At 38.5% G+C, this 57,671-nt stretch carries 52 protein-coding genes (2 of these 52 running past the window's edge); 22 read left to right on the forward strand and 30 right to left on the reverse strand.

Going from position 1 to position 57,671, the window contains the following annotated elements; genetic code table 11:
- Together PQ456_RS16120 and PQ456_RS16125 are read right to left on the reverse strand one after the other, a co-directional pair.
- A protein-coding gene (locus tag PQ456_RS16120; RefSeq protein ID WP_273613203.1) for an SDR family oxidoreductase crosses the window boundary here: on the reverse strand, positions 1-128 show its 5' portion. Its footprint begins 727 nt before the window's first position; 128 of the gene's 855 nt are visible here — the first part of the coding sequence; the start codon lies at positions 126-128; its stop codon lies beyond the left edge, outside the window.
- Positions 129-336: 208 nt separating this feature from the next.
- A complete protein-coding gene (locus PQ456_RS16125) occupies positions 337-1,377 on the reverse strand; it encodes a LacI family DNA-binding transcriptional regulator (protein WP_273613204.1) in 1,041 nt (346 codons plus the stop codon).
- A gap of 338 nt (positions 1,378-1,715) precedes the next feature.
- On the opposite strand from PQ456_RS16125, the gene PQ456_RS16130 reads away from it, so the two are divergent.
- The 6 genes from PQ456_RS16130 to PQ456_RS16155 all read left to right on the forward strand — a co-directional run bounded on the left by PQ456_RS16130 (position 1,716) and on the right by PQ456_RS16155 (position 10,026).
- Positions 1,716-2,771 (forward strand): 2,3-butanediol dehydrogenase, encoded by a 1,056-nt coding sequence (locus PQ456_RS16130; RefSeq protein ID WP_273613205.1) that lies wholly within the window; start codon positions 1,716-1,718, stop codon positions 2,769-2,771.
- A 379-nt stretch (positions 2,772-3,150) separates the two neighbouring features.
- The gene (locus PQ456_RS16135) at positions 3,151-4,449 is read left to right on the forward strand and encodes a hemolysin family protein (protein WP_273613206.1); all 1,299 of its coding nucleotides are present in this window, start codon (positions 3,151-3,153) and stop codon (positions 4,447-4,449) included.
- A gap of 76 nt (positions 4,450-4,525) precedes the next feature.
- Positions 4,526-5,599, forward strand: coding sequence for a hemolysin family protein (locus PQ456_RS16140; RefSeq protein WP_273613207.1), 1,074 nt, complete (start codon positions 4,526-4,528; stop codon positions 5,597-5,599).
- A 214-nt stretch (positions 5,600-5,813) separates the two neighbouring features.
- Complete coding sequence (locus PQ456_RS16145) at positions 5,814-7,466, forward strand: DUF6138 family protein (RefSeq protein ID WP_273613208.1); 1,653 nt, start codon at positions 5,814-5,816, stop codon at positions 7,464-7,466.
- Between the two features lie 270 nt (positions 7,467-7,736).
- On the forward strand, positions 7,737-9,284 hold the full coding sequence (locus tag PQ456_RS16150) for a methyl-accepting chemotaxis protein (protein WP_273613209.1): 1,548 nt from the start codon (positions 7,737-7,739) through the stop codon (positions 9,282-9,284).
- A gap of 196 nt (positions 9,285-9,480) precedes the next feature.
- Positions 9,481-10,026, forward strand: coding sequence for a DUF1697 domain-containing protein (locus PQ456_RS16155; protein WP_273613210.1), 546 nt, complete (start codon positions 9,481-9,483; stop codon positions 10,024-10,026).
- A 50-nt stretch (positions 10,027-10,076) separates the two neighbouring features.
- Here the strand turns inward: PQ456_RS16155 and PQ456_RS16160 are convergent, their stop codons facing one another.
- From PQ456_RS16160 to PQ456_RS16195, 8 genes are all read right to left on the reverse strand, one after another.
- Complete coding sequence (locus PQ456_RS16160) at positions 10,077-11,174, reverse strand: leucine-rich repeat domain-containing protein (protein WP_273613211.1); 1,098 nt, start codon at positions 11,172-11,174, stop codon at positions 10,077-10,079.
- A 16-nt stretch (positions 11,175-11,190) separates the two neighbouring features.
- Positions 11,191-11,628 carry a DUF6678 family protein gene (locus PQ456_RS16165; RefSeq protein WP_273613212.1) on the reverse strand — a complete coding sequence of 146 codons (438 nt, stop codon included), beginning with the start codon at positions 11,626-11,628 and terminating at the stop codon, positions 11,191-11,193.
- 57 nt (positions 11,629-11,685) lie between these two features.
- The gene (locus PQ456_RS16170) at positions 11,686-12,489 is read right to left on the reverse strand and encodes a hypothetical protein (protein WP_273613213.1); all 804 of its coding nucleotides are present in this window, start codon (positions 12,487-12,489) and stop codon (positions 11,686-11,688) included.
- A complete protein-coding gene (locus tag PQ456_RS16175; protein WP_273613214.1) occupies positions 12,482-13,198 on the reverse strand; it encodes a DUF4274 domain-containing protein in 717 nt (238 codons plus the stop codon). The genes PQ456_RS16170 and PQ456_RS16175 overlap by 8 nt, the downstream gene beginning before the upstream one ends.
- 59 nt (positions 13,199-13,257) lie before the next feature.
- Complete coding sequence (locus PQ456_RS16180; RefSeq protein WP_273613215.1) at positions 13,258-14,031, reverse strand: hypothetical protein; 774 nt, start codon at positions 14,029-14,031, stop codon at positions 13,258-13,260.
- 136 nt (positions 14,032-14,167) lie between these two features.
- Positions 14,168-15,793, reverse strand: coding sequence for a DUF1593 domain-containing protein (locus tag PQ456_RS16185; RefSeq protein ID WP_273613216.1), 1,626 nt, complete (start codon positions 15,791-15,793; stop codon positions 14,168-14,170).
- A gap of 229 nt (positions 15,794-16,022) precedes the next feature.
- Positions 16,023-16,766 carry a TerC family protein gene (locus PQ456_RS16190; RefSeq protein ID WP_204823128.1) on the reverse strand — a complete coding sequence of 248 codons (744 nt, stop codon included), beginning with the start codon at positions 16,764-16,766 and terminating at the stop codon, positions 16,023-16,025.
- A 470-nt stretch (positions 16,767-17,236) separates the two neighbouring features.
- Positions 17,237-17,647, reverse strand: a complete 411-nt coding sequence (locus tag PQ456_RS16195) for a DoxX family protein (RefSeq protein WP_274172150.1) — start codon at positions 17,645-17,647, stop codon at positions 17,237-17,239.
- Between the two features lie 216 nt (positions 17,648-17,863).
- On the opposite strand from PQ456_RS16195, the gene PQ456_RS16200 reads away from it, so the two are divergent.
- Both PQ456_RS16200 and PQ456_RS16205 read left to right on the forward strand, forming a co-directional pair.
- Complete coding sequence (locus PQ456_RS16200; protein ID WP_273613218.1) at positions 17,864-18,394, forward strand: helix-turn-helix domain-containing protein; 531 nt, start codon at positions 17,864-17,866, stop codon at positions 18,392-18,394.
- 160 nt (positions 18,395-18,554) lie between these two features.
- Positions 18,555-19,184: a YfbR-like 5'-deoxynucleotidase gene (locus PQ456_RS16205; RefSeq protein ID WP_273613219.1), complete on the forward strand. Its 630-nt coding sequence runs from the start codon at positions 18,555-18,557 to the stop codon at positions 19,182-19,184.
- Positions 19,185-19,251: 67 nt separating this feature from the next.
- On the opposite strand, the gene PQ456_RS16210 is transcribed toward PQ456_RS16205, so the two are convergent.
- From PQ456_RS16210 to PQ456_RS16225, 4 genes are all read right to left on the reverse strand, one after another.
- Positions 19,252-19,713 (reverse strand): hypothetical protein, encoded by a 462-nt coding sequence (locus PQ456_RS16210; protein ID WP_273613220.1) that lies wholly within the window; start codon positions 19,711-19,713, stop codon positions 19,252-19,254.
- A 40-nt stretch (positions 19,714-19,753) separates the two neighbouring features.
- Positions 19,754-21,067, reverse strand: a complete 1,314-nt coding sequence (locus tag PQ456_RS16215) for a YncE family protein (protein ID WP_273613221.1) — start codon at positions 21,065-21,067, stop codon at positions 19,754-19,756.
- Between the two features lie 147 nt (positions 21,068-21,214).
- Positions 21,215-21,517 (reverse strand): hypothetical protein, encoded by a 303-nt coding sequence (locus tag PQ456_RS16220; protein ID WP_273613222.1) that lies wholly within the window; start codon positions 21,515-21,517, stop codon positions 21,215-21,217.
- 220 nt (positions 21,518-21,737) lie between these two features.
- Positions 21,738-22,379, reverse strand: coding sequence for a cell wall hydrolase (locus PQ456_RS16225; RefSeq protein WP_273613223.1), 642 nt, complete (start codon positions 22,377-22,379; stop codon positions 21,738-21,740).
- Between the two features lie 330 nt (positions 22,380-22,709).
- Between PQ456_RS16225 and PQ456_RS16230 the strand changes: the two genes are divergently transcribed.
- Positions 22,710-23,588: a PhzF family phenazine biosynthesis protein gene (locus PQ456_RS16230; protein WP_273613224.1), complete on the forward strand. Its 879-nt coding sequence runs from the start codon at positions 22,710-22,712 to the stop codon at positions 23,586-23,588.
- On the opposite strand, the gene PQ456_RS16235 is transcribed toward PQ456_RS16230, so the two are convergent.
- Entirely contained in the window at positions 23,569-24,249 is a 681-nt protein-coding gene (locus PQ456_RS16235) for an alpha/beta hydrolase (RefSeq protein WP_273613225.1), read from the reverse strand. The two genes, PQ456_RS16230 and PQ456_RS16235, sit on opposite strands and share 20 nt — an antisense overlap.
- Before the next feature lie 128 nt (positions 24,250-24,377).
- Between PQ456_RS16235 and PQ456_RS16240 the strand changes: the two genes are divergently transcribed.
- From PQ456_RS16240 to PQ456_RS16250, 3 genes are all read left to right on the forward strand, one after another.
- Positions 24,378-25,166: an exodeoxyribonuclease III gene (locus PQ456_RS16240; protein ID WP_273613226.1), complete on the forward strand. Its 789-nt coding sequence runs from the start codon at positions 24,378-24,380 to the stop codon at positions 25,164-25,166.
- Positions 25,167-25,228: 62 nt separating this feature from the next.
- Positions 25,229-26,431, forward strand: a complete 1,203-nt coding sequence (locus tag PQ456_RS16245) for a PstS family phosphate ABC transporter substrate-binding protein (protein ID WP_273613227.1) — start codon at positions 25,229-25,231, stop codon at positions 26,429-26,431.
- 131 nt (positions 26,432-26,562) lie between these two features.
- Positions 26,563-27,543, forward strand: a complete 981-nt coding sequence (locus tag PQ456_RS16250; RefSeq protein ID WP_273613228.1) for an iron-hydroxamate ABC transporter substrate-binding protein — start codon at positions 26,563-26,565, stop codon at positions 27,541-27,543.
- A gap of 70 nt (positions 27,544-27,613) precedes the next feature.
- Here the strand turns inward: PQ456_RS16250 and PQ456_RS16255 are convergent, their stop codons facing one another.
- Positions 27,614-29,095, reverse strand: a complete 1,482-nt coding sequence (locus PQ456_RS16255) for a family 43 glycosylhydrolase (RefSeq protein WP_273613229.1) — start codon at positions 29,093-29,095, stop codon at positions 27,614-27,616.
- 181 nt (positions 29,096-29,276) lie between these two features.
- Here PQ456_RS16255 and PQ456_RS16260 point away from each other — a divergent pair, with 181 nt between their 5' ends.
- The 3 genes from PQ456_RS16260 to PQ456_RS16270 all read left to right on the forward strand — a co-directional run bounded on the left by PQ456_RS16260 (position 29,277) and on the right by PQ456_RS16270 (position 32,775).
- Positions 29,277-30,623 (forward strand): amino acid permease, encoded by a 1,347-nt coding sequence (locus PQ456_RS16260; protein WP_420540619.1) that lies wholly within the window; start codon positions 29,277-29,279, stop codon positions 30,621-30,623.
- 71 nt (positions 30,624-30,694) lie between these two features.
- A complete protein-coding gene (locus PQ456_RS16265; RefSeq protein WP_273613230.1) occupies positions 30,695-31,837 on the forward strand; it encodes a VanZ family protein in 1,143 nt (380 codons plus the stop codon).
- A 179-nt stretch (positions 31,838-32,016) separates the two neighbouring features.
- Positions 32,017-32,775 (forward strand): YdcF family protein, encoded by a 759-nt coding sequence (locus PQ456_RS16270; protein WP_273613231.1) that lies wholly within the window; start codon positions 32,017-32,019, stop codon positions 32,773-32,775.
- 141 nt (positions 32,776-32,916) lie between these two features.
- On the opposite strand, the gene PQ456_RS16275 is transcribed toward PQ456_RS16270, so the two are convergent.
- From PQ456_RS16275 to PQ456_RS16285, 3 genes are all read right to left on the reverse strand, one after another.
- Positions 32,917-33,564 carry a nitroreductase family protein gene (locus tag PQ456_RS16275; RefSeq protein WP_273613232.1) on the reverse strand — a complete coding sequence of 216 codons (648 nt, stop codon included), beginning with the start codon at positions 33,562-33,564 and terminating at the stop codon, positions 32,917-32,919.
- 42 nt (positions 33,565-33,606) lie between these two features.
- Complete coding sequence (locus tag PQ456_RS16280) at positions 33,607-34,029, reverse strand: MarR family winged helix-turn-helix transcriptional regulator (RefSeq protein WP_273613233.1); 423 nt, start codon at positions 34,027-34,029, stop codon at positions 33,607-33,609.
- Between the two features lie 265 nt (positions 34,030-34,294).
- Positions 34,295-35,593 carry a hypothetical protein gene (locus PQ456_RS16285; RefSeq protein ID WP_273613234.1) on the reverse strand — a complete coding sequence of 433 codons (1,299 nt, stop codon included), beginning with the start codon at positions 35,591-35,593 and terminating at the stop codon, positions 34,295-34,297.
- Between the two features lie 150 nt (positions 35,594-35,743).
- Between PQ456_RS16285 and PQ456_RS16290 the strand changes: the two genes are divergently transcribed.
- The gene (locus PQ456_RS16290) at positions 35,744-36,652 is read left to right on the forward strand and encodes an FUSC family protein (RefSeq protein ID WP_273613235.1); all 909 of its coding nucleotides are present in this window, start codon (positions 35,744-35,746) and stop codon (positions 36,650-36,652) included.
- 161 nt (positions 36,653-36,813) lie between these two features.
- Here the strand turns inward: PQ456_RS16290 and aspA are convergent, their stop codons facing one another.
- The 5 genes from aspA to thrC form a co-directional block, all read right to left on the reverse strand.
- Positions 36,814-38,223 (reverse strand): aspartate ammonia-lyase, encoded by a 1,410-nt coding sequence (aspA, locus tag PQ456_RS16295; RefSeq protein WP_273613236.1) that lies wholly within the window; start codon positions 38,221-38,223, stop codon positions 36,814-36,816.
- 199 nt (positions 38,224-38,422) lie between these two features.
- A complete protein-coding gene (locus PQ456_RS16300) occupies positions 38,423-39,718 on the reverse strand; it encodes an arsenic transporter (protein ID WP_273613237.1) in 1,296 nt (431 codons plus the stop codon).
- Positions 39,719-39,754: 36 nt separating this feature from the next.
- Positions 39,755-41,071, reverse strand: a complete 1,317-nt coding sequence (locus tag PQ456_RS16305; RefSeq protein WP_273613238.1) for an SMI1/KNR4 family protein — start codon at positions 41,069-41,071, stop codon at positions 39,755-39,757.
- 158 nt (positions 41,072-41,229) lie between these two features.
- On the reverse strand, positions 41,230-41,643 hold the full coding sequence (locus PQ456_RS16310) for an Rrf2 family transcriptional regulator (protein ID WP_273613239.1): 414 nt from the start codon (positions 41,641-41,643) through the stop codon (positions 41,230-41,232).
- A 242-nt stretch (positions 41,644-41,885) separates the two neighbouring features.
- Positions 41,886-43,286: a threonine synthase gene (thrC, locus tag PQ456_RS16315; RefSeq protein ID WP_273613240.1), complete on the reverse strand. Its 1,401-nt coding sequence runs from the start codon at positions 43,284-43,286 to the stop codon at positions 41,886-41,888.
- Positions 43,287-43,515: 229 nt separating this feature from the next.
- On the opposite strand from thrC, the gene PQ456_RS16320 reads away from it, so the two are divergent.
- Entirely contained in the window at positions 43,516-44,526 is a 1,011-nt protein-coding gene (locus PQ456_RS16320; RefSeq protein ID WP_273613241.1) for a BMP family lipoprotein, read from the forward strand.
- A gap of 52 nt (positions 44,527-44,578) precedes the next feature.
- On the forward strand, positions 44,579-46,339 hold the full coding sequence (locus tag PQ456_RS16325) for a methyl-accepting chemotaxis protein (protein ID WP_273613242.1): 1,761 nt from the start codon (positions 44,579-44,581) through the stop codon (positions 46,337-46,339).
- A gap of 109 nt (positions 46,340-46,448) precedes the next feature.
- On the opposite strand, the gene PQ456_RS16330 is transcribed toward PQ456_RS16325, so the two are convergent.
- The 4 genes from PQ456_RS16330 to PQ456_RS16345 all read right to left on the reverse strand — a co-directional run bounded on the left by PQ456_RS16330 (position 46,449) and on the right by PQ456_RS16345 (position 49,933).
- Positions 46,449-47,306, reverse strand: a complete 858-nt coding sequence (locus PQ456_RS16330; RefSeq protein WP_273613243.1) for a formate/nitrite transporter family protein — start codon at positions 47,304-47,306, stop codon at positions 46,449-46,451.
- Positions 47,307-47,662: 356 nt separating this feature from the next.
- Complete coding sequence (moaA, locus tag PQ456_RS16335; protein ID WP_273613244.1) at positions 47,663-48,682, reverse strand: GTP 3',8-cyclase MoaA; 1,020 nt, start codon at positions 48,680-48,682, stop codon at positions 47,663-47,665.
- Between the two features lie 67 nt (positions 48,683-48,749).
- The gene (gene fdhD / locus PQ456_RS16340) at positions 48,750-49,577 is read right to left on the reverse strand and encodes a formate dehydrogenase accessory sulfurtransferase FdhD (protein ID WP_273613245.1); all 828 of its coding nucleotides are present in this window, start codon (positions 49,575-49,577) and stop codon (positions 48,750-48,752) included.
- Positions 49,578-49,582: 5 nt separating this feature from the next.
- Entirely contained in the window at positions 49,583-49,933 is a 351-nt protein-coding gene (locus PQ456_RS16345; protein ID WP_273616339.1) for a Na-translocating system protein MpsC family protein, read from the reverse strand.
- A gap of 497 nt (positions 49,934-50,430) precedes the next feature.
- Here PQ456_RS16345 and fdhF point away from each other — a divergent pair, with 497 nt between their 5' ends.
- From fdhF to PQ456_RS16360, 3 genes are all read left to right on the forward strand, one after another.
- Complete coding sequence (fdhF, locus tag PQ456_RS16350; protein WP_273613246.1) at positions 50,431-53,370, forward strand: formate dehydrogenase subunit alpha; 2,940 nt, start codon at positions 50,431-50,433, stop codon at positions 53,368-53,370.
- 390 nt (positions 53,371-53,760) lie between these two features.
- Positions 53,761-54,255 carry a helical membrane plugin domain-containing protein gene (locus PQ456_RS16355; protein WP_273613247.1) on the forward strand — a complete coding sequence of 165 codons (495 nt, stop codon included), beginning with the start codon at positions 53,761-53,763 and terminating at the stop codon, positions 54,253-54,255.
- 187 nt (positions 54,256-54,442) lie between these two features.
- A complete protein-coding gene (locus tag PQ456_RS16360; RefSeq protein ID WP_273613248.1) occupies positions 54,443-55,162 on the forward strand; it encodes a stalk domain-containing protein in 720 nt (239 codons plus the stop codon).
- Between the two features lie 150 nt (positions 55,163-55,312).
- On the opposite strand, the gene lpdD is transcribed toward PQ456_RS16360, so the two are convergent.
- Both lpdD and PQ456_RS16370 read right to left on the reverse strand, forming a co-directional pair.
- Complete coding sequence (lpdD, locus tag PQ456_RS16365; RefSeq protein WP_273613249.1) at positions 55,313-55,675, reverse strand: prenylated flavin chaperone LpdD; 363 nt, start codon at positions 55,673-55,675, stop codon at positions 55,313-55,315.
- A gap of 230 nt (positions 55,676-55,905) precedes the next feature.
- Positions 55,906-56,340, reverse strand: coding sequence for a LysM peptidoglycan-binding domain-containing protein (locus PQ456_RS16370; RefSeq protein WP_204823093.1), 435 nt, complete (start codon positions 56,338-56,340; stop codon positions 55,906-55,908).
- A gap of 335 nt (positions 56,341-56,675) precedes the next feature.
- Here PQ456_RS16370 and fabV point away from each other — a divergent pair, with 335 nt between their 5' ends.
- Positions 56,676-57,671, forward strand: partial view of an enoyl-ACP reductase FabV gene (fabV, locus tag PQ456_RS16375; RefSeq protein WP_273613250.1) — the 5' portion only. Its footprint extends 201 nt past the window's final position; the window shows 996 of its 1,197 coding nt (coding positions 1-996); the start codon lies at positions 56,676-56,678; its stop codon lies beyond the right edge, outside the window.

Raw genomic sequence — 57,671 nt, forward strand, 5'->3', positions numbered from 1 at the left:
CTCAAATGCTCTGCTTTTTTCGGATCACGTACACTTGCCACGATATCACTAGCAGGAACCGATTGTAATAATTGCTCAACAACAAGTGAACCCAATTGACCTGTAGCTCCAGTAACTAGAATTTTCATAAGTGTAACCTCCATCAAATTTAGAATCGTAATCTGCTTTGTTATCAACTTGCCTATTCATCATAATCAATAATCCGTATAAATAACATGACATTCAGTGAAATAAAATAGTTTTGATCGAATAGTCTCTAAAACTCATTTTATTTACTTTATGTAAGTTAGTATATTTAAAATATAAAGTTTCGTCAAGTAACTAAATAAAAAGCAATTATTTGTCGTCTTGTATATCGATATGCGAATACTGATGAGTGGCTACACTGGATTCCCGTACGATTAATCTAGGCTCAAATTCTACCCGTTCATACGCCGATACATTCGGTGACTGAATGCGTTTGAGTAGTAATTCTGCTGCTAATCTGCCGACTTCATTCCCCATGATAGATACCGAACTAATTTGCGGCGTTGTGATGGTTGTCCACAAATTGTTATCGATTCCTACTACCGCGATATCTTGCGGCACACGAACCCCTAACTCTTTGAAACGATTCACAATTCCAATCGCGACCATATCGTTCACCGCATAGATTGCATCAGGCATATGCTTCAAATGGTAAAAGTAATTAGCCGCTTGTCGTCCGGTCTCAAATGTAAAATCTTCACCAAAATACACCAGTGAAGCGTCTACCTGTCTAACCGATTGTTCATATGCTAGATAACGCTCTTCAATTTTATCTTTCGGTGCTCCCACATAAGCAATACGGGTACGTCCAATCTGAATAAGATGTTCCATAACGAGCTTACCTTCTTGTCTGGCAAGACCGACAATATCAGCTTTGAGATCAGGGCTTAGCATTTTACTATAATTTATAACCGAGATAGGGATGCCCGCTTGATTGATCATACTTTCAAGTGACTTGGGATAAGCAAGTGGCATCATCACTAATCCATCTACATGAAGTTTTTTGATTTCACGTAACGTTTCCAACTCCAATCTTGCATTACCCAGTGTATTAATCTGTACAACTCGATATCCATGTTGCTTGGCGGCTTGCTCTACTGCCCAAGCAATATCAGGAATAATAGCGTTACGAATATCAGGAACAGCAAGAGCAATCTGACGGGTCTGACGGATTTTGAGACTTTGAGCAGATGTATTTGGTGTAAAGCCCATTTCATCAATAATTTGTAGTATTCGTGCTCTGGTGGCCTGGCTAATTCCTGTACTATTATTCAAAGCTCGAGAGACGGTAGCAATACCTACCCCTGCTTGCTTGGCTACATCTTCAATCGTTACTTTTTTTGAACGCATATATTAATAGTCCTTCCTAATCGGAATCGTTTCCATAATCTTATGAAATATTTCATGATTTACATCCATTATATCATGAGCAATGCTATACAAGCTTGATCAGGCTTTGGGAGACAATCTGGATTCATCATTTTTACTATTATTGTTTCTATATGTTTGATAGCGATGACATGTCAATGTAAAAAGATCATATTTTTTCAATGATGATGATCACTTTTTTTAGTAAAATCATTTGACTTTATGTCAATAATGTGACATCATATTTTTCGGAAACGTTTCCTAAATTATTTTATACTTAACTTTGAAATGATACATTTTAGACTAGGGAGATGACAGGAATGCAAGCATTAAGATGGCATGGTGTTAAAGATTTAAGAGTAGAAACAATCGAAGAACCACAAGTAACAGCAGGTAAAGTAAAAATTAAAATAGAATGGTGCGGTATCTGCGGTAGCGATCTACATGAATATGCGGCAGGACCTATCTTTATTTCGCAAGGCACAAATCATCCGTTAACAAATGAACAAGCACCTGTAGTGATGGGTCATGAATTTTCCGGACAGGTAGTTGAAGTTGGCGAAGGTGTTACCAAAGTTCAAGCTGGCGACCGCGTAGTGGTAGAGCCTATTTTTGCATGTGGAAAATGTACAGCTTGTAAGCAAGGTAAATATAACCTTTGTGAACATATGGGATTTTTAGGGCTTGCTGGTGGTGGCGGTGGCTTCTCTGAGTATGTAGCTGCTGATGAACATATGGTGCACAAAATTCCAGATAGCGTATCATATGAGCAAGGTGCACTTGTTGAACCTTCTGCGGTTGCTTTGTATGCTGTCCGTCAAAGTCAATTAAAAGTCGGTGATCGTGCTGTTGTATTCGGTGCAGGTCCAATCGGTCTACTTGTGATTGAAGCGCTCAAAGCATCAGGAGCAGCAGAAATCTATGCTGTTGAATTATCAGAAGAACGTCGAAGCACTGCCGAGTCATTAGGTGCTATCGGACTTAATCCCGCTGAAGTCGATGTAGTTCAAGAGATTCATCGTCTTACTAATGGCGGTGCAGATGTCGCTTATGAAGTAACAGGTGTGCCTGTAGTCTTAACTCAAGCGATTCAATCTACCAAGCTTAGCGGACAGATTATGATCGTTAGTATTTTTGAAAAAGAAGCACCTATTCATCCTAATCAGATCGTTATGCAAGAACGTAATATTACAGGCATTATTGGATATCGTGATGTATTCCCTGCGGTTATCAGTCTTATGAGTCAAGGATACTTCTCATCCGAGAAATTAGTCACCAAACGTATTGCTTTGAATGATATTGTAGAACAAGGATTTGAAGCATTGTTAAAAGAAAAAAATCAAGTCAAAATCATGGTTTCTCCTAACCAATCTTAATAGATACGTGTATATCTTTCTTTTTTGGATTGCTTAATATAGGTGTATATACCTTCTATATATAATGTAGTGAAAGCCCTCTTTTTACGAAAAGAGGGCTTTTTGTAATTATTTCTAGAAATGTGGACAAACTAAGAACCATCACCTACTACTGTATGCTTGGGGTAAGAACATGATATAATCATAGAAATACTATAAGAGAGGGGGTAGTCCAATTGGGAAGGCGATATTGCAAATGGATCAAGTTGCTCAATTAACAACATATCATACTGTAATCAAAGTTCTTTGTAGGCTACCTTTTCTATACGGATGTATCACACAAAAATGAACAAGGCTTTTTTACACTTCTGGAGGTGAATCCCTTTTTTAAGGGAAATAATTGGACATTATTACGATCATTAATTTACTCATACTTGCTGTTTTAATTGTGTTAACTGCGTTTTTTGTTGCTTCTGAATTTGCTGTTGTAAAGATTCGGATGTCCCGGATTGATCAATTGATTGCAGAAGGTAACAAAAAAGCTCATTTGGCTAAAAAAGTAGCAAGCGATCTAGACTATTACCTTTCTGCGTGCCAGTTAGGAATTACAGTAACAGCACTTGGACTTGGAGCTATCGGTAAACCTGCTGTAGAACGATTAATGTATCCTGTATTTGATCTATTGAATGTTTCAGCAGCTACAGCTTCGATAGCTTCGTATGCGATTGCTTTTGCTTTAGTCACCTTTTTGCACGTCGTTATCGGAGAAATGGCTCCCAAAACGTTGGCGATTCAATTTTCGGAAAAATTGACGTTAATGCTTGCTCCTTATTTATACTGGTTCGGTAAAATTATGAACCCGTTTATCTGGGCTTTGAATGGTACTTCACGCGTGTTGCTACGCTCTTTTGGTGTAAAGCCAGCAGGTCATGAAGACATTTATTCTGAAAGTGAATTGAAGATTATTATGACTCAAAGTTTTCAGGGTGGCGAGATCAATCAGACCAAGCTGGATTATATGGAAAATGTGTTTTCCTTTGACGAACGAGTAACACGCGATATTATGGTTCCACGTACGGCACTGGTGACTCTTGATCTGAATATGACCGAACAACAGATTATTGCTACGCTGGATGAAAATTATTATACTCGCTATCCGGTTACGCAAGCGGGTGATAAAGACTTGATTCTTGGTGTAGTCAATGTCAAAAAAATGTTGCCTCATATTGTTGCTGGTCGAGAACATCAATTACAACAATTTGTGCGTACTCTTCCTTCGGTACAAGAAGCAACCCCTATTCAAGATGCTATGATTCGCATGCAAAAAGAACGTGTGCATATGGCGCTTGTGATTGATGAATATGGCGGTACTTCAGGTGTGATTACAATGGAAGATGTGTTGGAAGAGCTAGTTGGCGAGATTCGAGATGAATTTGATGCTGATGAAGTGGCTGATATTCAACCTATCGACGATACTACGTATTTAATCAATGGACGTACTTTATTAGATGAGCTTGAGAAGCAGTTCGGTATGACTTTTGAAAATGATGAAGAGATTGATACGATTGGTGGTTGGATTCAACATTACAAAGGAACCGATGTGCAAGTCGGTGAAGTATTAGAACAAGATGATTATGTATGGACAGTAACGGAGAAAGATCATTTACAGATCAAACAAGTACGACTTTATCGAGCATAATCTTTACCTATTTTATATGTATGGTTCGCCAAATTATAATTATACGGAGGTGAATCCCTCTTTCTGAGGGAAATCATTGGACGGAACAATTGGTTTAAATTTATTTTTAGTAGCTGTATTTATCGGCTTAACTGCTTTTTTTGTAGGAGCAGAATTTGCTATTTTGAAAGTCAGGATGTCTCGAATCGATCAGTTGATTGAAGATGGTAATAAAAAAGCAGTACTCGCTAAAAAAGTAGCTCATGATCTTGATTATTATTTATCGGCGTGTCAGTTAGGTATAACGATTACAGCGCTAGTATTAGGTGCTCTCGGTGAACCGACAGTAGAGAAAATACTGCACCCGTTATTTGATCAATTACAGGTTCCGGCGGCGCTATCGACTGTTCTGTCATATGCGATTGCTTTAGCTATTATTACTTTCTTACATGTGGTTATCGGTGAATTAGCACCTAAAACGTTGGCGATTCAATTTGCTGAAAAAATGACGTTATTGTTAGCTCCTCCACTGTACTGGTTCGGTAAAGTGATGTATCCGTTTATTTATATTCTAAATACTTCGGCTACCCTTCTACTGCGTATCTTCGGAATCAAGCCGGCAGGTCATGACTCGGTCTATTCTGAAGAAGAATTACGCTGGATTGTAGATCAAAGTTACGAAAGTGGCGAGATTAACAAAACCGAATTAAGTTATTTACAAAATATATTCACTTTTGATGAGCGGACATTAGAAGAAATTATGATTCCCAAGTCTCAAATTGCTACACTTGCTAAAGAAATGCCTCTTGCCGGGATTATCGAGATATTGGACGAATATGAATATACTCGCTACCCTGTTATCGACTTGGATAACCCGGATCATTTTATCGGATTTATCAATACCAAAGAATTATTAACAGCAGTAGCCGCAGGTCGCGATTACAAAGTAGCTGATTTTATTCATACGATGCCTCATTTCCCATCCACTTCTTCTGTTAAAGATGTATTGATCAAAATGCAACAAAGTCGTGTGCATATGGCAATTGCTATTGACGCATCCGGTCAAACGGTTGGTCTGGTGACGATGGAAGACATTTTAGAAAAAATTGTCGGTGCTATTCGAGATGAAGCAGATACAAGTGATCTTGTATTTGAACCCAAATCGATCTAATCTTGATCTTGATCTGTAATACTGATACAAAAAAGGTCTCTAGCTCGTATAGAGACCTTTTTCTTTGTTTATTTATGATAGACATTAGATAGTTGAATTAAATGATAATCAAGATCATATACATACATAGACAGTCGGTTCGATATTTTTGACTGTGAGTACAAGATGATATAATAAGCAATAATCACTAGCGACCGATCAAGGAGGTTTTACTTTGCATCCACATATTGAACTTTTGTTATCAGAAACATGGTCACAGCTTGAACCATTATATCTAGCTGAAAAAAAGCGTATTGATGAATTTCCAAGATACAGCCCATTACAAGCAGGGCTGCGCGATTATTTCAAAGTCGGTTATCGCAAAGGAAAATCCAGTTATAAGCAAGGGTCATTTTTTATCGAAGTGGAAGAGCCTTTTTCATGGAGTGACTCCGCCTATACATGGGAAAGTGAAGTTTTTATTGATGATCTCTCTCCTACACTTTTACAAGAAGAATATGCACCTGCACTCCAACAACGTCTGCATACTTTATTTATGTCCGATGAATATGGTAGTCACTTTTTTGATTATCGTTTTACAGTCTCGTTTGCATTTGAAAATGAACAAGGCGAACCGCTGTATGTACATACTGAACAATGGATCAATCCAGACAAATTACAATCGCTTCAACAAGCCCTGAATGATTTTATAGATCGTAAAATTAAGTCTGATCTACCGATATTGCCTCAAAAAGAAGATTTATTCTTTTTCGCTAATCTAATGTTAAATCAAGATGTAGTGCCGCTTGATGTACAGAATGTTTCATCGCTATTTGAGCATACAGATACAAAATTAATTACTTTTCGAGAATTATATAGTGATTGGCAATCCACTTCTAGACTGGCATTACTTCACTGGGCGAATGAAATCTTTTTACCGCGTTATTTCGATATGGAAAGTGAATATAATACGACATTACATCTCAAATCAGCAGATATGCTTCCTGCTATCGATGCAAAAGAATTGGAGTTATTGATCTATACGGCACTACGTATAGGTAAAAGTAATGCAGATCAACGCCAAACGTATCTAGAATATGCAGTTCAGTTACATTCAGATCAAGCAGAGATTTATCTTCGTCAAGGTAGTGGAACGATCGAAAGCGAACGAAAAACCGATCTTTTCCATGGTAAAGCCAATGATATTTTACAGACGATCCAGATCAAGTTGACTGCAGAAGAGGAATCCAATTATCGCGAAGCATTAACTTATATTTGCGATCTGTTGCGTACAGGGTTCCCACATGAATATCAATTAAAATATAGCAGTAAATCCAAAAGTTTGTTGCCTGTAAAAGGATTAGCCAAATCTCCTTTACATCGTTTTTTTGCTAATGCGTTGCAGTATCCAGCACTACATCCATTAATTGCAGAGTATGGAGAACTGGCTATGCAGGAATTTGCATGGTATAGCGATGTAGAACCCGGTGAGAAGTCAGTGATGCCTGGAACATATGCTATATTAGGTCTGGGATTGTATAGTACTGACTACTTCCCTTTATTGATCCAATATATGCAAATGGTCGATACAGAACATCAATCTGCACAAGATCATTATGCGGAAGCGTTGGTAGAGGCACATGGAATGGATGTATCACTTGTATCTGTGCTTATGTCTATTTTAGTAGCAAGCGGTCAATCTGCTAAACCGATTAAAGGTTGGACAGCATATATAGAGCGTCCTGAGATCATTCTAGCATGGGATCATCAGCTTCAAACGATAGAAGATTACCAACGTGATCAAGTGTTATACCGTTTATGTGGTAGTGCTGCCAAGCAAAAATCATTTATACAAAAAGCAGAAAAACTTCGTTCATCTAAAAGCTAAGTTATTTTGAGTGAATACTAATAAAAGTCTTTTATTTCATGCTTATTCTTTGAAATAGAAGGCTTTTTCTGCGGTGTAAATCTTTTTTCTAACTTAGCTATTTAGGTTTTTTATTATCTATCCGATATATTGTAAGTAGTAGAACTTTTGAACTATAAAAATAATGAAAAAGCATACAATAATACTTATTTTTATACATAAAGTATAATGTCTTTCTTTTTTGTAGTTCTATAGTCGCTATATACTTAATCAAAAGGGTGGATATATAAAATGAGTCGCAATGATGAAATTATTTGGCAAAGAAACAAATTAGTCAGTTATATGTTATGGGCAATTACCGCTATTAGTGCAGCTTTAACATTACTTGTTCCGGATCTACTGTTTTCTACCTTATTATCTGTTTTGGTAACTGGCTTAATCACTGTTGCTAATATCAGTAAAAAAGGTATCCATACGATTCCATGGGTAGTAACGATCGCAGTCGTTGCAAGTGGTATCTATGTTAGCCGGGATGCTGTGAGTACAGTACAAGGTATTCTGGTCACTGCACCGTTGTTATTATATCCAAATAGCAAACACTACAATATTTCATTTGGCGTATTACTAGCCTATTATATCGTCAAATTGCTGATGGGTTCACAAGCAGATCCACTTGTATTTTTTAACGATGTTATCAATATTACAATGTTTATTGTGACAGGCATTATTTTAATTACTGTTTCTCGTAAAAACAAAAAATTATTCACAGACAGTGAACAACGCCGTCAGGAAGTAGAACAATCGCAGATCAAAGTTGAAACTATGTTGCAACATGTTAAAGAAGCTGTAAATAGTCTAACAGTATTTACCGATCAATTTAAGCAAAAAGTAATAAGCACGGGTTCGATCACCAATGAAGTTACGATGGGATTCAATGAAGTAGCCAAAGGCGTAGAATTTCAAGCAACCAATGTCGCTGAAATCTCTGAATCACTAGCGATTTCAGATCAACATATTCATGATGTCGCTTCATATTCTTTACAAATGAAAGAAGTATCTGCTCATATGGCAACCAGCACAGCTACAGGTAGTCATACCATGGAGAGCTTAAATACACAAATGGTTGATCTGTATGAAAAAGTAGATATTACAGCAGAAGATATGAAGAAATTCAGTGAAGAAAGTGCATCTATGACTATAATTTTAAATGGAATATCGGATATTGCTCGTCAGACTAATTTGTTAGCTCTTAATGCCGCTATCGAATCCGCACGAGCAGGTGAACATGGTAAAGGATTTGCTGTTGTCTCTGATGAAGTACGTAAATTAGCAGAACATTCTGGACAATCTGCTACTGATATTGCTTCGATCTTATCTAGCTTACAAGAACGCACCAAAATATTAACCGAACGATTTGATCATATTCGTAGTTCACTGCAAGAAGGTCGTAACGCTGTACAGACTGCAGCCGAAGTATTCCGTCATATGAATACGAATTCGCAACAAGTACTCACACAAGCAACTGATATTGAAAATAGCTCGGCAACCATGAAGCAATCCTCTAACAAAGTTGTTGGAGAAGTAAGCGAAATCTCCAGTCTTACTGAACAATCCAGTGCGGCTACCGAGCAAATTCTAGCTAGTATGGAAGAGCAACACAATCTTACTCAAAATATGGTGTCTAGCTTTGGCGAATTGGAACAACTGATTGTAAGTCTGAATACTTTAATCTCAGATAGCAATAATGATCAAAATGCAGATGTCGCACCTACATCAATTGCAGATCTATCCCATGTGTCTCAACCTGCTTCTGTCTCATTAGACAAATTACCAGCATAATTCATCACTATAAATAAAAGCCTGCCCTTTCCTGTATATAAGGAAACGGTAGGCTCTTTTTTTGCTTATTTATCGCTATATATTGAGAACTATAATTGACGGTATAATTATTGTGAGTGTTCTCTTGTAACCTTGCAATAACGAGGTACACTATATCTATATCTGATAACTATTTGAATAAAAAGGAGCAGACTTGATGATCTATATTGCTTTGCTACGGGGCATTAATGTCGGTGGGAATAACAAAATCAATATGAAAGCACTCAAAGTCACATTTGAACAAGCAGGAATGAATCATGTGACTACTTATATCAACTCTGGCAATATTATCTTCTCCCACGCTACGCTGACTCATCATGAATTGTCAGAGCTTCTGCAACAAGCGATAGCGACAGATTTTGGTCTACAGATTAAAGTCATGATTCGAAATATCCTACAAATACAAACTGTCATAGAGCACCTACCCGAATCGTGGAGTAATGATGATCAGATGAAAAGTGATGTCTTTTTTCTCTGGGACGAGATCGATGATGAGTCTATTGTAGAGAAGCTTCCTCTCCAAGCTGGTGTAGGCACATTGATATACATACCGGGCGCTATTTTATTCGCAGTCAGTCGTGAAGATGCTGCCCGAAGTCAGATGAACAAATTGGTAAGCTCCAAATTATATCCGTTAATGACGATTCGCAATGTGAATACTACCCGCAAAATATTAGAATTCATGCAAGCGGTACAAGAATAAGATTAGGATACACTTGGCTTATTTACTCGGTACACCTTATTATTTCCTTACTATTTATCATGTGATCCAGACTGTTCAGAGTCATATGGGAAATCAGCCCACCAACTTTCGTTTTGGTTGGTATATTCTTGGAATGTATTTTTTTTACCGTATTGATGTAACAATTGATCAAATGCAGCCATTTTTTTAGGATTTTTCAAATGGGCATATGCTCTTTGCAACGATGAATTACGCATAAGTGGTTTATAGGATGATACTTCCATTTCCCATGCTTCGCGATGAACCCATTCAACCAGTGCCGGAGCATATTCAAGTGTCTCCAGATTTTTCAACTTTTTCATGCTGACTAATTCGATTTTTCTTAATTTGTTCAACTCTGTGAATGTAGGGAGTTCAGTAATATGAGGTAACCCTTCTAGATATAAATATTGTAATCCATACATAGCAGAGATCGGTTGAATATCATCTAACCCTTTAATTTGGGACAAACGCAAATATTGTATACCGTTCATCTTCTGCAATGCTTTCAGATTTCTTGTACCGCCCCATATGATGCTAAGAGACAATAACCGATGGAGATTAGTTACAAAATCTAATTGTGGCACTGAAATAGAATGTAATCCTAACCGTTCTAATGTGGTTAATTGCCCGATCACTTCAATATTTTTGTGATGACCATTGATAACTAATTCGGTTAGATGAGTAAAGCGTTCTAACACTTGTAGATCGGGCTTACGAGAAGATGTTTTGCCTAGTGTTAACTGTTCTAGATCTTCAGGGACTTCTTTTAAAAAATGAAATTGATCTAGCTGGTATATATTTATATGGAGTTGCTTCAATTGTTGAAGTGTTGTTATCGATTCGATATGAGCCATTTCCCCTGTACAATCAATCGATAAATTACGTAAAGCTGGCATTTGTTCGAGAAATTCAAGATCGCATACCTCATCATAAAATCCATATACTCGCAAGGTAATATCAGAGCGATCGGCAAATATTAGATCATTTAACCCGGTATACGTATCTGACACTAACGAATGATTATATTGAATGATTCGCAGTTCAGGCATACGTTGAAGTTGTTTTAAATCTGCGGCGGTTAATTCTTTTTCTACTTCAATAACACCTTCTCGAATTGTGCTATACACCGATCATCACCTCAGCTTAGTATTCAAGTTGTTCATACTCTGTTGCTGTTGCATAGCCATATATCCAGTAATCTTGCTCTTTTTTCACATATGGAATACGTAGCCTTTGCAATAAATTGACCCATTCCGCTTCAATAGTTAACGTATTCGGCGCTGTGTACTTTCCTGTATGTTCAAGTAAGCGAGGCTTTACTCTTATCCATTCGACATTGTACCAAGCTGTACTCAAGCTTTCCCAATCTCCTAAATAAAATACATCTTGTTCAAATGCTAACGGATAAGGTTCAACTTCCAATATATATTTACTCTGAAATGCAGGTGCAAACGCAAGCTCACAATAAATAGCTTCTGTTAAACTGTTCCATTTCGTATTATTCATCACCGAAGTTAGTGAGCGCTGTTCTACTTCTGCTATCACTTTTTGCTTATGCAGTTGTTGTGGATTGTCTCTCATCTAGAGATTCCTCCTCGTTGTGTAGAGATCATTTCTTATATTATCGCTATCTATTTCTTATAAATATTCGCCAAAATAATATGTTAATGCAGACGAGGAGTACCGATCTTCACCTTGCCACATAGCTACTGCATTGAAGTCACCAGAACCTCCGCGTAATTTGCGTGGTGTATCCAAAGGAACCAGCAAGCCAGCATATCCCCATATTTCCATTATCACATCACGTTCATGTTTATTAGCTGGAAAAAGGTCTTTCCAGCGCTTTTCTAATTTGCGTGCGCCTTCATCTTCATTACATTCTTCTATAGCCTGGATCATCTGCTTTAGAATATGTACATCTTCCGGTGTGACTGTGATTGCTGAATGATAGTGTTCTACAAATAATTTCAAATCTAGCCAGCAATATAGCAAATGATTCAGATGGATACCACCCCACTTGATCCGTTCAAAATTCAATACATTGATATCAACATTAGTATACTGATCATCGGACATCAATCGGTTAAAGTTACAATCTCCACAACTGCTCGTATTTGCATGTACAGCGCGTCTTTCTTCATAAGTATGTAGCGGTAGATGAACGGTTAATGCCCAGCTAGATAATATACTACGCAAATGAGTTTGACGTGTCGAAAGACTATGTAAAAAAGCTTGCACTACCTGTTCTTTGGTAATCACTTCTTGATGCAAGCGATAGATGTCTTGAATAATAGCATCATGAGTGATAGAGAGCGGATCAAACATCATGCCTTTACTTTTAGCATAGTCAAATTCTTCACCTGCAAATGATGTAGGTGCTGATTTCCATCCTTGTGCTGACCAGTATGTGTTTACTAAAATCTTTTTCGCTTTTTTATCCATGATGTTCTCCTTTGCATTCATGATCTAATAATAGGGCCAGTTCTTTCCAGCGCGGATATTCTTCGTGTTCAGCTAGTTCCTGATCTTCTTTTGCAAGCCAGTAGTCTGCTTCTAGTAATTCGTGCATATCTAACTTGGTAATAGACAGGCATAGCGGATGATTAGCAACTGTCAACATCGATTCTGGACCATCATCCCAATTATATTGATGAACTACCGCATGCAATATAACCGAAGAATCGAGTTGTTCTATTTTTCTGCATGCTACCGCCATATCTTCTTCATACAAAATAGCATCGAGCTGTTGCTCTTCTTGTGCTAACAAAATAGAGCGTACTGATCCCACTGTATCTAGCAACATATCTGCAATACCGGGATGATATTGACGTGCAAAATTCCATGGTGTCGCTAAAATACCTTGCTCTGAATCTAATCGTGCTCCTGCTTGAATCAGGGCAGTTATCACAGCCGTTTGTTTGAATTTAATCGCTTTTTTTAGAGCGGTATGTCCAAGTTTATCTTCTATTTCCAAATCAGGTTGCTTTTCCAACAGAAGCTGAATCGCTTCCAAAGACGAACGATTGGTAATCAATAACATCAGCGGAGTTCGACCACGTTCATCTTTTTGATTCACATCTAACGTCTGTACTGCTTGACGAAGCTGTTCTATATCTTGACGTTTTATTATGTCTTGCCAGTTCAATATCATATGCCTCCCTTGATGTAATAAACTATGTTGATGAGATATACATGAGATAAAGTATACATCTATAAAACAACAGAATTGACAGCAGCTTGAGCGCATTGGAGTAGCGCTGTATATAACTGTTCTGAAAGGTCACGATATTGTTGTTCTAACTGATGACTATGCGCGCTATTCGCTGGATCGTCATTCCAAGATCCCATTCCTCCAAATACCCATGCTTTGTATACAGCATTCAGTAGACGATATGCTTCTTCGGCATACACTTCTGGCAATTCAAAAGCAAGCTTAGGAGCAGTCTGAGATCCTTGCAATATTTCTATCGCAGGATTAAAAAATTGCTGTTGCCAGAATGTCTGATCAATCTGCTCTGCAAAGATAGAGATTTGTTGCAATACATGGTGTAAATGAGCTTTATATTCGCTCAGCGGCTTAAATGCATGTTGTTCTTGCCTGATGGCTTCATAAGGTTCTGCTGTATACGATACGTCCCAAGTGATTTTAGAAGGCAGACGATGCACCTGCCAGTTCGGTCTCCATACGATATCAAGCGCAGTTCCGATCGTTCTTACACCTATCGGCTTACCTCCGCCTACTAATCCACTACTTTGCCAAGATGAAGAGGGTGCCTGACTACTGACTAGCATTAAGCGCTGATATCCTGATTCTCGTAAATAATCTAACCATTTGATCCATGACAAGCTGTGCTCCTGATATTTAAATTGAATATGCATACTTTCTTGATAGATCAGCTCGGGATGAGAAGCATCTATACCCCGTATTAGATAAGCATTCCCTAATGCTGTAATCAATAATTGTTGATGAACTTCACCGTTCATATCCAATCTCCTTTAGTGTTTGATCATCCAACAGTCACAAGCAAGCAGTTATTGATTTGTTTCTATTTCAAAGGTATATTATCGCACAAAATAAGCCCACGATAAACGTGGGCTAGGTGACTCTTATCAAATCAAGTTATTGAACGGTAATGATCACACGTTGATAGTGTTTAAGTTGATGTTTGCCATGATCTTGTACTTCAGCAATGATATGAATCGTATCGCCTGCTTGAGCATCTCTAGGAATAGTGAAACCTACTGTATTCGTATTTTTACCTGTCAAAGCAATCGTATCTACTTGTTCACCTTTAGCTACCTTTTGATGTAGACCAAGCTGTAGATCGCCCGCCATATTCGGTTCTACTTTTTCAGGTGTTCCTGTAAAGTCTTGATACGTATCGGCTTCAAAATATCTCCACCACTTGTAGGTCAATTGATCACCGTCAGGGTCTGTTCCTTCAGCATGTAAAGTCATATGTTGACCCGGCATAGCTGTAAGATCTAACCCTTCTTTAATCGTTAATGTAGGATTATGATTCGCATCTGCATATTGATCCGCTACCGCCCAGTCTGCACGAGCTGCAAAATCATTTTGAATATCATCAAACCAACGCATTAATGAATATTCAGCTTCATATTGCTTGGTATAGATATCATAATCAAGAACCGTATTACGGTACAATGTATCACTGACTTGTCCAAAGCGACCGCCCCATCCACCATAGCTAGGGTCTTCCATACTGCGTAGACCATTATCGATTAGATAAAAGAATGAAGGCGAATCACCTTCTGATATAAAGTCATACTTTTTGTACTGTGGATTGTTAGCTAAATAATCTGCACTACCACGTTGTTCTTCTGCAAGTTCTCCGTCGATCATTTTGCCATCGCCCATCAGTGCATACATATCAAGCAATTTACCATGATCCTTCTGAATATTTTCCACATTCCATGATCCTTGCAATTTGTCATTTACTTTATCGGTATGCATTTTCCATGCATAAGCGAAATGCCAGAAATTCGATTGGTCATTGATAATACGAATATTGGGCCAGTTTTTGGCAATATAATGGGTATAGCTATCATCTTGATCAAGAATAATATAGAGCACTAATTTATCGCTTACTTTTTTCTGAATATCTGCCCATTCAGCTGTATCTTTGTATTTCTCTTCAATCGATTGAAGTGCTCTTGCTGTTGTATTTGTTCCACCCCATGTCTGTACATATAGATCACGTCCATCATCATCTAAAAATAACTGTTCAAGAAATTCAGAACCTTCGGTTACTTTTTTCATTTCACCTTTATCTGAGATATTACCAATCTTGGTGACACTGCGAATATAGTCAGGCGTAGGATAACCTTCTGCCTGTTTGCTCAAGTTAGGATAAATCTCTTCATAAGCATCTATCATATCAAATACCCATTGTGTACCTGTCCAGCGAAAAGGCTTAATTCCTGCTTGCTTATCTCCTGCATAATGATACACAGAACTGGTCAATACGATACCTTCAAGATCCATTTCATTGGCATATAATAAAAAGCGAATAACCGAGTTCATATCATCCACTTCACCATCTGTAGTGATCACTGTTCGAGCTTTAGCGGCTTTATTTGCGACAGGTGTAGTTACTGTAGTCTTTGTCTCTGATGTGGTCTGCTGATTAGTGCTTGCTTGAGGTACTGCTTGATTACAAGCAGTTAATGTCCATACGCATAGAAGACTAACTATTCCTACTTTGAGCCATTTTGCTTTTTTCATCGTAAATCCCCTTTTCTAATTGCTGATCGAATCAGTTGCCTGAGAACGAAAAAAAACCTAAATACATGTATCCCCCATACATATGGGCGGTACATATACTTAGGTTTTGCCTGCATCATCAGTCACAATCCGTATCCGTACAATATCATGTTCATTTCTAAATGTAAACGGTCTATTATATAGACAATAAAAAAAGCTCCTTTGCTATCAAGACAAAGGAGCTTGCTTATTATACTTTTGCTTTGCTTACTTTGATACGGTTGATTACAAATGTAATGGCGAATACTACAACCAACAGAACAAAGAATGTAGCATGTCCCATATGATAAATGCCTGCTGTGTCTAGAATCATTTTAAGTCCGATAATCGCGATAAGTACAAATGCTGCATTCTCAAGTTCAGGAATTTTATCCATCAACTTCAGAATGAATCCAGCGACTAGACGCATCATCAAGATACCCAATAATCCACCCGCAATCAGAATCCACGGGTTAGGAGATACAGCAAACGCTGCTAGAATTGAATCGATAGAGAATGCGATATCCATCATCTCTACAGTAATGATCGTACGAACAAAAAGACTCATACCGGTCTTCGCAAGTAATTTCTGTAGACCGCCTTCTTCTTCACTTTCATCATCGCCGTCTTTACTTTTGAATTTATCCCAAAAGTGTTTGAATGCGATCCAGAGAAGATACGCTGCACCGATATATTTAACCCATGCGATCTGCACAAGATAAATACCGACTCCAATAGCGATAATACGGAAAATGTAAGCTCCCCACAAACCATACAATAGCGCTTTTTTACGCTGGTGAGCAGGTAGTTTGTTAACGATAGCTGCTAATACCAATGCGTTATCCGCAGATAGCAGACCTTCGATAATCACAAGGGATAAAATAAATCCCCAGCCTACAGGTGTTGCGAATGCTTCTAAAAATGTACTCATTTCAAACAAATGACTATACGTCATTACCGCACAACCCTCTCTCTTTTCTAAATGTTTTCAAAAAATCAGATGAAGAAAAATAATTTTCTTCTATCACGCACACTATATTGTATTTGCTACTCCTATAAACTCATAAATATACTACATATTTCCTTGTTGTCAATCTGTCAATATGAACAGACATATTATCCAAATCGTGTTATCCAAGTACAAAAAAATGAATATATTATGCTATAGTCTGAAGCAAATAAAATATCATTTGAACTTACGTTATATGGATCTGATTCTTTTTACATATAAGAAATGCAACTTTTTGAATAATACGTTGGAGAAGGCAAATGGTTTCTTTTTTATTTTAAAAAGAATCTATATCCTTTTTTTCGAATGTCATGTATGTAGATATGAGCTAAAACACATGATAAAACCTCTATGCCTATACAGATGTATAAACATAGAGGTTAGAAGATAGAGATTATAATAATGGTGGAGATCGATTAACGATTAGTTGCTGATTTTTTAAATAATAATCCATCAACAGACCAGCTTCTTGTATTCGCTACAGCCAAGTAAAGAGCAATTACGATATAAGTGATATCTAATTCGTATCCTGCCATTTGACCATTGCCCATCAGACCTGCGGATAACTTCGCTGTAAAAATAGCACCCAACAAAATAACAATAAATACGATAGAGATATAACGTGTCAATAGACCAATAATCAACATAATACCGCCCACAACTTCGATCGTACCTACAACGTAAGCCATAAATCCTGGAATGCCTAGACTTTCAAAAAATCCAGCTACATTGCCAAATCCCATTTGTACTTTGCTAATCCCATGTGCTAGGAACAAAATTCCTAGTACGACTCTCATAATTGTTGTAACGACGTTAATTTTCATCATTAACAGCTCCTTTTTATTTTCTAATAGTTACTTTTATACTGTAACTTTTATTTTGTAACTATAAAGCAATATAAACATAACTGTCAACAAAAATATTATTATTATAAATAAAATATTTCTATAACTAATAAAAATGTTTCGTTTTTAGTTGCTACGGTTTATTACTTGTTGTTACAATAATGCGTAATATACTGTGAAGAAATGTGAGGAATTGGTATGAATATAGGGGCTATGATTCGTTCGATTCGTAAGCGTAAAAATATAACGATTGCTGAAATATGCAAAGAAACAGGATTGTCTCAAGGATTTATGAGTCAGGTAGAAACCAACAAAACATCCCCTTCGATCAATACATTGGAACATATTGCGCAGACGCTACAAGTGCCTTTAAGCTATCTGTTATTACAGCAAGAAGAACGGATGACTGTCGTTCGCAAAGAAGAACGAGAATTAACTTCAAGCGGCCCTGACCAACTCAAAGTCTCTCATTTGGGTCATACCTCGAATATGCAAATGATGTTAGTCGAAGTGCCTCCAGGAGCGTCTACAGGAGAAGTGCCGATAGCGCATCAAGGTGAAGAAGTGCATCTGGTCGTTAAAGGAACGATTTATGCAGAACAAGGTGAAGATCAATTCGAGTTACATGAAGGCGATTCATTTAGTTGGAACGCTTCTGTACCGCATCGGGTAAAAAATATCGGCGAAGATACTGCTATCGTGCTTATTTCTGTATATAAAGAGAAATAAAAGAAACATTATTTTATACAGCGTTAATACCCTACTAACATATGAAGTCTATAATTTAGCTTATCAATACTCTTGCTGAATATTTACATTTTTTTGTTATGACTATGTAAGTGTTCGACAAAATCTACTACTTTGATGTAGCTAAAGGATGGCTTATGTTATGGGAATTCATGCGTATTTTCGATCACTCAATGAATTAGAACGTATTATTCGTTGCCCGGGTAAATTTAAGTTTGAAGAACACAGTGTATCTGCTCATTCGTGGAAAGTAGTACAATATGCCAAAACGCTGGCTGATATCGAAGAAAAACATGGTGTTACTGTCGATTGGAAAAAGTTATACGAGATTACTAGTAGTCATGATTATGGTGAAATTTTTATCGGAGATATCAAAACACCGGTCAAGCACTCTTCGATGGAACTACGTAAATTGATCCAACAAGTAGAAGAAGGTATGGTACAGCATTTTATCGAGGAACATATTCCGGAAGATTTCAAAGCGATATTCCGTCAGCAATTACGTGAAGGTAAAGACGAATCAGTCGAAGGTTTGATTTTGGAAGTGGCGGACAAAATGGATCAGGTCTATGAAGCTTTTGCAGAATTGCAACGTGGAAATACCGAAAAAGAATTTATCGTCATGTATCGCAATGCACTCGTCAAAATCAAGCATATTGAATTACATTGTGTTGATTATTTTCTAAATGAGATTTTGCCGGATATGGTTAACGAAGAATCATTATCTCCGATTGATATCAAACGCATTACAGAAGAAGCACTGGCACTATAATCCAGCACTTCCCCCTGCTCTCTTACTCTTATGAGAGTTTTTTGCGTTGTATACATATAGCATTCTGTTACGTGTAGGTAATACTTATCGAAGAACTAGCAGAACGAGGATCATACGATGAACTAATGCTGCCATAGGCTACTTTATATTCGATATAAGGATAAGGCTTGGAGCGTCGAACATCTGGTTTACGTTCTAGTTCTTGGCGGAGCAAAGCATCATGTTCTTGCTTGCGTTGCAACTCTTTTGCTTCTGTCCAATCGTCCCAGGATTGACCATACTTTGGATGAGAAATGCTCATCATCGTCATGCGAAATACTGAATTTTCGAATAACAAAGACACAGAGAATACGTGAGAACTAATCGGTACATCTTGAAAAGAGTACCATACATAACCATTATTCATATCTCGAATTTCTGTAAAATAATCGCTATACCATTGAGATTGTAATACTTGTGCTAACGTCAGTGCTGGATATATTGCTCGTTCTTGATTTACTTCTAATTCGCCTACAATCCAATTGCTCATGAATAGACTCCTTTCTCTATACTGTACATGTTCACTTTGATTACCAGCGTAACGGTTGTTGATCTTTCCAGAGAATCCAGCGGCTCTGTTCACGAATCGGTGCTGTCCCGATCGTATACTCATCTCTAGAGCCACTTTGTAAATCAATCCAGTGTGCCATTCCACCATGTGTGCCTACGACCAGCCACTTTTCATCAGGTGATACGACAATACCTACTATCGTACTGCCTACAAAATAACGCCATATTTCTTGTCCATCATGATCGATCAAGCGCAGATATCCATAAGCATCGCCTACAATATTACCTGATTGTAATGAAGCCCCTGCATAGACACGCATTTCTTGATCCATAAGTGGTAATTCATCTTCTTCGTTGAGCACATCTTTTTGAATATCATTAAGATCTACTTTGATCGTTGCTCCATTATAAAAATGACAAGCATTGTACCATACACTTTGATTATCTTGCGTAAATAGACTGTAATGCGGATAACTGGAAGCTGGCTCAAATTTGTGTATTTTCTGCGTATACGTATCTAACAAGTAATGTTCACTCATCTGGCTACCGTAAGCAATCCAGCGACTGTCTGAAGAGACCGCTCCATGCGCCATATCAACCGATATCGTCGTATAGTCCTCTCCGTACGACTCTACCTCTTCGATTTCAGGATATAACAGATGTACTTGTTTGCCTTCGATCATATAAATACCATATGCACTGATCAACAATACTTTGGTTCCTGATGCAAATGGAATAATATCGATCAGAATATCTACAGGGGATATACAATCAGCTAGCGATTCCCAGCGTGCTAATTTCTTTTTAAGTGTCTGCTGAATATGTTCCCAACTAAAATAAGCGGTATGATCTCCATGTAAAGCAAGATCGGGGTTATGTACAACACTAATCCCTGCTGTCGTGACTTTGGCTATATACTGCTGGTCTGTAGACATGCCGATACGCAATACATTTTTAATTTCGATCAGTTGCTCTGTATTGGCTAAATACAATCGGCGATGTTCACGCGTATTGCCTGCTTCGACTACAACATAATCTTGAATATATCCTACCGGGCATACCGGTTGTAAAGATTCTTCAAATTGTGGGGTCAAAGGTGAAGATGCTGGAGGCACCTGTTCATGTAGACGCTCTATATCATCAGCTTGATTCGCTGCTATAATCATTTGCATAATATCTGGTGCTAACATAGGACGCTTGTCTTCCTCCGGTTCTGCTTGGGCTTGTTGCCAATCACTTGCTATACCAATACGTACAAATTCATTAATAGCATGTGCATATGTTTTACCTTCTTGTCGCCACTCTGATGCTACTTCTGGTTGTAACCAATCCATACTACTCATCTCTCTTTCTATTCATAATCTTATTATTATCTCAAAGTTTTTCACAAAATAAAAATAGCCCTAACTATCATTAGGGCTAAACTATCAAAATATAGATCTGTACTGTCTACTATATTCGCCTGGAGACAGTTTGCTATATCACTTAAAATACAGTTTGGAAGACGAAGAAGATTCTTTGAATGCTTGAATAAACAAAGAAGGATCATCACGAATCATATATGAAAATACGCCCTTGCGTGTATGCAAATAAAAGAATCCTTCGCCATCGCTAAATGTGCGATACGACATATCAAATACATCCAAAATAGCAAATTCTCTTCGGTGGGTCGTTACTCGATCATGATATAAAATAAGCATCCGTTCATCGATCCAATGCTGTTGTTCTTGTCCATCGATTTTGCGCTCTACTTTGTAATAAGGTTGTACCGCAATTTGATTCATATCAGCCCTCCTTATCAATATCATACAAGCTTATGGTATATATTACCCAAAGTGTGCCAAATGATCAGTCAATTGGGTAAGGAAATCATAGATATAGCCAATAAAATAGTATTATCTGTATGGACTTCTTTGGTGTAAACAAAAAGCCGCTTTGCTTTCCTGTACTGACAGAATAAGCAAAACGGCTATATGATCATAGTATTCATGTATATTGATTGGATTAGTTCGTAAATGTATGTTGACCTAAAGAAATCACTTTAGGACGTGCAATACTCCAGCTGGATGTCGCAATCTTAGGATTGTAATAGTACAGTGAACCGTTAGTCGGATCAACCCCATTTAATGCTTGTCTTGCTGCATCATAAGCCATCTGATTCGGCTTCATGCCATACTGTCCATCTTGAACAGCTGTAAATTGCCCTGGTTGTAGAATGACAGCAGAGATCGAATTAGGGAATTGATTGGATTGTACACGATTTAGCACGACTGCGCCTACCGCTATTTGTCCGCGGAATGATTCACCACGAGCTTCAGCATAAATAATTTTAGCTAGCATATTGAGTGAATGATTGCTCACTTTACCCGATGGATTGAGCTTCGCTAATGTAGCAGGGCCAGCGACTCCATCTGCAATTAGACCATGGTCTCTTTGGAAATTTTTAACGGCTTTGCTGGTAATTTGACCGTAATAACCGGTAACGCCAACATGAAAATATCCGCGTGAAGCCAGTTGCTCCTGTACCTGACTTACATGTTCATTTTGCATACCTTGTGTCAGCATTAATGCATGGGCTGGCGTAGCCACCGTAGCTGTACCGAACAAACATGCACAAGATATAAGAAGAGCGGGTAATTTTTTCATCTTTTGAGATAACCTCCACTTTGATTTTCTGACCGGTCCTATATGCCGGGCTGTCCATCCGAGAGACGTTGATCCGCCTGAATCGAATATACACGCTCCAAACGGAGAATGTAACGCACTAAAGGAGTGGGACTAAGCTGTATTAAAGCATCGGTAGGATTCTAGCATATATTTCTGTGAATAGCAATTTAGTTGCTAAAAAGAGGAATGGAAACAATATAAAATGCGTTATTGTGAACTTCTGCTATTACCTTATTACAGTCAAATTTGCTCCTTGAATCACTTTTTGATCATGATATACTTTCGTATAGTTAAGAAAGGAGATTACAAATGGACATTCAAGTGTATACATTAGATGCTTTTTCGTATCAAAATCAAGGCGGTAACCCGGCAGGTGTAGTGTTAGAAGCAAGTCATTTATCGACTGTACAAATGCAATATATTGCCAAGCAATTAGGATTTTCTGAGACTGCTTTTATTCTACCTTCTACTGTTGCTGATTATCGAATTCGTTATTTCACACCTAATCATGAAGTCGATTTATGCGGACATGCTACGATTGCTAGCTTTTACTTAATGGTAACGCAAAATCATATCGTTGCAGGTCACTATCGCATAGAAACGTTAGCAGGCATACTGGATGTGCATATTGAAGATGATCATCATGTCTTTTTGACACAGACACCGCCTCAATTTGATATCGAAATCAATCGACAAGAGATAGCAGATTCGTTAGGAATCGCTGTAGACGAATTATACGAAGAAGCACCTGTGCAGATCGTATCGACAGGATTACGTGATATTATTGTCCCTATCCGTTCATTACATACATTACAACGTATAACTCCCAATTTTGACCGTATTAAGCGTATTTCTCAAACGTATAATGTTGTCGGATATCATCTATTTACACTGGATACGCATAGTGATGCTATCGCACAATGTCGTAATTTTGCTCCACTATACGATATTCCCGAAGAGAGTGCTACAGGAACATCGACAGGGGCATTAATGTGTTATTTGCATCAATATAACTTGATTCCGGCAACAAGTACTTCACCCTTTGTATTTGAACAAGGATATACGATGAACGTGCCTTCACAATTGCTTGTTACTATACAACTGCATGATGACGGTGCTATTAAGCAGGTACAAGTAGGAGGTCTTGCCTCCAATATGCAGCAACATATTATGACTGTGGAGACGTAAAATGGTGAGTATCGATCCAGACTTGAACAGCTGCAAAAAAATCACTTTTACGCTCTGCATAACAGACTAAATGTCCACTTTTAGGTACAATAATCACTCTGGTATCCGGTGTGCCTATATGTTCTGCTAGATAAGAAGCGCTTTTCATTTTAACAAGATGATCTTGATCTCCCTGTACAATAAGTGCAGGGATTTTGATATGAGGATAGATCGTAAATGATTCGTGAACAATCCGGTAAAATTCACGTGTTGCTTTAGAAGGCACAACAAACAAATTACGGATATAAGCTTTCACCATCGGCCATTGATACAGTGTTCGAATAATCTGCTGCGGATTTAATGGAAACACAGGCGTCGATAACATTGTCAACGAGCAAATATGATTCGGATATTTCACCACTAAATGAGCCGCAATTAATGACCCTGTTGAAAAGCCGATCAGGTGTATTTTAGGATATGTAGTTAGCAATTGCTGTAATTCAACTTCAGCACTATCGATCCAATCAAGACGAGTGGCATTTCTAAGATCCGCTTTACTGCCACCATGCCCTTGTAAGGTAAACATTTTGACAGTATATCCTTGCGCTTCTAAATATTCGGCTAACGGAGAGACTTCATGTTCTCCTCCTGTGAACCCATGGATAAGCAAACATACTTTCACAATAAGCTCCTTTGGTGTTGATGAATGTAAAATATTGTAGAATGCGCTTATGAGTTCAAGCGCTAGATTCTTATCATAACTGGTTATGGTACACTATGAAAAGTCTGACAAAGGAGGATAAGTAACTTATGAAATTAATATCTTGGAATGTAAATGGACTGCGTGCCGCCGTAAAAAAAGGATTTAATGAGTATTTTGATCAGATGGATGCTGATATTTTCTGTATCCAAGAATCCAAGTTGCAAGCCGGTCAGATTGAACTGGATCATGGGGATCGGTATCAACAATACTGGAATTATGCTGTCAAAAAAGGATATTCTGGCACAGCTATTTTTACCAAAATCGCACCTCTTTCTGTTCATTACGGGCTAGAAGAGAATTTTGAAGAAGAAGGTCGGATGATCACGTTAGAATTTCAACATTTCTACCTTGTGAATGTCTATACCCCTAATGCCAAACGTGACTTAACACGCCTCCCGTATCGTTTAAAATGGGAAGATCGCTTTCGTCAATATGTTCAGCAATTGGATCAGGTCAAGCCAGTTATTATTTGCGGGGATCTCAATGTGGCTCATCTTGATATCGATGTCAAAAATGCCAAGTCTAATCATGGCAATTCAGGCTTCACGACTGAAGAACGCGGTAAAATGACTGAATTGTTGAACACTGGCTTTATCGATACATTCCGTTATTTCTACCCAGATACTACTGATGTATATAGCTGGTGGTCGTATATGTCCAAAGTACGTGAGCGTAATATCGGATGGCGGATTGATTATTTTATAGCTTCTGCACGTCTAGCTCCTTATCTTGCTGATGCTTCAATAGATCATCAGATTATGGGTAGCGATCATTGCCCGATTATTTTGCAGATAAATGATTTTACAGATGTGCCTGCAAACTCTTCAGTACAATAAATGCCAAGCTGAAAATAGGATGCACACAGAGTGGTGAATAGGATTGTAAAGGAGGATTTGGATTGAAAAGAGACAGAGTTGATCATTTTTTTGCAAGCTTTGGAGCTATTTTAGCTATACTATTTCTAGCTGTTGTAGGATTGGTGGGAGTTGCACTATTTAGCAATATGCAAAAGTTTTATATCCCTTTTATTATAGTGATCGCAGGTCTTATGATTATCGCAGTCATTCTTAGCAATATTCAGCCGATTGCTCGCCATCGCTTTTTTCCAATAGGGGTCAAGCTTTGTCTGGGATTGTTTGTTGTGATTGCTATTGGATATCATGTGAATCGTGCTTATGATCAACATCTGATTGTGAGTGAACAAGATGTAAATGTAGATGATTATCGTCCGTTTGCAGATCATAGCAAAGTATCAACACTGGACAACCCTTCTACCTATACATTGTCTGCTCAGGATCAATTACCGGTGCTTGATGGTGCAACTGCTTTATATCCACTCTACTCTGCATTTGTCAAAGCTGTCTATCCTGCTCAAGATTATGAGCCTGATGATGCGAAAAGTATTGTTCGGATTACAGGGACAGGCAAAGCATACCAACGCTTAATCAATCACAATGTAGATATAATCTTTGCTGCTGCTCCATCCAAAGAACAGCAGAAATCAGCTCAAGCTAAAGGATTACAATTGAATATGCAACCGATTGGGCGAGAAGCTTTTGTATTTTTTGTACATAAAAATAATCCTGTACATAGTCTGACTTCTACACAGATCAAGCAGATTTATACCGGTGAAATTACCAACTGGAAGCAAGTAGGTGGCAATGACGATCCCATCCGAGCATTTCAACGTCCTGAAGATAGCGGAAGTCAAGCAATGTTACGACGCTGGATGGGTGATCAGCAACCGATGACTCCGATTGTCGATGATGTGGCTTCAGGAATGGGCGGTATTATCGAACAGACCGCAGATTATCGTAATTACAAAAACGCAATTGGCTATTCGTTTCACTATTTTGCAACACAAATGAATGCCAATGATGATATCCGTCTACTCGCTATAGATGGTGTGTATCCAGATGTAGCATCAATTCGGGATGAGAAGTATCCGATTATTACTCCTTTTTATGCGATTACTGCTTCGTCTCGTAAAAAAGATACAACATCTTCGGTCAATCCCAATATTCAACCTTTTATAAATTGGATTTTATCCGAGCAAGGTCAGCTATTGGTGAAAAAGACAGGATATTTTCCGATTCGATAAAGGTGCTCTCCCTCTATTTCAAGAAAATATACAAGTTCTCTCTACTTTTCATTGTGATGATGTGCTTTTAAAGATATACTATCGATGAGGATGATAATCATTGTCAACAACTTGGTGGAGGGAACACACAAATGAATCGAAAGACTGCTTACTCTGCAACAGCTATTTTATTAAGTCTGGTGTTACTATTAAGTGCTTGTTCTTCAAGTACATCTACAACAGCACCAGCAACAAGTACTGAAAACACAGCCACTACAGAATCAACTGCTACAGAACGGACATTAACAGATGCGATCGGTAACAAAGTCACTGTACCTGCTAATCCGCAACGTATACTGGCTTCTTACCTTGAAGATCCTCTTGTAGCTCTAGGCGTTACACCTGTTGCTCAATGGGCAATTGGTGAAGGCAATACACAAGGTTATTTGCAAAAGCAGTTAGCTAACGTTCCACCGATTGATTCTACACTTCCTTATGAAGCTGTGCTGAATACCAATCCTGATCTGATCTTGATGGATAGCGCAGAAATGGTAGCTGGCGATAAATATGCGCAATACAATCAGATTGCTCCTACGTATGTAGTCGGCAAAGCGCAAAACAACGATTGGCGTCAAGAGTTACTAACGATTGGCGATGTACTTGGCAAAAGCGATCAAGCTAAAAAAGTATTAGCTGATTATGAGACCAAAGCCAAATCCGCCAAAGAACAATTGCAACAGCAAATCGGTAGCGAGTCTGCTGCGGCTCTATGGGTAACTGGCAAAAGTATCTATGTAGTCAGTCGTAATTTATCCAGTGGAGATGTACTTTATAACGATCTAGGCTTAACCGCTCCTGCGGTGGTAGAGGAAATTTCCAAATCAGGAGAAGCGAACTGGCAAGCGATTTCGTTAGAAAAGTTAACAGATCTGGATGCTGATTATTTATTTTTGATTAATAGTACCGAAAAGTCTAAAGAAGAAATCACTAGCCCTGCGGTATGGCAAAACATCCCTGCTGTTAAAAAAGGGCATGTGTACGATTTTAGCGCTGATTCTAGCTGGTTATATACAGGTGCTATTGCGAACGGTCAAATGATCGATGACGTGCTTGCAAGTGTACTGAAAAAGTAAAAAAAGAAGAAGCAGATTTGTTCTGCTTCTTCTTTTTGTTATAGTTTGTCGTGTTTATATGACTAAACGTTTAATTCACTCGTTCAAAAATCCACTGTTGTATCGTATTATTCAGATCGCTCCATTGTTTGACATCGCCACCATCATCCAAACTTCCATTGGTCACATCTAGTAATTTGCCACTATTACGATTTTTAATTTCAAAATATTGATTCTGTGTCGGGGTAAAGCTCCATTGTTGACTGGTCGCGCCTGTTGAAGCAAATTGTGCAACATCTGCTCCATCTGCTGTGCTTGCTCCGGTTACTCCAGCTAACCGCCCACTATGACTGGCTCGCAAGTTAAAAAATCCACCAGATACAGGATCAAGCGCCCATCGTTGATCTCCTGTACCATTGTATGTCCATTGCAGAATATTAGCGCCTTCTGCGGTAGAAGCATTGAATACAGCCAATACTTTACTGCTGTTTTTATTTTTAATACGGTACAAAATATCGCCTGTACCTTCACCAGAAGGACGAGTAACTGCTGTAGCAGAACTTACCGGTGATCCCAACACAGGAGTATCTCCATTCCAACTTATTTTCTGAATACGAGTCGTTCGTTGTTCTGCACATCCTTGACCTGAACCATCATTGGCATGGTAGACGATCCAATCTTCTTTGCCGTCTGGTGATTTGACAAAGCTATTATGACCGGGTCCAAAAACAGTATTTGTTTTCTGAAAAACAGGATTAGCACTTTTCGTCCAGTTGCTAGCAACGGTTAGATCAGCAGTAAGATTAGCACTGAGTAGACCTAACTTGTAATCATCTGTCCAACATCCACTGGCTGAAAAGGTTAGATTGACTTTGGAGCCATGCGTAATAAAAGCAGGAGCTTCATTCACTGTTCCACCGGAAGTCTCCCATGCATACGTGGGACTAGAAATAATAGTTGCTTTGCCTTGAATCGCTGTAGGGCTACTCATTTTGGCAATAGCGATCTGTTGCGGTTGGTTCGGAGCGATCTGTGACCATGCGATATATAATTGTCCATTGATGTTAGCCACCGTATGGTCGATCGACCACCAATCATTGCTATCTTTCAATTTAATCGGTGCCGACCATGTGCCTTGTAACGGATTCGCACTGGTATTTTTAATCACCCACATCCGTTGATTCGGTGTACCTGTTTCACTACTTCCTGCTGAAAAATACAGATACCATGCGCCATCAATATAATTTAATTCCGGTGCCCAAATATTGCTAGAATAGCAATTAGCGCCTATACAGTTCGCTGTTGACCTGGTAAACACTGTTTTGCGCTCTCCATTTCCGATTCCGCTTAATGAAGAAGAACGAGTAATATCTATTTTGTCCCAATTCTGCGACGTATGCACAAAATAATAATAACCATCGGTATGCTTCATAACAAAAGGATCGGCCGATGAGTAAGGTGCTACTGGATTAATAAATGTGGTCGATGCAGCTTGTGCTTGAACAGGTAAAACCGTTAATAGAAGCAAAACAAACACTAATACAGATATTATATAAACATTCTTATTTAACATTAATATTCCCCCTTATTATTTAATCTTTTATATTGTAAGCGCTATCATTATTTCGCACAATATAAGGATATAGCACTGCATATTTAAATTCATTTCTCATGCTCACATTCTGGTGTAATATAGATAGTCTGAACGAACGATATATATATAGTGTGTGTATTTATGAAGGAGGATTGGAACGTTGAACGTCAAAGAAGAAGCTTCATTGCAGAAAAAATTACGTCCACGTCATATTACATTTATGGCTATGGGTGGCGTGATCGGAACAGGGATTTTTAAAGGAAGTAGCGAAACGATAGGATTAGCAGGACCCGGGGTTATTTTCACCTACATTTTCGCAGGTATATTGCTATTAGTAGTAATGGGTGCTATTGCTGAAATGGCTACCGTTTATCCTAATATGAATATGAAAGACTTTATCCGCCAAGCGTTTGACGAACGATTATCTTTTATTGTGGGCTGGTTGTACTGCTTTATGTGGTTATCGGTCTGTGTGATAGAAGTTATTGCTGCGGGTAGCTTTCTTCAGTACTGGATGCCTGATGTACCACTCTGGATACTCAGTCTAGCAAGTGCTGTTTTTATTTTGTTAATTAATACGATGAGTGTTGGTAATCTAGGCGAAGTTGAATTCTGGCTTGCAGGGATCAAAATAGGAATGATTATTATTTTTATCGTACTAGGTGGTTTGTTGTTATTTGGTATTATTCCTAGTGATCCTACACCTTACTTGAGCAATTTTACAGCTCATGGTGGATTTTTCCCTAACGGGTGGACAGCTATTATATCTGCTTTGCTCGTCGTCATGTTCTCTTACGGTGGCTCTGAACTGATCGGACTGACATTAACCGAAACAGAAAATGCAGATAAAATTTTACCTAAAGTAGTAAAAAGTTTTATTTTGCGTGTTGTTTTATTCTATACCTTACCGATTCTAGTCATCTGTGGATTGATTCCGTGGAACCAGCTTAGTGACCAGACCAGTCCATTTGTACAAGTATTATCTTCTACAGGGCTACAAGGTGCAGCTCATATTATGAACTTTATTCTGATTACAGCTGTATTGTCTGCTGCCAACTCTGGAATCTATGGAGCAACGCGGATGTTACATTCACTGGCTACGAATAATGAAGCACCCAAAGCACTTGCCAAAACATCTGCAAAAGGAGTCCCTATCAACAGTCTGATTTTGTGTGCTGTTGTGCTTTTAGGTGGATCTATGCTGGCTTATGTAGCACAGGATCAAGTATTCGGCATTTTGCTTGCAGTACCCGGCTTTGTCGTGTTGTTAGTATGGATTAGTATCTGTCTGTCTCAATTAAAATTAAGACGTTCTTATCCGACTCAACCTACATTCCGTATCTGGGGTTATCCTTATATTACAGGGATTACTACGCTGTGCCTGATGATTATTGCAGTGTTGTTTATATTTGATGCTAATAATCGAATCAGTATTGGAGCTTGCTTGATCTTCCTGGCTTTCCTGATTGTATGGTCTATCTTTAAGTTCCGCAAATCTGCTCATTAAGTAGAATTGAACACGATGTAAAGATACATTAGACTAAAAATACAATCTTTTTGCTGGCAGGTGTCATACCAATGTATCAATCTTATCTGTTTCCGATTGCCTATGCTTTTATCGCGTTTCCGTTTGTAGCTGCCTTATTTACATTGCCATTTCTGATTGTACAGTATCGCAAATATGGTTATATTCACAAAGTACGTGCGATTACACTTTATTTGTTGTTACTGTATCTGATGAATGCTTTTTTTCTGGTGATTTTGCCTTTACCTTCTTCACGTCATAATCCAGCATTGGCTAATGGTGATCTACAATTGTTGCCATTGCAATTTGTATATGACTTTTTGAAAGAAACGTCGGTTTCGTTTGCGCATCCTTCTACTTACTGGCATATGTTTGTCGAGCGAGCTTTTTTACAAGTGATCTTTAATATTTTGCTGACTATACCGTTTGGGATGTTTTTGCGTTATTACTTTAGAGTGCGCTGGGTTAATGGATTGATCTTATCGTTTTTATTATCGCTTTTTTTCGAAACGACTCAATTGACCGGAATCTATGGTATTTATGATCATGCTTATCGGATATTCGATGTGGATGATTTACTATGTAATACGCTAGGCGGTATGCTTGGATTTATGATTGCAGAATGGATTGCGAAGCGTCTACCCCGTATTGAACATCTAGACCTGCATATTGATCGCTCCAGTAAGCGTGTATCGTATACTCGCCGTGCTGTTGCTTTTATGATTGATCTATTTATCTGGTATACATTGATGATCTTGCTGACACTTAATGATGTTCCTGTTCCTTTTTGGATATCTAGTAGTATTTACTATATTCTTATTCCTTATTGGACACATGGAATTACGGTAGGAAAATGGATCGTCCGTATCTATGTAAGTAGCACACATCCTGATCATTCGAGAGTGTCTTTGCTAGCTTTGACGATTCGGTATGGTCTGCTGTACTGGGTATTTCTTGGGCTCAATAATATTCTTAGTGATACGATTGTTTTGCCAGATATTCATACTTTTTGGCGTGCGCTATGTAGTCTACTTTTATTTGTAATCGATATTAGTTTTTTGATGCATTTAATGTCTTGTTTTTTCCGCAAGGGATCATTGTTATTTTACGAAAAGCTCAGTCATACCAAGCAACATATTCAATGGCCAGAGTTAGAGCAACCTTCTGCTGATACCCAAAACAAACCAAATAGTTAACTACACTATAAAGACAGCTTGATATCACCGATCATTGGGATCTGTGTATATCTGAGCTGTCTTTATTTGGGTGGTTGGTTTTATGATCGATACAACCATGTTACAATACATTTAATTATCTAAGTAGATTCTAATGGATTGTGTCTCTGGTGCGCAATAAAGAAGGCGGTTGATCATTTTTGATTTATATTATTAAGTTTTTGTATAGTTTTGTGCTTCCTCCCGGACTTTTTCTAGTATTATTATTCGGTATTGTAGTCTGGTTATGGAGAAGCCAGTTTAATGTAGCGATGGTGTTACTCGCTATTACTGTATTGTTATACATATCTTCGATTAGCATTGTTAGTAATTTTCTGATTGGTAGTCTAGAACGTCAATATCCACAGCCCACTATTGCTGAACTTCAAGGAGATGTGATCGTTGTACTGGGTGCTGGAGCTTCCAAAGGTACACCTGATATCGATGGTACTGGTAATATGTATGGATCAGCAGGCAACCGTCTGATTACAGCTGCACGTCTACACCGGATTACAGGGTTACCGATTTTATTTTCAGGTGGTCAGGTTTTCTCAGATAGCGGTAATGAAGCTGATATTGCGAAGCGCCAGCTTTTAGGCATGGGTGTAGAAGAAAGTAAACTTATGGTCGAAAATCGTTCACTTAATACCGCTCAGAATGCTAACAATACCGCTGTTATATTAAAAGAAAAAGGATTGTCGCATCCGATATTGGTCACCTCTGGGTTCCATCTGCCACGCTCTGTGATGCAGTTCAAGCGTGTAGGATTAACGGTGCAACCTTTTCCAACCGATTATTGGGTAAGTCAGCCTTCGTCAATGTATTTCAGCAAATTTTACCCGTCAGCAAGCGCAATGTCTTCTACGGCTACAGCGATCAAAGAATATCTAGGTATGCTAGCTGTAAAAATAAAAAACTAACATTATCTTATATCAAGCTAATTTATCTTAATCAAGCTACTTGGGATTCAAACCATAGCAAAAAACCTCCTTGCACTGGATACGTGCTGAGGAGGTTTTTTCGTTTAGCTTATTTAGTATTCATGTCTACGTTGTAGACGATTATTTCCACTCTGCTACTTTTTCTACAGGAAGACGACCTGAACCGTGACCTTCGCTGTCTGCTTTACCCATAGACAACAACATTACCGGTACATAACGATCTTTTTCCATACCAAATGCTTCAGCAATTTTAGTTTTGTCATATCCACCGATAGCATTTGTATCATAACCATGGGCACGAGCAACCAACATCAATTGCATTGCTACAAGACCGCTATCGATCAATGCGATATCTTTACGTGCAGCATCTGAAATATTTTCATAATACGCTTTAGCAAATGGAAGTTGTTGGTCTCTTACATCAGCAGGCATATGACCCGCTTCTACAGCAGCATTGAAGATTTCATCTGCATTTTCTTCATGACGAAGATCACCGAAAATAGCGATAACCGCAGAAGCTGTCTCTACTTGACGTTGATTAAACATCGCAAGTGGCAACAATGTAGCTTTAGCTTCGTCACTTTCGATCACTAGAAAACGCCAAGGTTGCAAGTTGATCGAAGATGGTGCACGTGTAGCTTCTGCCAAAATTTCAGTCATTTCTTCGCGGCTAATTTTTACAGTTGGATCGTATTTTTTAATCGAACGACGCTCTAAAGCAATTTTGTTAAAATCATTTGTTTTTGTAATTTGGTTTACAGTATTCATGGGAAAACTCCTTTAAATGTAAGTTATAATTATATTTTTTATTTACATCTCGCTCATATTTTGATTGAGACGACGCAACATATTTAATAATTGCTCTTGTTCTTGCTCTTCAAAATTCTGAAGCATCTCTTTAAGAAATTGTTCTTTTTCTTTGGTGTATGCTAGAATTTTTTGCCGACCTTCTGCGGTTAGCTGTACCAGTGTAAAACGATTGTCTTCAGGACTCATGCGACGTGTCACCATTCCCGATATTTCCAATTGCTTCAAATGTCGAGTGACAGCTGCACTATCGATACCAAGTGTTTTTTGCAAAGAAGTCTGACTGATCTCTTCCACTTGATAAAGCTGATGTAACAATTGTAGGCGTGACGCACTTATGCCAGCACATCGTTCAAAAACACAACTGATCTGACGATGTAGCCCTTGCAACTGGTTAAAAATATCTTCAGACGATGAATGAAGCACAGCGTCCCTCCTTGTCCAAGACCAACCATTTATATAGAAATGCTATCAGATAGCATGTTCTCAATTGAATTACTTCTTATTAATTGACCCATCAACTATTGAGCACTCAATTAATATAACACATTATACATATGCTTGCAAATACTATTCTAAAAATGAAATGGTGCGAAATAATAAAACGTTATAAACATCATAAAACCGATGCAAGTTAGATACTCACATCGGTCGCTTTCAGGTTGTTATCGATTATTTAAGTGTATAATGATTACTTCCCTTTCAGATCAGAAGCTTTTACTTTCAAAATCTTACCTGCTGATTCAGAAACAGGCTTGGTATCTGTGCCAAGACCGAAGTAGAAATCACCATTCAATTCTTCAAATGATTTGGCGTACGTATCTTGTTTAAATTGTAAAATTTGAGTCCATTTTTGTAGGTTCTTGGTCATATAGACACGATTGATATAAGAACCGTCAGCTTGCTTGGTGTAGGTCAATACATATGTTTTGTTAGGACGTGTAATAATATCTGTAGGCAATGCTCCTGCATCTGCGAAAGTCACTGTACGCGCAGGATCGGTTATATTTTTGGTGACGATTAGCGCTTTTGGAGCTAATTGAGCATCGTTATATACATCCCCTACAATATAAGCCAGTTGCTTTTTAAAGACCACCGTTTTGCCCATTTTCATATACGGCGTTTTGCCTGCTGTCTGTACATACGTCATACCAGGTAGCAAATTAGCTCCGGATACTTGTTGTTGGGTCACGTTAAAGTTTTTATCGATCGCCAGCAGATGGGTCTGATCTTTCCAAATATTATTATTTGGCATCAGGATAGCGGCTGTATACAATGTTCCTTTAAATTCAAAAAATTTGTAGGCTCTTGTACCAATACCTTTGATCTGGGCTAACTCTTTCCAGTTGGCTCCATTATCTTCTGAAATCAATACTTTTGGTGCACTATCTGTACCGATGGCTGCAAGTAATTTGCCATGATAATAAGCCATATCATATACATGGATACCATCTGGTAAATTGCGATACTTAGTCCATTGATCTCCATCTAAAGTGTAAAAGTTACCAAAGTTCCATTCTTCACTTTTGGAGTCGTTACCTGGAATATACAGTTTGCCTTTTAGAATTTTGAACGTATCGATCTGCTCTTCATTGGTTGCATCTTCTGTACTTTTTTTACCTGTTTTGGGATCGGTATATGTGACTTTTTGCGTTACAAATTGACTGGTCTGGGGGTTATAATAGACAATAGGAATCGGCCCTGCATTGGGTGAAGGCTGTGCATTACTACTGTTGCCATGACCTAGATAAATTTTGCCATCAAAGACTTGCATATCCCACACATTACGCGCGTAAGCAGGTGTCGAGAAAGGTTGCCCTAGCAATTGTAATTTGGATGTAACATCGGTGCTCTGGTCTGCTTTGCTACTTGCGGCGCTTACGACCTGTGTCGTAGCTGTTGGTAACGATAATGAACTTCCGCTCACCAATAGTCCTGCACATGCTGTACAGATTAAAGAGAACTGTACTATTTTCTTTTTGGTAATCATTATATTCCTCCACTCAGTTAGTGAACTATAGATTTTTAATAACCCCGATTTACGGGTATTAAAGCATATCAGCGTATACGGTTATCTAACCTCCTTATGAATGTACGATAGAAAACGTTTGACGATGTAGAAAGGAATCACAGAAATCTTATGAAATTTTTAGTAGGTATGCGTAACCTCAAAACAGCACTAGCTGTTTTTATTTGCATTATTATCTCACAACTTCTGCAATTAGAGTATCCTTTCTATGCTGTGATTGCAACTATCATTGCGATGGAAAACTCGGTCACCAATTCGTATACTGTCGGCAAAAACCGAATGATGGGTACACTGGTAGGTGCAGCTATTGGTTTTATTTTCGCCTGGATCGATCCACATAGCGCCCTCTTTTCAGCGATAGGAATTGTGATTGTAATTTATATTTGTAACTTGCTTCACTGGAACAAATCGATATCGATTGCAAGTATTGTCTTTCTAGCGATTATGTTGAATTTACGTCCCGGAGAGAGCCCTTTTTTGTACGGTATGCACCGGGTAGCAGATACATTGATCGGTATTGGCGTAGCTGTAATCGTCAATTATCTTGTTTTCCCACCGGATCATGAACGATTAATGGAGCAAATGCGCAGTGTATTACGCAAACATTTAACCAAGCTTGCTCATGAATTACTGCGGGAAGGTGGAAATATTCATATTAGCCCGCTCAAAAAAGATATGGCTAATCTGGAAAAAGCGTATGAGACCTATGCTTCTGAATTCCATCTCAAAAAGAATAAACAAAAAATGCTAGCACATCTAGAACAAGAAATTGATGTGTATCATAATACGTATTCTCATATGCGGATGATTCGTCTATTGACCGATGAATTGCCTACACATCATCACTGGGATCTGCCAGAGCAACACCATAGTCATCTGATGGCTCAATTGCCACTGGATGTATCTTCTCAGCAGATTATTTACAATTATCATGTAAGTTGTATTTTGCAAGAAATGAGTACGCTTGGCTTGCTGATTCCTGCTCATATTGCGCAACCATTTACAAAGTCGTCCACATAAAATAAGCGATGCTATCCTTCTATTGATAAGGAAAAAGCATCGCTTATTTGTTTTTTTATAATATAGGTTTATGCCAACTGACTTTGATTAAAGGCAATGCACCATATTGAATACATCTAATACTAACAAAATACCTTGTTTTGATACGAAAAAGGATTCTATTATTCTTTATGCAACAATTGCTCGCCTGCAATACCCGGCTCTGTCATTTGATAAGGATCGAGAATAATATTCAATTCTTCTTCTGTCAGTACGTTATAAAGTAAACACAGCTCACGTACAGGCTTACCGGTCTGAATCGCTTCACGTGCAATTCGTGATACTACTTCATATCCTAGATGAGGATTCAGCGCTGTAATCATCCCTACACTACGCTCTACATATTCACGACAACGATCTACATTCGCTTGAATACCATCGACACAATGTAGACGGAAAACAGTAAATCCTTGCTTCATAATTTCTAAAGATTGCAATAAATTATAGACCAATACTGGCTCCATTACATTCAGTTCCAATTGACCTGCTTCTGATGCAAGACAGATGGTGTGATCATTACCAATCACTTGAAATGCAATCTGATTCACTACTTCACACATTACCGGATTGACTTTACCTGGCATAATAGAAGAACCCGGTTGGCGCGCTGGCAGTACCAATTCGCCCAGACCTGCGTATGGCCCAGATGCCATTAAGCGAATATCGTTAGCCACTTTGGACATATTCATCATACAGATTTTGAGAGCAGCCGATACTTCCGTATACGCATCGGTATTTTGAGTAGCATCTACCAGATGATCAGATGCCACTACAGGAAATCCACTAATATCAGCCAGTATTTCAGCTACACGCACAATATAACGTGGATCAGCATTAAGCCCTGTACCGACCGCTGTTGCTCCCATATTGATATGCAGTAAGTTTTCTTTGGTTGCTTCCACACGGCGAATATCCCGTCCTAATACCCGAGCATATGATTGAAATTCTTGTCCTAAGCGGATCGGTACCGCATCTTGCAAATGAGTACGTCCCATTTTGATCACTGTATCAAATTCGTCTGCTTTGACCTGAAAAGATTGTTGTAATTCACGCATCGCTACAAGCAATTTTTCGATCATCGATAATGTTGCGATATGAATTGCTGTTGGAAAAGCATCATTGGTCGATTGTGCCATATTCACGTGATTATTCGGGCTAATATCCACATAACTTCCTTTGTCTTTGCCCATAATTTCCAATGCACGATTAGCGATAACTTCATTGGTATTCATATTAATCGATGTACCTGCTCCACCTTGAATCGGATCAACGATAAATTGATCTTGCCATTGTCCGGCAATAATCTCTTCAGCCGCTTGTACCATCGCTTCCCCTTTAGGGCCATATAGACGCGACAATTCCATGTTTGCAATCGCCGCTCCTTTTTTGACGATCGCCATAGCACGAATCAATTCAGGATGTAGACGTTGTCCGGTAATTGGAAAATTCTCTACCGCGCGCATCGTCTGAATACCGTAATAAGCTTCATCTGGCACTTGTTTCGTACCCAAAAAGTCTTTTTCTATTCTCACAATTCATTCCTCCGACTGTTTGCCTTTTGTTAAAAACGTCATAGTTGTTCTACATTGACTATTATATGCTTCCATTATAATATACGCCACTACATTCAACCCTTATTCTGTAAACGTTTACAATTTGAAAATAAATCAAACAGCACTGCTTCTTGTTGAGAAACAGTACTGCTTTGAGATCAAGATATTTAGATTTGAATTATACAACCAGTAACCACAAGTACAATCCAAGCAATGTAATAAATAACGTTGGAATAGTCAAAATAATTCCGATTTTGAAATACGTTCCCCATGAGATTTTGATTCCTTTGGTAGCTAATACATGTAACCATAATAACGTAGCTAACGAACCAATCGGTGTAATCTTAGGACCTAGATCCGACCCGATGACATTTGCATATACTAGCGCTTCGCGAATCGGCTCTGAGGTCACTGTCGCTTTGACGGCTAATGCATTAATCAATACTGTCGGTAAATTATTCATGACTGATGATATAATCGCTGCAATAAAGCCCATTCCCATAGTAGCTGCTAACATTCCATGATCAGCAATCTTTTGAATAAGTATCGCTAACAGATCTGTTAAGCCTGCATTACGTAGCCCGTAGACCACAACATACATACCGATAGAGAAAAATACGATCGACCACGGAGCATTTTTGAGTACTTCTTTGACAGGCACAATAGGGCTTTTGCGTGCCAGAATTAAGAAGATAATGACTATTACACCAGCAACAATAGAGACTGGAATTTTCAAAAATTCACTCACAAAATATCCGATTAACAATACGATTAATACAATCCATGATAATCGAAACATCCGTACATCTTTAATTGCATCCATAGGTGGTTTTAGATGAGTAGTTTCAAACGTACGAGGAATACTTTTGCGGAAATAAAGATACAATACACCGATACTTGCAATCAATGCGAATAGATTAGGCACTATCATATGCCCTGCATATTGCATAAAGGTAATGCCAAAATAATCAGCAGACACAATATTTACAAGATTGCTCACCACTAATGGCAAAGACGTTGTATCTGCTATAAACCCGCCTGCAATAATAAAAGGAAACACTTTACGCTCATCCAGATTCAAAGCACGTACCATCGCCAGTACAATAGGTGTTAAGATTAAGGCTGCTCCATCATTTGCAAATAATCCGGATACAATCGCTCCTAGAATACCTACATAGATAAACATCCGTACACCGTTACCACGGGAGATATGAGCGACGTGCAGGGCTGCCCATTCAAATAATCCTACCCGATCCAAAATAAGCGAAATCAAAATAATACCTACAAATGCTAGCGTAGCATTCCAGACGATCATGGTCACATCCCAGACATCATGAAAGCTAACTACACCTAGAAGAAGCGCAAGTACTGCTCCTCCACAAGCAGACCAACCAATCGATAGATTTCGTGGTTGCCAGATCACAAATGTTAATGTGATCACAAAAATAAGACACGATAATATAACCAAAACCACGTAGTTAGCCTCCACTGTACATCATTCTTTATCTAATTATTCAAGCTTATAGTGATCCAATACATACAAAGCTTCTGCGATAATTCGTTTTTCTTTTTTGATCACTGCTTTGCTCATCACTTGTTCTAATAATACACGCACACTTTCTATTTGTTCAACTGTGTCAAAAGTTTGCTTCAATTCTGTTTGTTTGCCCAGAGCAGAAATAGCGATTTGTTGATGTACATTTTTGCTTTGTAGCCATTCTTTATAATCTTCACTATGAGGACGAGAAGTTGCAAATAGATCATCCCAACCATCATATGGAAAATTCACTCGATCTTTGATCCAACGAATCACTTTACGACTGTGAAAATTCTTCAGCCCTGTGTTAGCTTCATATCCATTGAGTTTGCGTCCTTTTTCCTTTTCTTTCTCTTCGATCTTTTGCCATATCCGCTCTAGTCCTTCATCTTCTGGTAAACAGATTGCTGTCAGGTACGCTAGAATATACGAATTAATACGTTGCTCTTCCGGTAAATTCCATAACTCACGCACCCAATCTGCCGCATGATGACGGTTGATTAAGCCTGTATATTCCAGTAACCCATCTTTGATAGATTGATTATGTTCGGTATGAAGCCGTTCAAGCCATGCTTGTAATACATCATCTGGACGGTACGCGGAGAAGGCTTGAATTATAGTATCGTCTACTCCATTCAATTCGGTATAACGAATCAATTGATGAAGATTTTGCTTTGCTTCTTCGAATGTAAAATAAAGATAATCATGAATCCATTGCTTCCACTTCTTCGATTGTTGACTATAGAGATTAAGACCACAGTTATCGATAAAAGGAGTGTATTGCCATTCCTCTGCACCGATTCCACTCAACTCTGTGACTTTATTCAAAAAGTCTGTTAGCGATACTGCTAAAATACGAAATTCACCTGTCTCATGTCCCCAATGAAATACCATTGGACGCTGAGGATTACTATACAAATCTAAAAGTAGTTCATCTCCGTTACCGGCATGATAAAAACATAAATAACGCTTTTGATCGATTTGCTCATCGTCTCCAAAGTCTGAAAACATGATACTTTCGATATTCCAGCCTATATCTCCTGATAGATCAAAAGCTGCTGTCTGTGGATACGTGATCTGCCAGTACATAGTGACTTTTTTACCACCGTCTTGTAACAGACTTCTTAATTCTTCTGGTAAAGTCACTTCTAACTCTTGTTCCATATCAGTGATTTCTTGATCAGTAGCTGGTTCTTCCCACAGTAATGCTGTAGATGCTCCTTTCTGCTCCAACTGGTGCAGTAATTGCTTCCATTGTTGTTGCCATTCGATTAGATTCTGTTGCAGCATTGCTATGTCATCCTTTCCATACTAAAACATTTAATTTTATCATATATGCTTACAAAGAATCTGTAACGGATACAGCTTCTTTTTAGTACCCATTTTAATATAGGCTTAACGCAAACAAAAGATCGCAGACTCATTCTCTGCGATCTACAATGTATAACCTATGAAGAATGAGATGCCATAATTTCAGATTTGATCGAGACATCAATCAACTTTTTGTTTTTGAGATACTCTTCCATCTGACCTTCTGCTTCAATCATAACCTGCTGAATCGCACACTGAGCATTATTATTTAAGCAACCGGTGAATAAAGAGTTCACCCCTTCAATTGCATGAATAACTTCCAGAAATGAAATGTCTTCACCCTTGCGCTTGAGTCGGTAACCCCCATTTGCACCTGACGCTGATTCGATCAATCCGGCTTTAACCAATTTGGTCAAAATTTTGGACAGATATGTGGGCGATACTGAGAACGTTTCAGCGATTTGTTGAACACCTAACGATTTGTTTACTTCATTTTGAACAAGATATACCATCGTATGCAGTGCATAATTCGTTGCTTTTGAAAATTTCATAAAGACACCTACTTCCAGTGTTTAGCATCATATATTCGTTAGTTTGAGCTTGTTTATTTTTATTACATATAATCAAGATGTATGATGTCTTTTATTTTAACGAACGAAAGAATGACCGTCAATCTGTCCGCTCCTATACCTATAATAAAAACATCCTTTACCTCTAAATCTATAACAATGTTTTACATCATCATAAAGATATAGAGGATAAAAGGATGTGATTGAATACTATATATGATTTGTTAATCTAACGCATAAAAAGATTCTAATTGACGTACAATCTCTGCGGTATCATGCTCCACTACTTCTTGATATTGAGGTTTGGCGAATAGTTCTTTGATTTCTTCAGGGAACTCTTGTTCAATCTCACACAAGATAATCGCTTCATCAAATTTAGCTGGATGAGCAGTAGCTAATGTAATACAGATCTCATCATCACCTTGATATTTCTCATAAGCTGTAATACCACAAGCGGTATGAGGATCAAGTAGATAATCATGATCGCCTTTGTATTTCAAAATCATATCCAGACATTCCTGATTCGACGCGCCATAAGCTGCAAAGTCACTTTGTACTTTGGCAAGATCATCGCCTGTCATTACGATTTGTCCTTCGCTTTTTAATATATTCATATATTCAGATACTTTAGCTGCATCTTCCCCTACAAAGTAATACAGATAACGCTCAAAATTACTAGCCACTTGAATATCCATAGAAGGGCTGTACGTACTTCTAAAATCACCAGGCTTGTACTCACCTGTCTGTACAAAACGCTCTAAAATATTATTTTCATTCGTCGCAATAATCAACTTGTTGATCGGTAAGCCCATTTTTTGAGCCAAAAATCCTGAAAAGATATTACCAAAATTACCAGATGGTACGCTAAAGTTGATTTTTTTCAATTGATGCTGTCCTTGATCGATATGCAAGTAAGCATAGAAGTAATAAACGGTCTGTGCTAGAATCCGCAAAAAGTTGATCGAGTTGATTGCACGTAGATGATATTCTTTTTTAAATGCAAGATCACCGAATAGCTCTTTAATGATTTTTTGACAATCATCAAAATTACCTTTTACTGATAAGTTCAGTACATTTTGATCATCTACTGTTGTCATTTGTAATTCTTGTACACGACTAACTTTCTCATGTGGATGCAAAATACAGATTTTAATTCCTTCTTTACCACGTACCCCTTGAATTGCAGCCGCACCGGTATCTCCAGAAGTAGCTCCCAAAATATGAATAATTTCGTTTTGCTTTTTGGATACATAGGAATAAAATTCACCCATAAATTGCAATGCAACATCTTTAAAAGCAAATGTAGGTCCGTGGAACAACTCCATAATATACAGAGAATCATCAATCTTAGTAATCGGTGTAACTTCAGGATGACGGAAATTCGCATAACTACGAGTCGCTAAATCTCTCAAATCGTCTGCTGGAATCTCATCATTCGTATAATAAGAAAATATAGTAAGGAATAAATCTACATAACTTAGACTTTTCCATTCATTTAACGTCTCAGGAGCAATCACCGGAATATGCTCGGGTACCATAAGACCGCCATCATCGGCAAGTCCCATCAAAACAGTATCAATAAATCCTTTTGGCTCTACTTGTCCTCTAGTACTGATATACTTCATGCTTCTCCTCCAGTAATAACGAATTCGTATTTTTATTGTCTATCATACCCTGTCACAGTGTCGCATCCAAGCATTAATTTCAAAAAACATATTTTCTAGCTAAATATTAATTTAAATTTGAAATAATTATAGATTCCACAATAAAATTTTATAAACGAAGTTCTACGATTAACCGATATAAGAAAGGAAGTTATTTATTTTGGGATTAGAGAGGAATAGGAGAAGTATTATGAGAAAAAAAACATTTCTGTCTGGATTTACAGCTTTGATCGCAATCATGCTTTTATTAAGTGCTTGCTCTTCTCAGCAAGCGACCACAGAAGCAGCAACAGCGACTACCAAAACTAAAGTAGGTATCGTGCTATCAGATATTGGGTTAGGTGACCAATCTTATAGTGATGCGGCTTTTCGTGGGTTGATCAAAGCGCGAAATGAAGAAAGTATTATATTTGATTATAAAGAAATTTCTCAGACCAAAACGTATGATGAAGCTTTTAACCAATTAACGAAAGAAGATAACGATGTTATTATCGGACTTGGTTACATCATGAAAGACAGCTTAGAAAAAGCGGCTAAAGCTAATCCCAACAAACAATTTATTATCGTGGACGAAACATCAGAATTGCCTAACGTGGCATCGATTACTTTTAAAGAAGAAGAAGGTAGTTTTTTGGCAGGTGCTGTAGCTGCTATGGCAAGTACATCGAACCGTATTGGCTTTATCGGTGGGGTTGAATCCCCGTTGTTACACAAATTCCAATCTGGATTTGAACAAGGAGCGCGCTCTATCGATCCTAATGTTTCTTTTATTACGAATTATACAGGTGATTTTGGTAATCCAGCTGTGGGTTCCAAAGCAGCTAAAGATATGATTGAGAACGACAATGTCGATGTCATTTATACAGTTGCTGGCTTGACTGGAGTCGGTGCGTTACAAGAAGCCCAGACTCAAGGTAAATACGCAATTGGTGTAGATAGTGATCAATTTTTTGTCGCTGAAAAAGCAGTGCTGACTTCGATGATCAAAAATGTCGATGTTGCTCTTTATAGCGCATTACAATCGTTTGCCAAAAACAATCACACTTTTAAAGATAAAGATATGGTATTTGGTCTAACCGATGATGGTGTAGGCTTAACCGATATTCATGTCATTCAATTAACCGCCGAACAACAAAAACAATTAGAAGACTTGAAGAAAAAATTAATTTCAGGCGAAATCAAAATCGATTTAACTTCTTAATTAATGAGTACATTATAGCTCCTTAATTTCAAGTAACTACGTGGAGGAACTTATGAAAATACAAGGTAAATTAGTATTAAATGCGATGATTTCGCTAATTGCTTCCTTAATTCTTGTCGCATATATCATTTTCCAATTACTCAATATCAATTCACAAAATAATAATCTTGTACCCGCGATGCTAAATGTTAAACAGCTAGACGGCAATATGGTACAGACCGGGCAAGCTTTGGCTAACTTCTCCTTTACGATGTCAGCTAGTAACAAATCGATTGTAAATACACAGTTGAATCAAACACAAGCTACTATTGATACATTATCAAATGGCATGTTACAGACACCAGAAGAGCAAAAGCGTCTGTCCGCAATCGTAACGAAATTCAAAGAATTAAGCGACGCTTCTCAACAAGCATTAACAAATAATGATAGTGCAGAAGCGAAACGTCAAAGTATTCGTATTGAAGGTGTTCAAAATGATATTTATATTTTGAATGAAATTACGCAAGCACGTTATAACGAATACACGAAAGATTTGACCAACAGTATTGATCTAACCTGGCAAATCGCTTTGATTGGTGCGATCTTCTTATTAATTGCTGTCGGTGTATTCAATACATGGACTGCTCGCAAATTCGCACGCCGTACTCAACAAATGAATATTGCAGCACAACGAATTGCAGATGGAGATCTTACAATCAAATTAGCAGAGACTAAAGGTAAAGACGAGCTCGATGATCTGAATCGTTCTTTCCATATTATGATTGATAACTTGCGTAGTATCGTGACTTCAATTGATCAAGCAGGAGTTCGCGTAGACAATATGGCTCAAGATATTGACCGCAGTAACGATGTGATGCAAGAAATTGTGAATCAAGTTGCTACTTCTACTGAAGAGCTAGCTATCGGTAGTCAGAAGATTGCGGAAGATCTTAGCACAACTGTTATGGTTGTCGATGATATGCAACAGAAATTTTCATCTAATCTAGAGACTACTACTGAATCAGCAGCCTACAGCGAAGAAGCGATCCAAGCGATTCAACAAGGTAGTCTAGTGATGAAGCAACAATTACAACTCGTTGCTAACAATCGTTCTGCGATGGCTGAAGTGGAGAAAACAGTCACTGAACTCGAAAAAAATGCAGAACAAATTACAGATATGACCAAGTTAGTCTCTGAAATTGCTTCGCAAACAAACTTGCTTTCTCTCAATGCTTCGATTGAAGCGGCTCGTGCAGGTGAAGCAGGTAAAGGATTTGCTGTAGTTGCAGATGAAGTGAAAAAGTTAGCTTCTCAATCTGTCACAGCTGTACAACAAATCTTCGCTGCTGTGGATAGTATTACTATTGCTATGAACAAAGTAAAATCTTCTGTCGCTCAAAGTATTGATCTGTTCCAGGAGCAAGAACAAGCTACCAGTTCTACTGATGCTTCATTCGCTGCGATCAGCCAAAAAGTAGGACAGATTGCTGAGCATGTAAGTAAACTCGCTACAGATATGAAAGTCTCTCAAGATATGAGTAATCAAGTGCATCAAGCGATAGAAAATATCAGTGCAATCACTGAACAATCTGCTGCAGGTAGTGAAGAGATTACTGCTTCTACTGTTGAACAACAACGTTCGTTCTTGGAATCCAGTGAAAAAGTGAAAATGCTTCGTCAGATTCGTGAAGAGATGCAACATGAACTGAATCGTTTTCAAATTGATATGAGTGCTGATGAATCGGCTAATACTGAGGCATCAAATAATGTTGAACCTATCATTCAACCTTCACCAACCGATTCTACTACGCATAATGAGAAAACTTCTGCTTAATCAGTAGCAGATCGTATACTATGCTATCAGGTAATACATTCACATCAAAAAAGAAGCATGACCGTATACACGCGGTTCTGCTTCTTTTTTCGATGTATAACATACAATATTAATGTTTGATATGAACAGTCGATCCGCTTAATCCTTGCTCATGATAGTTGTTCGTATCGCTGACTGCTTCAGGAGACATACTAGCTTCTGTTGTATATCGATACGCTCCGAAATATGCCAACGCGACAAAGATAGCTCCCCCTACTAGATTTCCCAAAAAGACAGGCACAAAATTTTCTACATATTGTGTCCATGTAATATCCGAACCTGCAAAAATAGCAGCTGGAATCACAAACATATTAGCAATAACGTGCTGAAATCCGATAGCAACGAACGCCATAATGGGGAACCAGATCCCTACAAATTTACCGACTGAATCTTTGCTACCATAAGCGAGCCACACTGCCAAACAGACCAACCAGTTACAACCAATCGCCGATACAAAAGCTTCACCAAAACCTTCGTTCACTTTGGCATGAGCAATAGCGAGTGTTTTTGCTAAAAAATCGCCTTCTGTTAATCCAACCACATGTCCAAAAAAGTAAGCAACAGCAATAGCACCGATAAAATTAGACAGCAATACCAGTACCCAATTTACCACTACTTGAGATAACGTAATTTTTTTGGCAAACCATGACATCGCCATAACCATCATATTCCCTGTTAATAGCTCTGCCCCTGCAAGAATCGTTAACATAAGACCGACAGGAAACACCGCTGCTCCAAAAAATCCAGCGATCGAACCTAATTCTTTAGGCGCTGTCCCGATCACACGTATATCTGCCAAAAATCCAAGCGAAATAAAAGCGCCTCCAAGAAAACCTAAAATAAGTACTGTCCAGAACGGTAATTTTGATTTTTTGAGACCATTTTCAGCGGTGATATTCATAATTTCTTGCGGGGTGTAAAAAGACATTGTAAACCCTCCATGTTCATCGTGGTTGTTACTCATTGTTGGTATCATCAGTTCAAAAACGCCAAAAAACCACCATTAACAATGCCCTAATATTCCTCTTATATATTCTAAGCATCAAGAGGTCTAGAGAATAATTAATGCTGGTTAATGCCCTTACAGACTCCTATAAGGATATCAATCAACGGTCGATTCAGGTTTAAAGCAAAAACATCACATGAGTCTGCTTCAAACACATATTGCTACTGCTCATTAAGATTAATCTCGCCTTAGAAATTTGTCAATACTGTGACAACTAAAATTTTGCAATATACAATTCTGCTACATTTTGAAATAAAAAAATAGAAGGGTTGCCCCTTCTATCCTCCAATATGCGACATTTCTACTTTATGACCATTCGGATCATTTTTGTCAGACGCTAATCCTCGTTCTAACGAATACTGGTCTTTACGATTGGTCCATACCGCTTGTATATAATCGGCAATCTGTTCATCACTACGATCTGAACGCAGCCACTCTCTTAAATCATGACCTTTTGTAGCAAATAGACAGGTATATAATTTGCCTTCTGCTGACAATCGTGCTCGTGTGCAAGAAGAGCAGAAAGCTTCCGTTACTGAAGAAATAAAGCCTACTTCTCCGATACCATCTGCAAATTGATAACGTGTAGCAACTTCGCCATCATAATTCGGTGCGATCGGTTGAAGTGGGAAATGTTCTCCGATCCGATCCAGTAATTCTTGCTTGCTGACTACATGCTGACGATTCCAGCCATTGCTATTGCCTACGTCCATATATTCAACCATTCGCAGAATATGACCTTTTTGCCGGAAATAATCGACCATCGGGACAACAGCATTTTCATTGAATCCTTTTTGTACGACCATATTCACTTTGACTTGAAGTCCCGCTTCTGCCGCCGCATCAATCCCATCAAGCACAGGCTGAACACGACTTCGACCGCCATTCATCTGTAAAAACATATCGTCTTCCAGACTGTCCAGACTCACAGTGACACGATGAAGCCCCGCTTGTCGCAGACTTACAGCCATACGAGATAACAGACTGCCATTGGTCGTTAGCGAGATATCTTCTGCATCCAATCGAGATAGACGCTCTATAATATTAGGCAAGTCTTTACGCAGTAAAGGTTCTCCGCCGGTAATTCGTAATTTTTTGGCTCCTAGTGATACAAATATTTTAGCAATTCTACCGATCTCTTCCTCTGTCAGTACGCTTTCTTTAGGTAAAAAAGAATAATCCTTACCAAAAATTTCTTCTGGCATACAATATCGACAACGGAAGTTACAGCGGTCTGTGACAGAGATGCGTAAGTCTCTTAATATACGATTATGCTGATCTTTTGAAGTCATAGACACCTCTCCATTCCTCACTTATACCGTGTTGCAACGACTTCGAACTGTATATTTATTTTTCGGTTTCCTACTAGAGTATCATAGAATCCGGTGCTATGTCCTGACATTCCAAAATTCTTTGTGAATGTGTATATACATTGCAAGAATCTCCGCGAATAAATCCAACTGTGGTTATACCCAAATGATCGGCTAACTCTAACGCTAGCCCTGTAGGAGCAGATTTGGACAAAATCACTTCACAGCCAATCTTAGATACTTTCGTCAAAATCTCGGAAGACATCCTTCCGCTAAATACAATAATTTTACCTTCTAGACTTAGATTCTGCTTTAAGCACCAGCCATAAATTTTGTCCAAAGCATTATGACGACCAATATCACTTCTTGCTACAATAATCCCATCAGGATCACACAAAGCAGCGGTATGCACACCACCGGTATGCTGAAATAATTCTCCACTGTGTTGCACTTCATCCATCAGCCGAAAACAATCTTCAAACGACAACGTAACATTTACTGTATCCATTACTTTGGCTGTACGAGCATCGTTAAAAAAAACAAATCCTTGCCGGCTTGTTCCGCAACATGAAGTGATATAACGCTTCGTAAACAATTGACGGTGCTGAGGTTTCCAGCGATCTGTGCGTACATGGACAAAACCTTCTTCTGGCTGTACCCACAGTTCTTGAATATCGTCATATTGTTTAATGACCCCTTCAGAAGCTAAAAATCCTACCGTCATATCTTCAATATATTCAGGCGTACAGACTAACGTAACAAATTCTTCGCCGTTTACTTTGACTGTAATCGGTTGTTCACGAACAACCTGATCTGTGGTCGTGCTGACTTGTCCGCGCCGATAACGCACAATCGTACGGTCTTGTTGCAATTCTTGATCCATCTGCCTCATCCTTGCTCAATATTTTTTTCAAAAACGAATACAGAGATGGCAAAATCATCTTCCACCTTAATATCGGTAAACAAATGCTGTAGTTTAGAACCGCATAATTCTTCCATCCCATCTGGAACATGCTGATCATATAGACCTTGAACCATCTGTGTACGTGCACGGTGTACCATTTCTTTGCCTTCAGGAGTAAGAGCAATAAATTTTTCGGTAGGTGTAAAATTCCCCCACATTTTAGTAATTGCCATATTATCAACAAAGGTCGTATGAATCCGTTCAGGGCCTTTGCCAAATGTATCTTTACGTACTTTACGTACAATTTCATTGAAAGTTGTTTCTTTTTTCATCAATAATCCTCCTTGCTCTGATGTTTTGATCATACACCTCATTTTGTAGATTTCAACTATTCCAAGCTAGCATATCATGTTAATTGTGTCTTGAAATTTCACAAAAGAAGAGTATAATTTAGAGTATTCACATTTTCGTCATAATATAAGGGGATTGGTCAGTTAGTATGTCATTGCTAAACGATTACTCCACTTTAAAAGTGCTACCTGAAAAGAGGTAGTGATTTTAAGGTGGAGTTTTTTTATGCTCTTTTTTCTATACCCTTTATATGTATCTAATAGATAATAATACATATAAAAGAAATAAAAGTATAAATATTATACTACAATTATCCGTTATCCATTATATTATGCGCTAATGCTGGCGATATTTTGTAAAACCCTAGAAGTAAGATATCGGGTTGCACCACGATCATTTTTGATTTCACTAGAAGAAGCCGCATTTATAGTGCCAAATGCTTACATCTAGAAATACAACTGTTAAATAAAGGGGTATCTGCATGAGCGAACAACCTATCAAAATTACAATCAATGGCGAATCGTATGAAGCTGGTTCTGGATTAAGTGTACTGAATGTGATCAATCTTGCTCAAATTGAGCATCCACAAATCTGTTATGTTCCTGAAGTCGATCCTATTCAGACGTGTGATACGTGTATTGTTGAGATCGATGGCAAATTAGCACGCGCCTGTTCGACTATCATTACAGAAGGCATGAATGTACAGACCAACTCTGTCTCTGCCAAAGCGGCACAAACAGAAGGTATGGATCGTTTACTTGAAAATCATATGTTGTACTGTACCGTTTGCGACAATAATAACGGCAATTGCAAACTCCATAATACGGTCGAAGCGATGGGTATCGAACATCAAAAATACCCTTTCCAACCTAAAGTGCCTACAACCGAAGTGGATATGTCTCACCCATTTTATCGCTATGATCCCAATCAATGTATCGCTTGTGGTCAATGTGTAGAAGTGTGCCAGAATTTACAAGTCAATGAGACGTTGTCGATCAACTGGGAAGCCGAACGTCCATACGTAATGTGGGATGAAGGCGTTTCTATCAACGAATCTTCCTGTGTAAGTTGTGGGCAATGTGTCACGATCTGTCCATGTAATGCTTTGATGGAGAAATCAATGCTTGGCGAAGCTGGATTTATGTCCGGGATTGGCGAAGAAATGCTTAATCCAATGATTGATCTAATCAAAGATGTAGAACCAGGATACAGCGGTATTTTTGCTATTTCTGAAATCGAAGCAGCAATGCGTGATACACGTACTCGCAAAACCAAAACTGTCTGTACTTTCTGCGGAGTTGGTTGTTCATTTGAAGTATGGACTAAAGGTCGTGAGATTCTTAAAGTACAGCCTTCTCATGATGCACCGGTAAATGCTATTTCTACTTGTGTTAAAGGTAAATTTGGTTGGGACTTTGTTAACAGTGATCAACGTTTGACCACTCCACTGATCCGTCGTAATGGTGAATTTGTAGAAGCGACATGGGATGAAGCGCTGGATCTTGTAGCTGAAAAAATGTCAGCAATTCGCAAAGAACATGGTAGTGACAAATTAGGATTTATTTCTTCTTCCAAAATTACAAATGAAGAAAACTATGTGATTCAGAAATTAGCTCGTCAAGTATTTGAAACGAACAATGTCGATAACTGCTCTCGTTATTGCCAATCTCCTGCTTCCGATGGTCTGATGTCTACTGTAGGTATCGGTGGAGATGCAGGTACGATCAAAGATATCGCTTCCGCTGGTCTGGTTATTCTAATCGGCTGTTCACCGGCTGAAGGTCATCCGGTACTGGCAACTCGTATCAAACGTGCGCACAAATTGCATGGTCAACAATTAGTTGTCGCTGATCTACGCAAGCATGAAATGGCTGAACGTGCAGATCTATTTATTCGTCCACAACAAGGAACAGACTTCGTCTGGATTACAGCGATTATGAACTACATGGTTGAACAAGGCTGGCATGCAGCAGACTTTATCCAGCAACATGTTAACCAATTTGATGAATATCTCAAAGCATCGGAACCGTATACACTGGCTTATGCAGAAGAAGTGACCGGAATAGCTCAAGCTGAATTAATCCGAATTGCTGAAATGATTCGTGATGCAGATGGTACTGTTATTTGTTGGGGTATGGGCGTTACGCAAAATATCGCTGGATCACATACATCCGCAGCAATTTCTAACTTGCTGTTAGCAACAGGTAACTATATGCGTCCAGGTGCAGGAGCGTATCCACTTCGTGGTCATAACAACGTACAGGGTGCTTGTGATATGGGTACTTTGCCACCATGGTTGCCAGGTTACCAACATGTCTCTAATGATGAAGCACGTGCTAAATTTGAAAAAGCTTATGGTGTATCGATCTCTTCTGCTCCTGGTAAAGATAATATTGCTATGGTTGATGATATTGCGCGCGGAGAACTTAAAGCGATGTATCTTGTAGGCGAAGACATGGCATGGGTCGATTCCAATGTGAATCATGTACATGAAATGCTCGCTCAACTTGAATTTTTTGTTGTTCAAGATGTATTTTTGTCCAAAACGGCTCAATTCGCAGATGTTGTGTTACCTGCTGCTCCATCACTTGAAAAAGACGGTACGTTCTCAAATACGGAGCGTCGTGTACAACGTCTATATCAAGTGCTTGAGCCTTTGGGCGATTCCAAGCCAGACTGGTGGATTACAACCCAACTTGCCAAACGTTTAGGATTCGATTGGGGTTATACTCATCCTTCTCAAATTTTTGATGAAATGGCAAGTCTGACTCCTTTCTTCTCTGGTTGTAATTACGATGTATTGGAAGGTTGGGGAAGCTTCTTATGGGGTTCAAGCACAGGCGAAAGTACACCTTTGCTTTACACCGATGGTTTCCATTTCCCGGATAAAAAAGCTCGCTTTTCTCTCGTACAATATGTTCCTGCGGCTGAATTCCCGGCTGAATTTGATCTAGTGCTCAATAATGGACGTTTACTTGAACATTTCCATGAAGGCAATATGACGAACAAATCTAAAGGAATTAATCGTAAATTGCCGGAAGTGTTTGTTGAAGTCTCTCCTGAGCTTGCAGCGGCACGTGGCGTTGAAGATGGTACACTCGTTCGTCTGGAGTCTCCATATGGAGCGATCAAACTAAGAGCAGTCGTTACTGATCGGGTACGTGGTAATGAAATCTATGTACCGATGCATTCTACTAGTCACGAAACAGCTGTCAATCTGTTAACCGGTTCTGCTGTTGATGTACGTACACATACACCTGCTTACAAGCAAGCTAAAGTACGTATGATGGTCTTAAATGTTAAAGGGGTTAATCCATTACCTTCCTCTAATCCTCGTAACAAAAAACGCCATCCGCAAAATGGTGTTGAGGTGCAGCGCAAATGGAATCGTGATGATTATGTTTCTTTGGTGGATATGTAGGTGGGAGGGTTGATGGCGCTTCGTGAGTGAATTGTTCTTGTCGTCGCTGTTGTAACAGAATCCCTTGATTTACCGCTGGGCGGTAGGGATTCTATTACAAAGGCGAGCGCTTCGCTCTTTCAGAACAATCTCACTCCCTTCGCTGGTGCAACTTGGGGTTGTGGAGCAGGGTAAGGCATAGAACCTTTTAAAGAGTTTAGTCCTTTTAGTGAGTTGAATAAAGTAGTTGGTTTTATAGGGCTTGGCTTTATAGGGCTTGGGCTTTACTTTTATCTGTTCTTCACTTTATCTACTTTCATTTTATTTGTTCTTTTTTTATTGTTGGGCTTGTGGTTTGGATGTTTGATGGTGAATTTATATGTTTTGAGTGGGAGAAAGGAGAATGAATATATGGCGACTCCGATTACTACGATTCGGAAGCGGGTGCTGACGGAAGAGGAACAGCAGCAACAGACGATTGATGAATTGAAAAAGGAATTAGCTGAATCTAATGCGGCTCTGGCACGTTCGATGTCAATTTTGCGGGAGTTGAATGATAGCGGTATTTTGGAAGCGGCTGAATCTATGCTCAAAGCAAAAGCACATATTGCAGAGATTGCGCTCGGGCAAGTATCACGTAAAGAAATCACTAATCTAATTAATAACGGGATGGCGGCAGCGGGTGCGTTAACTGCGGTTGATCCTGCGCAGACTACCCAGTTAATGAACAGTGTTACCAAAGGATTAGAAGAAGCAGGCAAAGACGATAATACAAAAATGGGTGTATTTTCGCTGATGAAAGCTTTGAAAGATCCTGATATCAATCGAGCGATCCGATTCGGTATGCGATTTATGAAAGGACTTGGTCAAGGATTGAAAGAAAAAAATCCTGCCGATCATTCCTAATATATAGCATTAACTATAGCAGACAGTACAAAGTTTATTGACTTTGTACTGTTTTTTTTATATCCAAGTAGTCCTATCATATCTATCCAATCATATCGATAAAGTAGCCTTTAAAAACTTGACAATAGGTTGTTAATCGTTTATTTATAATAGTGATTGCTACTTTATTACTCAGGAGGGATATTTAATGAACAAAAAGGTTGGTTTGGGGATTCTGGCAGCTACATTGACATTTGGAATAGGGACAGGTGCTCTAGCGGCGACAGGATTAGAACCTATCAAAGCTTATTTGAACAGTACAATTTCTCTGAAAATGAATGGTACTACAGTTACTGCTAAAGATGCGAATGGCAAAGCTGTTCTCCCTATTACTTATAATGGTACAACTTACTTACCTGTACGTGCAGTAGGCACTCTAATGGGAACTTCTATTACGTATGACAGTGCTTCTTCTTCTGTTATTATCGGTGGTTCTGGTAATACAGGCTCGCCTACAACACCTGTAGAAACAAGCTCACAATCGTTAAGTACACTGGGCACCAAAGTATTAGGTTCCTCAGACTGGCATACCAAAGATCCAAGCAATACCGTTTACAAAGATAAAGATTATAAAGACGTATTTCTGTACACTGGCGAAAATAACCAGAGTAAAAGCTTTCAGATTATGACTGACAATAAATATTCCAAACTACATCTAGAACTAGCCTCGCTTAGCGGTAATCAAAAAATTGTGATTATGAATCAAGATAACACCACCCTCAAAACACTATCTCTAGCTCCTACAAATGGAATGGTTAGCGCTGATGTCGATGTCTCCAACACCAAAGCTGTTTTTGTTGAGATTACAGATGCTGATAATGATTCCAAATTATTTGTACCGTTAACAACTTCTTCATTAACTAAATAATCTATAATCAATTTATGTTGCAAAAGAACGAGAGAATAGTGTTAACGATAGATAGAGTATTCGTTGACTTATAATCTCGTTCTTTTCTATATACATCTACTCTTGAGTGATCTGCGCAAATTAGTTAAATAGTGAATCTTCTGGCTTTGACTATGATTTTATAGATTGACTCTCCTGCAAATGAAGTATCAATTCATTTCCCATCTCTACTACCATTTCGATCACTTGATTAATCTCTTCCCCACTGATCTGATCAATATGAACTCCTCCACAGATCACAAAATTCCCACGCCATTGTTTACGTAAGTGAATAGCGATTTCTTCTGTAAAATAAAATTCTTGATGTTGCTGAAATTGGATCGTTTGTAGTGGTTGGCTCGGAGTGCCTGCGGTAATGGTTCCTATATGAGGACGATCTCCTCCACTGATCAATATCACGATATCGTCTGTCCCCATATAGTAAACATCCATTTGGATCTGGATTCTTCCTCTACTTTTATGTATATGAATCATAATCTCTCCTCGCTTTCTTTAATTATTAAAAGCGAACAGGTCTGATGACACAATGAACTTTATAACAATGATGTGTATTGTCTTTCTGCTAAATCAAACAAAAAAAGCCAACGCTCGGGGGAACGTTAGCTTTTTTATATATAAACTACTCCATAAGCATTTGGCAGATACTTAAGGGTAGATAATATTTAGGCCGATCAGATGGCAGTTGATCGAGAATGTCTAAATTCTTATTTTTGAGGAATAGTCAATTGGTATCCAGCAGGTAGAAGGTTGTTGGCAGCAACCAATTCGTCTACAGTTACACCATATTGAGCAGCGATTTCAGTAAGGCTAGCACCTTGTGGAAGAACTACAGTGATTTTGTTATTTGTTACTGGCTCAGTTGTTTTTGTAGGCTCAGTAGTTGTGTTGTCTGTTGGTGTAGTAGGTTCAGTTGTTTCGTTAGCAGTTCCGAACATAGAGTTGATTTGTGCACTTACAGAATCTACATAAGCTTGGTTGTTAGCACGTTGTTCTGCTTTGTCTTTGTTTTTCTCGTGGTTGCTTTGATCGTTAGAAGCTGCAGATACTTGGTTAGCTCCGATTGGTGCTACAACTGCTACTGCTCCAAGACCTAGTGCTAAAGTAGTTGACAATAAAACTTTTTGAAATTTGGTATTCATGATTAATTTCTCCTTTGGGATGTTAGCTGTTTTTTGGTAACTAATTTTCTCTTAGTAACCTTATGAATTAATAATAACATTAATTAAAGAATATTGCAATACTATTTAAAAATATTTTATTATATTTTGTGCAATTATTCTTCGATATTATTTATTAACCAACCTATCTAAATTTTAAACAGCTCTTTCCTACTATTTTTGTACTATTTTTACTTTCCAATAACGCTTCTATCTCTTCTTAATCGAAGCTTTAGTTGGTGATACGGTGTACTCATTCGCAAAAAATGCTACAATACGAAAGATGATGTAAAAAGTGAAAGCGAGGAATCCTCTCTATGATTATTAAACCTAGAACACGTGGTTTTATTTGCACGACAGCTCACCCTGTCGGCTGTGCACGTCAAGTTCAAGAACAAATTGAATATGTACAATCTCAACCTAAAATTAGCGGACCACGCAATGTACTTGTGATCGGTGCTTCTACAGGATACGGATTGGCTTCTCGCATTGTAGCAGCATTCGGTGCAGGCGCTAATACGATTGGTGTTTATCGTGATGGTGGTTCTGTCAAAGGACGTACTGCTTCTGCTGGTTGGTATAACTCGGCAGCTTTTGAACAAGAAGCTCAAAAAGCCGGTCTCAAATCTTGTAGTGTGATTGGCGATGCTTTTACCAATGAAATCAAAGCCAAAACGATCGAAGCGATTCGCAAAGAATTCGGTCAAGTCGATACTGTCATCTATAGTGTAGCGGCTCCACGTCGCACAGACCCAGCAACAGGTGAAACATTCAGTTCTGTTCTTAAACCTATCGGTGCTGAGTATACGAACAAAACGGTTAACTTCCATAATGGCGAAGTGACTCCAATCACGATCGAGCCTGCTTCTGAAAAAGAAGTACAAGATACCGTCAAAGTTATGGGCGGTGAAGATTGGAAATTGTGGATGGATCAATTACACGAAGCAGGTGTATTAACTGAAGATGTAACCACAGTAGCTTATTCTTATATCGGTTCTGAAATTACACAAGCGATCTATCGTCAAGGTTCGATCGGTCAAGCAAAAGATGATCTAGAACGTACTGCTCAACAAATGAATGATCAATTGAGTGCTACAGGCGGACGTGCTTTTGTCTCTGTAAGTAAAGGATTAGTGACTCAATCCAGTTCGGCGATTCCTGTTGTTCCTCTTTATATCTCAGCATTGTACAAAGTCATGAAAGAAAAAGGTATTCATGAAGGTTGTATCGAGCAAATGTATCGTCTATTTGCAGATCGCTTGTATACAGAAGGCCCTGCTCCTGTCGATGAAAAAAATCGGATTCGTATTGAT

This window comes from Paenibacillus kyungheensis (assembly GCF_028606985.1).
Lineage (GTDB): Bacteria > Bacillota > Bacilli > Paenibacillales > Paenibacillaceae > Saccharibacillus > Saccharibacillus kyungheensis.

Bases quoted from the DNA above. Each gene is read 5' to 3' on its own strand.
- PQ456_RS16255 (WP_273613229.1), bottom strand. From the start codon at position 29,095: ATGTTAAATAAGAATGTTTATATAATATCTGTATTAGTGTTTGTTTTG.
- PQ456_RS16290 (WP_273613235.1), top strand. From the start codon at position 35,744: ATGAAATTTTTAGTAGGTATGCGTAACCTCAAAACAGCACTAGCTGTT.
- PQ456_RS16220 (WP_273613222.1), bottom strand. From the start codon at position 21,517: ATGAATCAAATTGCGGTACAACCTTATTACAAAGTAGAGCGCAAAATC.
- PQ456_RS16130 (WP_273613205.1), top strand. From the start codon at position 1,716: ATGCAAGCATTAAGATGGCATGGTGTTAAAGATTTAAGAGTAGAAACA.
- PQ456_RS16165 (WP_273613212.1), bottom strand. From the start codon at position 11,628: ATGAGAGACAATCCACAACAACTGCATAAGCAAAAAGTGATAGCAGAA.
- fdhF (WP_273613246.1), top strand. From the start codon at position 50,431: ATGAGCGAACAACCTATCAAAATTACAATCAATGGCGAATCGTATGAA.
- PQ456_RS16360 (WP_273613248.1), top strand. From the start codon at position 54,443: ATGAACAAAAAGGTTGGTTTGGGGATTCTGGCAGCTACATTGACATTT.
- PQ456_RS16285 (WP_273613234.1), bottom strand. From the start codon at position 35,593: ATGATTACCAAAAAGAAAATAGTACAGTTCTCTTTAATCTGTACAGCA.
- PQ456_RS16240 (WP_273613226.1), top strand. From the start codon at position 24,378: ATGAAATTAATATCTTGGAATGTAAATGGACTGCGTGCCGCCGTAAAA.
- PQ456_RS16125 (WP_273613204.1), bottom strand. From the start codon at position 1,377: ATGCGTTCAAAAAAAGTAACGATTGAAGATGTAGCCAAGCAAGCAGGG.
- PQ456_RS16250 (WP_273613228.1), top strand. From the start codon at position 26,563: ATGAATCGAAAGACTGCTTACTCTGCAACAGCTATTTTATTAAGTCTG.
- PQ456_RS16210 (WP_273613220.1), bottom strand. From the start codon at position 19,713: ATGAGCAATTGGATTGTAGGCGAATTAGAAGTAAATCAAGAACGAGCA.
- fdhD (WP_273613245.1), bottom strand. From the start codon at position 49,577: ATGGATCAAGAATTGCAACAAGACCGTACGATTGTGCGTTATCGGCGC.
- PQ456_RS16155 (WP_273613210.1), top strand. From the start codon at position 9,481: ATGATCTATATTGCTTTGCTACGGGGCATTAATGTCGGTGGGAATAAC.
- PQ456_RS16230 (WP_273613224.1), top strand. From the start codon at position 22,710: ATGGACATTCAAGTGTATACATTAGATGCTTTTTCGTATCAAAATCAA.
- PQ456_RS16205 (WP_273613219.1), top strand. From the start codon at position 18,555: ATGGGAATTCATGCGTATTTTCGATCACTCAATGAATTAGAACGTATT.
- PQ456_RS16170 (WP_273613213.1), bottom strand. From the start codon at position 12,489: ATGGATAAAAAAGCGAAAAAGATTTTAGTAAACACATACTGGTCAGCA.
- PQ456_RS16265 (WP_273613230.1), top strand. From the start codon at position 30,695: ATGTATCAATCTTATCTGTTTCCGATTGCCTATGCTTTTATCGCGTTT.
- thrC (WP_273613240.1), bottom strand. From the start codon at position 43,286: ATGAAGTATATCAGTACTAGAGGACAAGTAGAGCCAAAAGGATTTATT.
- PQ456_RS16150 (WP_273613209.1), top strand. From the start codon at position 7,737: ATGAGTCGCAATGATGAAATTATTTGGCAAAGAAACAAATTAGTCAGT.
- PQ456_RS16195 (WP_274172150.1), bottom strand. From the start codon at position 17,647: ATGATGAAAATTAACGTCGTTACAACAATTATGAGAGTCGTACTAGGA.
- PQ456_RS16310 (WP_273613239.1), bottom strand. From the start codon at position 41,643: ATGAAATTTTCAAAAGCAACGAATTATGCACTGCATACGATGGTATAT.
- PQ456_RS16325 (WP_273613242.1), top strand. From the start codon at position 44,579: ATGAAAATACAAGGTAAATTAGTATTAAATGCGATGATTTCGCTAATT.
- PQ456_RS16190 (WP_204823128.1), bottom strand. From the start codon at position 16,766: ATGACGTATAGTCATTTGTTTGAAATGAGTACATTTTTAGAAGCATTC.
- PQ456_RS16180 (WP_273613215.1), bottom strand. From the start codon at position 14,031: ATGAACGGTGAAGTTCATCAACAATTATTGATTACAGCATTAGGGAAT.
- PQ456_RS16185 (WP_273613216.1), bottom strand. From the start codon at position 15,793: ATGAAAAAAGCAAAATGGCTCAAAGTAGGAATAGTTAGTCTTCTATGC.
- lpdD (WP_273613249.1), bottom strand. From the start codon at position 55,675: ATGATTCATATACATAAAAGTAGAGGAAGAATCCAGATCCAAATGGAT.
- PQ456_RS16175 (WP_273613214.1), bottom strand. From the start codon at position 13,198: ATGATATTGAACTGGCAAGACATAATAAAACGTCAAGATATAGAACAG.
- PQ456_RS16330 (WP_273613243.1), bottom strand. From the start codon at position 47,306: ATGTCTTTTTACACCCCGCAAGAAATTATGAATATCACCGCTGAAAAT.
- PQ456_RS16320 (WP_273613241.1), top strand. From the start codon at position 43,516: ATGAGAAAAAAAACATTTCTGTCTGGATTTACAGCTTTGATCGCAATC.
- PQ456_RS16355 (WP_273613247.1), top strand. From the start codon at position 53,761: ATGGCGACTCCGATTACTACGATTCGGAAGCGGGTGCTGACGGAAGAG.
- PQ456_RS16215 (WP_273613221.1), bottom strand. From the start codon at position 21,067: ATGGATTGGTTACAACCAGAAGTAGCATCAGAGTGGCGACAAGAAGGT.
- PQ456_RS16275 (WP_273613232.1), bottom strand. From the start codon at position 33,564: ATGAATACTGTAAACCAAATTACAAAAACAAATGATTTTAACAAAATT.
- PQ456_RS16370 (WP_204823093.1), bottom strand. From the start codon at position 56,340: ATGAATACCAAATTTCAAAAAGTTTTATTGTCAACTACTTTAGCACTA.
- PQ456_RS16225 (WP_273613223.1), bottom strand. From the start codon at position 22,379: ATGAAAAAATTACCCGCTCTTCTTATATCTTGTGCATGTTTGTTCGGT.
- PQ456_RS16200 (WP_273613218.1), top strand. From the start codon at position 17,864: ATGAATATAGGGGCTATGATTCGTTCGATTCGTAAGCGTAAAAATATA.
- PQ456_RS16305 (WP_273613238.1), bottom strand. From the start codon at position 41,071: ATGCTGCAACAGAATCTAATCGAATGGCAACAACAATGGAAGCAATTA.